At 68.2% G+C, this 55409-nt stretch carries 55 protein-coding genes (1 of these 55 running past the window's edge); 23 read left to right on the top strand and 32 right to left on the bottom strand.

Annotated features, from left to right (window positions below; all coding sequences use genetic code 11):
* Nucleotides 1–203, bottom strand: partial view of a BTAD domain-containing putative transcriptional regulator gene (locus ACIBCK_RS26000; protein WP_399394056.1) — the start only. Its footprint begins 2797 nt before the window's first position; only the first 203 of its 3000 coding nucleotides appear in the window; the start codon lies at nt 201–203; its stop codon lies off the left edge, out of view.
* Nucleotides 204–686: 483 nt separating this feature from the next.
* On the opposite strand from ACIBCK_RS26000, the gene ACIBCK_RS25995 reads away from it, so the two are divergent.
* Nucleotides 687–1292 (top strand): hypothetical protein, encoded by a 606-nt coding sequence (locus ACIBCK_RS25995; RefSeq protein ID WP_399394054.1) that lies wholly within the window; start codon nt 687–689, stop codon nt 1290–1292.
* Between the two features lie 49 nt (nt 1293–1341).
* Here ACIBCK_RS25995 and ACIBCK_RS25990 read toward each other — a convergent pair whose 3' ends face one another.
* The 9 genes from ACIBCK_RS25990 to ACIBCK_RS25950 all read right to left on the bottom strand — a co-directional run bounded on the left by ACIBCK_RS25990 (nt 1342) and on the right by ACIBCK_RS25950 (nt 8054).
* Nucleotides 1342–1788, bottom strand: a complete 447-nt coding sequence (locus tag ACIBCK_RS25990; protein ID WP_399394053.1) for a TadE/TadG family type IV pilus assembly protein — start codon at nt 1786–1788, stop codon at nt 1342–1344.
* 26 nt (nt 1789–1814) lie between these two features.
* Nucleotides 1815–2312, bottom strand: a complete 498-nt coding sequence (locus tag ACIBCK_RS25985) for a TadE family protein (protein ID WP_399394051.1) — start codon at nt 2310–2312, stop codon at nt 1815–1817.
* Complete coding sequence (locus tag ACIBCK_RS25980; protein WP_399394049.1) at nt 2312–2695, bottom strand: TadE family protein; 384 nt, start codon at nt 2693–2695, stop codon at nt 2312–2314. The genes ACIBCK_RS25985 and ACIBCK_RS25980 overlap by 1 nt, the downstream gene beginning before the upstream one ends.
* 103 nt (nt 2696–2798) lie before the next feature.
* A complete protein-coding gene (locus tag ACIBCK_RS25975; RefSeq protein WP_367044210.1) occupies nt 2799–3050 on the bottom strand; it encodes a hypothetical protein in 252 nt (83 codons plus the stop codon).
* An 86-nt stretch (nt 3051–3136) separates the two neighbouring features.
* Nucleotides 3137–4072 (bottom strand): type II secretion system F family protein, encoded by a 936-nt coding sequence (locus ACIBCK_RS25970; RefSeq protein WP_399394047.1) that lies wholly within the window; start codon nt 4070–4072, stop codon nt 3137–3139.
* Nucleotides 4069–5088 carry a type II secretion system F family protein gene (locus ACIBCK_RS25965; RefSeq protein WP_399394045.1) on the bottom strand — a complete coding sequence of 340 codons (1020 nt, stop codon included), beginning with the start codon at nt 5086–5088 and terminating at the stop codon, nt 4069–4071. Before ACIBCK_RS25965 ends, ACIBCK_RS25970 begins: the two co-directional genes overlap by 4 nt.
* A 7-nt stretch (nt 5089–5095) precedes the next feature.
* Nucleotides 5096–6406, bottom strand: coding sequence for a CpaF family protein (locus ACIBCK_RS25960; RefSeq protein ID WP_399394043.1), 1311 nt, complete (start codon nt 6404–6406; stop codon nt 5096–5098).
* Complete coding sequence (locus ACIBCK_RS25955; protein ID WP_399394041.1) at nt 6403–7299, bottom strand: hypothetical protein; 897 nt, start codon at nt 7297–7299, stop codon at nt 6403–6405. Before ACIBCK_RS25955 ends, ACIBCK_RS25960 begins: the two co-directional genes overlap by 4 nt.
* A 17-nt stretch (nt 7300–7316) precedes the next feature.
* On the bottom strand, nt 7317–8054 hold the full coding sequence (locus ACIBCK_RS25950; RefSeq protein WP_399394040.1) for an RcpC/CpaB family pilus assembly protein: 738 nt from the start codon (nt 8052–8054) through the stop codon (nt 7317–7319).
* Between the two features lie 691 nt (nt 8055–8745).
* Here ACIBCK_RS25950 and ACIBCK_RS25945 point away from each other — a divergent pair.
* The 5 genes from ACIBCK_RS25945 to ACIBCK_RS25925 all read left to right on the top strand — a co-directional run bounded on the left by ACIBCK_RS25945 (nt 8746) and on the right by ACIBCK_RS25925 (nt 13619).
* Nucleotides 8746–9585, top strand: coding sequence for a S1 family peptidase (locus tag ACIBCK_RS25945; RefSeq protein WP_399394039.1), 840 nt, complete (start codon nt 8746–8748; stop codon nt 9583–9585).
* Nucleotides 9586–10038: 453 nt separating this feature from the next.
* Nucleotides 10039–10707, top strand: coding sequence for a hypothetical protein (locus tag ACIBCK_RS25940; protein ID WP_399394038.1), 669 nt, complete (start codon nt 10039–10041; stop codon nt 10705–10707).
* Nucleotides 10695–11735: a hypothetical protein gene (locus tag ACIBCK_RS25935; protein WP_399394036.1), complete on the top strand. Its 1041-nt coding sequence runs from the start codon at nt 10695–10697 to the stop codon at nt 11733–11735. The genes ACIBCK_RS25940 and ACIBCK_RS25935 overlap by 13 nt, the downstream gene beginning before the upstream one ends.
* Before the next feature lie 190 nt (nt 11736–11925).
* Entirely contained in the window at nt 11926–12609 is a 684-nt protein-coding gene (locus ACIBCK_RS25930) for a hypothetical protein (RefSeq protein ID WP_399394034.1), read from the top strand.
* On the top strand, nt 12606–13619 hold the full coding sequence (locus tag ACIBCK_RS25925) for a hypothetical protein (RefSeq protein ID WP_399394032.1): 1014 nt from the start codon (nt 12606–12608) through the stop codon (nt 13617–13619). The genes ACIBCK_RS25930 and ACIBCK_RS25925 overlap by 4 nt, the downstream gene beginning before the upstream one ends.
* A gap of 82 nt (nt 13620–13701) precedes the next feature.
* Here ACIBCK_RS25925 and ACIBCK_RS25920 read toward each other — a convergent pair whose 3' ends face one another.
* A complete protein-coding gene (locus tag ACIBCK_RS25920; RefSeq protein WP_399394031.1) occupies nt 13702–14703 on the bottom strand; it encodes a hypothetical protein in 1002 nt (333 codons plus the stop codon).
* A 389-nt stretch (nt 14704–15092) separates the two neighbouring features.
* On the opposite strand from ACIBCK_RS25920, the gene ACIBCK_RS25915 reads away from it, so the two are divergent.
* Nucleotides 15093–15917, top strand: coding sequence for a hypothetical protein (locus tag ACIBCK_RS25915; RefSeq protein WP_399394030.1), 825 nt, complete (start codon nt 15093–15095; stop codon nt 15915–15917).
* An 84-nt stretch (nt 15918–16001) separates the two neighbouring features.
* Here the strand turns inward: ACIBCK_RS25915 and ACIBCK_RS25910 are convergent, their stop codons facing one another.
* The 6 genes from ACIBCK_RS25910 to ACIBCK_RS25885 form a co-directional block, all read right to left on the bottom strand.
* Complete coding sequence (locus ACIBCK_RS25910) at nt 16002–16808, bottom strand: hypothetical protein (protein WP_399394028.1); 807 nt, start codon at nt 16806–16808, stop codon at nt 16002–16004.
* Complete coding sequence (locus tag ACIBCK_RS25905) at nt 16780–17007, bottom strand: hypothetical protein (protein ID WP_399394027.1); 228 nt, start codon at nt 17005–17007, stop codon at nt 16780–16782. Before ACIBCK_RS25905 ends, ACIBCK_RS25910 begins: the two co-directional genes overlap by 29 nt.
* Before the next feature lie 127 nt (nt 17008–17134).
* Nucleotides 17135–18532 carry a C2 family cysteine protease gene (locus ACIBCK_RS25900; RefSeq protein WP_399394025.1) on the bottom strand — a complete coding sequence of 466 codons (1398 nt, stop codon included), beginning with the start codon at nt 18530–18532 and terminating at the stop codon, nt 17135–17137.
* A gap of 101 nt (nt 18533–18633) precedes the next feature.
* Entirely contained in the window at nt 18634–18972 is a 339-nt protein-coding gene (locus ACIBCK_RS25895) for a hypothetical protein (RefSeq protein ID WP_399394024.1), read from the bottom strand.
* 115 nt (nt 18973–19087) lie between these two features.
* Nucleotides 19088–20527: a PE-PGRS family protein gene (locus tag ACIBCK_RS25890; protein ID WP_399394022.1), complete on the bottom strand. Its 1440-nt coding sequence runs from the start codon at nt 20525–20527 to the stop codon at nt 19088–19090.
* Between the two features lie 58 nt (nt 20528–20585).
* Nucleotides 20586–21278 (bottom strand): hypothetical protein, encoded by a 693-nt coding sequence (locus ACIBCK_RS25885; RefSeq protein ID WP_399394021.1) that lies wholly within the window; start codon nt 21276–21278, stop codon nt 20586–20588.
* A gap of 585 nt (nt 21279–21863) precedes the next feature.
* On the opposite strand from ACIBCK_RS25885, the gene ACIBCK_RS25880 reads away from it, so the two are divergent.
* The gene (locus ACIBCK_RS25880) at nt 21864–22406 is read left to right on the top strand and encodes a hypothetical protein (RefSeq protein ID WP_399394019.1); all 543 of its coding nucleotides are present in this window, start codon (nt 21864–21866) and stop codon (nt 22404–22406) included.
* 278 nt (nt 22407–22684) lie between these two features.
* Nucleotides 22685–22951: a hypothetical protein gene (locus ACIBCK_RS25875; protein WP_399394018.1), complete on the top strand. Its 267-nt coding sequence runs from the start codon at nt 22685–22687 to the stop codon at nt 22949–22951.
* 11 nt (nt 22952–22962) lie between these two features.
* Here the strand turns inward: ACIBCK_RS25875 and ACIBCK_RS25870 are convergent, their stop codons facing one another.
* From ACIBCK_RS25870 to ACIBCK_RS25860, 3 genes are all read right to left on the bottom strand, one after another.
* Nucleotides 22963–23535 (bottom strand): hypothetical protein, encoded by a 573-nt coding sequence (locus ACIBCK_RS25870; protein WP_399394016.1) that lies wholly within the window; start codon nt 23533–23535, stop codon nt 22963–22965.
* Nucleotides 23536–23572: 37 nt separating this feature from the next.
* Nucleotides 23573–24823 (bottom strand): mucin-2, encoded by a 1251-nt coding sequence (locus ACIBCK_RS25865; protein WP_399394015.1) that lies wholly within the window; start codon nt 24821–24823, stop codon nt 23573–23575.
* A gap of 72 nt (nt 24824–24895) precedes the next feature.
* The gene (locus tag ACIBCK_RS25860) at nt 24896–25696 is read right to left on the bottom strand and encodes a hypothetical protein (RefSeq protein WP_399394013.1); all 801 of its coding nucleotides are present in this window, start codon (nt 25694–25696) and stop codon (nt 24896–24898) included.
* A gap of 563 nt (nt 25697–26259) precedes the next feature.
* Between ACIBCK_RS25860 and ACIBCK_RS25855 the strand changes: the two genes are divergently transcribed.
* A complete protein-coding gene (locus tag ACIBCK_RS25855) occupies nt 26260–30729 on the top strand; it encodes an FtsK/SpoIIIE domain-containing protein (protein WP_399394011.1) in 4470 nt (1489 codons plus the stop codon).
* 75 nt (nt 30730–30804) lie between these two features.
* Here ACIBCK_RS25855 and ACIBCK_RS25850 read toward each other — a convergent pair whose 3' ends face one another.
* The 3 genes from ACIBCK_RS25850 to ACIBCK_RS25840 form a co-directional block, all read right to left on the bottom strand.
* Nucleotides 30805–31080: a WXG100 family type VII secretion target gene (locus tag ACIBCK_RS25850; protein ID WP_399394009.1), complete on the bottom strand. Its 276-nt coding sequence runs from the start codon at nt 31078–31080 to the stop codon at nt 30805–30807.
* 199 nt (nt 31081–31279) lie between these two features.
* Nucleotides 31280–32968 (bottom strand): serine/threonine-protein kinase, encoded by a 1689-nt coding sequence (locus ACIBCK_RS25845; protein WP_399394601.1) that lies wholly within the window; start codon nt 32966–32968, stop codon nt 31280–31282.
* Nucleotides 32969–33093: 125 nt separating this feature from the next.
* Nucleotides 33094–33912: a menaquinone biosynthetic enzyme MqnA/MqnD family protein gene (locus ACIBCK_RS25840; protein WP_399394599.1), complete on the bottom strand. Its 819-nt coding sequence runs from the start codon at nt 33910–33912 to the stop codon at nt 33094–33096.
* Between the two features lie 403 nt (nt 33913–34315).
* Between ACIBCK_RS25840 and ACIBCK_RS25835 the strand changes: the two genes are divergently transcribed.
* Entirely contained in the window at nt 34316–34519 is a 204-nt protein-coding gene (locus tag ACIBCK_RS25835; protein ID WP_006138897.1) for a cold-shock protein, read from the top strand.
* Nucleotides 34520–34743: 224 nt separating this feature from the next.
* Here ACIBCK_RS25835 and ACIBCK_RS25830 read toward each other — a convergent pair whose 3' ends face one another.
* Nucleotides 34744–35343, bottom strand: coding sequence for a helix-turn-helix domain-containing protein (locus ACIBCK_RS25830; protein ID WP_399394007.1), 600 nt, complete (start codon nt 35341–35343; stop codon nt 34744–34746).
* Between the two features lie 98 nt (nt 35344–35441).
* Here ACIBCK_RS25830 and ACIBCK_RS25825 point away from each other — a divergent pair, with 98 nt between their 5' ends.
* Nucleotides 35442–36221: an AzlC family ABC transporter permease gene (locus tag ACIBCK_RS25825; protein ID WP_399394005.1), complete on the top strand. Its 780-nt coding sequence runs from the start codon at nt 35442–35444 to the stop codon at nt 36219–36221.
* Entirely contained in the window at nt 36218–36532 is a 315-nt protein-coding gene (locus ACIBCK_RS25820; RefSeq protein WP_399394003.1) for an AzlD domain-containing protein, read from the top strand. The genes ACIBCK_RS25825 and ACIBCK_RS25820 overlap by 4 nt, the downstream gene beginning before the upstream one ends.
* Nucleotides 36533–36582: 50 nt before the next feature.
* On the opposite strand, the gene ACIBCK_RS25815 is transcribed toward ACIBCK_RS25820, so the two are convergent.
* Entirely contained in the window at nt 36583–38379 is a 1797-nt protein-coding gene (locus ACIBCK_RS25815) for an AMP-dependent synthetase/ligase (protein WP_399394001.1), read from the bottom strand.
* A gap of 91 nt (nt 38380–38470) precedes the next feature.
* On the opposite strand from ACIBCK_RS25815, the gene ACIBCK_RS25810 reads away from it, so the two are divergent.
* The 3 genes from ACIBCK_RS25810 (at nt 38471) to ACIBCK_RS25800 (ending at nt 41206) form a co-directional block, all read left to right on the top strand.
* Entirely contained in the window at nt 38471–38833 is a 363-nt protein-coding gene (locus ACIBCK_RS25810) for a hypothetical protein (protein ID WP_399394000.1), read from the top strand.
* A gap of 65 nt (nt 38834–38898) precedes the next feature.
* Entirely contained in the window at nt 38899–39933 is a 1035-nt protein-coding gene (locus ACIBCK_RS25805) for an AraC family transcriptional regulator (protein ID WP_399393998.1), read from the top strand.
* 88 nt (nt 39934–40021) lie between these two features.
* Entirely contained in the window at nt 40022–41206 is a 1185-nt protein-coding gene (locus ACIBCK_RS25800; protein WP_399393997.1) for a lipase family protein, read from the top strand.
* Nucleotides 41207–41292: 86 nt separating this feature from the next.
* On the opposite strand, the gene ACIBCK_RS25795 is transcribed toward ACIBCK_RS25800, so the two are convergent.
* Both ACIBCK_RS25795 and ACIBCK_RS25790 read right to left on the bottom strand, forming a co-directional pair.
* Entirely contained in the window at nt 41293–42168 is an 876-nt protein-coding gene (locus ACIBCK_RS25795; RefSeq protein ID WP_399394598.1) for a GyrI-like domain-containing protein, read from the bottom strand.
* 30 nt (nt 42169–42198) lie between these two features.
* Entirely contained in the window at nt 42199–42684 is a 486-nt protein-coding gene (locus tag ACIBCK_RS25790) for an ATP-binding protein (RefSeq protein ID WP_399393995.1), read from the bottom strand.
* Between the two features lie 136 nt (nt 42685–42820).
* Here ACIBCK_RS25790 and ACIBCK_RS25785 point away from each other — a divergent pair, with 136 nt between their 5' ends.
* A complete protein-coding gene (locus ACIBCK_RS25785; protein WP_399393993.1) occupies nt 42821–43690 on the top strand; it encodes a Scr1 family TA system antitoxin-like transcriptional regulator in 870 nt (289 codons plus the stop codon).
* Complete coding sequence (locus ACIBCK_RS25780; protein WP_399393991.1) at nt 43687–43941, top strand: DUF397 domain-containing protein; 255 nt, start codon at nt 43687–43689, stop codon at nt 43939–43941. Before ACIBCK_RS25785 ends, ACIBCK_RS25780 begins: the two co-directional genes overlap by 4 nt.
* Here ACIBCK_RS25780 and ACIBCK_RS25775 read toward each other — a convergent pair.
* From ACIBCK_RS25775 to ACIBCK_RS25760, 4 genes are all read right to left on the bottom strand, one after another.
* Nucleotides 43907–44599, bottom strand: coding sequence for a maleylpyruvate isomerase N-terminal domain-containing protein (locus ACIBCK_RS25775; RefSeq protein WP_399393990.1), 693 nt, complete (start codon nt 44597–44599; stop codon nt 43907–43909). The two genes, ACIBCK_RS25780 and ACIBCK_RS25775, sit on opposite strands and share 35 nt — an antisense overlap.
* A gap of 98 nt (nt 44600–44697) precedes the next feature.
* Entirely contained in the window at nt 44698–46269 is a 1572-nt protein-coding gene (locus tag ACIBCK_RS25770) for an alpha/beta hydrolase (RefSeq protein ID WP_399394597.1), read from the bottom strand.
* A gap of 145 nt (nt 46270–46414) precedes the next feature.
* Nucleotides 46415–48319 carry an AMP-dependent synthetase/ligase gene (locus ACIBCK_RS25765; protein WP_399393988.1) on the bottom strand — a complete coding sequence of 635 codons (1905 nt, stop codon included), beginning with the start codon at nt 48317–48319 and terminating at the stop codon, nt 46415–46417.
* A gap of 60 nt (nt 48320–48379) precedes the next feature.
* Complete coding sequence (locus ACIBCK_RS25760; RefSeq protein ID WP_399393987.1) at nt 48380–49657, bottom strand: acetyl-CoA C-acetyltransferase; 1278 nt, start codon at nt 49655–49657, stop codon at nt 48380–48382.
* 72 nt (nt 49658–49729) lie between these two features.
* On the opposite strand from ACIBCK_RS25760, the gene ACIBCK_RS25755 reads away from it, so the two are divergent.
* Both ACIBCK_RS25755 and ACIBCK_RS25750 read left to right on the top strand, forming a co-directional pair.
* Nucleotides 49730–51046, top strand: coding sequence for a 3-oxoacyl-ACP reductase (locus tag ACIBCK_RS25755; RefSeq protein ID WP_399393986.1), 1317 nt, complete (start codon nt 49730–49732; stop codon nt 51044–51046).
* Nucleotides 51047–51654: 608 nt separating this feature from the next.
* Nucleotides 51655–52485, top strand: coding sequence for a MaoC family dehydratase (locus tag ACIBCK_RS25750; protein WP_399393984.1), 831 nt, complete (start codon nt 51655–51657; stop codon nt 52483–52485).
* Nucleotides 52486–52514: 29 nt separating this feature from the next.
* Here the strand turns inward: ACIBCK_RS25750 and ACIBCK_RS25745 are convergent, their stop codons facing one another.
* The gene (locus ACIBCK_RS25745; RefSeq protein ID WP_399393982.1) at nt 52515–53150 is read right to left on the bottom strand and encodes a TetR/AcrR family transcriptional regulator; all 636 of its coding nucleotides are present in this window, start codon (nt 53148–53150) and stop codon (nt 52515–52517) included.
* Nucleotides 53151–53291: 141 nt separating this feature from the next.
* On the opposite strand from ACIBCK_RS25745, the gene ACIBCK_RS25740 reads away from it, so the two are divergent.
* The 3 genes from ACIBCK_RS25740 to ACIBCK_RS25730 form a co-directional block, all read left to right on the top strand.
* Nucleotides 53292–53813, top strand: coding sequence for a toxin-antitoxin system HicB family antitoxin (locus ACIBCK_RS25740; RefSeq protein WP_399393980.1), 522 nt, complete (start codon nt 53292–53294; stop codon nt 53811–53813).
* Nucleotides 53814–53903: 90 nt separating this feature from the next.
* Nucleotides 53904–54746, top strand: a complete 843-nt coding sequence (locus ACIBCK_RS25735) for a DUF4097 family beta strand repeat-containing protein (protein WP_399393978.1) — start codon at nt 53904–53906, stop codon at nt 54744–54746.
* A gap of 88 nt (nt 54747–54834) precedes the next feature.
* A partial coding sequence (locus tag ACIBCK_RS25730) for an ABC transporter ATP-binding protein (protein WP_399394595.1) occupies nt 54835–55409 on the top strand: 575 nt, incomplete at its 3' end.

The following is a 55409-nucleotide window of genomic DNA, read 5'->3' as shown; positions in this document are numbered from 1 at the left end:
GAGGGCATACCGCCCGGGAGAGGCCACCCCACGGCGACCGCGAGGGCGCCAGGCACGCCGAAGACGAGCGCGGCCAACGCGACAAAGGCGAGGAACGCCTTGACGAAGTCCCCGAACGTGCGTCGACGCCGGGGCAGCGGCTGCGGCGTCCGATTCCGTGGAGCCGACGGGCCGCCTGTCGAACTTGAAGTGGTGCGCGCCATGGCGGGAGTCCTGTTGTCCTCTGAGAGGGAGCGGGTGAAGGTCTGGGGTCAGCGGTACGTCTGTGCGCTGAGCGTACTGAGGCGATGGTACGGAAGGGGCCGGAGGTCAGACAGGGGCAGCGGCTCCCAAGGGCATCGGCGAGCTTCCACGGCCGCCCGTTTCCGCCCGGGTTGCACCACAAGCCCAACTTGCCCGCGGGCGCTTCCGCCACGGGGTTGGCCGCCCGGGCCTCGGGGTTGGCCGCCCGGGACAGGCATTCATCGCTGCGCGTCACAGTTCCGGCACGGATTCGCTGCGCCCGCGTAGCACTTGAGGACCGTTCGCTTCCGTCATCACGCAGGGCGCGAGAACCTTCACACGGCCCACCAGTACTGGAAACCCACGCCTGGTAGCTTCGTCCGGCTCCATTCTCTCCTGCACACACGCCCAACTCTGCCGAACCCTGGGGGACTGCAATCGTGGCCCGTCGCACTCTGCCCGTCATGACCGCGCTGGTGGCGAGCGCGGCTGTGCTCTTGAGTGCATGCGGGGGCGACGGAGGCGCTGACTCTTCAGACAAGATCGAGGGAGCGGGCAGGGGTTCGGGCGAGCCGACGCCCACCGCGTCGGAATCATCGGACGTCGACCGGCCCGAGATCACGCTGCCCAAGTCCTTCAAGGCCGACTTCCAGGGCTGGACGGACAGCGACCCGAGGCTCCAGTCCATCCTGAACGACGGCAAGGAGCGACTGCGCGGGACGTACGCCGCGATCGGTGAAGCCGACCCCAAGGCCGACTACTTGGCCTTCTACAGCGCCCGATCCGCCCTCGCGAGCGGCGAGAAGTGGGTCGAGGGCTACAAAGGCCTGACGATCACCGGCGAGGTCAGGGCCTTCAACCCCGAGGCCGAGATCCGCGAGAAGGGCCGGGCGACTCTCTTCTACTGCGTGGACGAGAGCAAGGGCTTCAGCAAGGACCTCAAGACCGGCAAGAAGGAGGGGACTCCCGAAGGCGAGTCCCCCAAGGTCCAGTACCGCACCGCGCTGGAGAAGAGCGACGACGGCGTCTGGATCACGACTTCGGTAGAGACCGCCCCTGAGGGATGCTGATCATGCGCTCCACTCTCAGCATCTGTACCGCCGTAGTCCGGATGATCGCTCAGCCCACCGCGTTCTCCGCCACCGCGCGCCCATGCACCGTCACGTCGCCGCCGTAGAACATGCCCGTGAACACGGGGCTGTAGGTCATCTGGACCTCGACCTCGACCTGATCCGCGTTCGCCGTCACGCAGTGCGTCGCCGCGACGTCCCCGCCGCGCATGCCCGTCGAGCGTGCGTACGCCTGTACGCGTGCGCCGCAGTTCTCGTAGTTGATGGGCGCGCCCTTGGCGCCCTCGTAGATGCCCTCGGTGTCCAGGTCCTGCGCGGCGTAGCGCGCGGCCTGTTCCGCGATGTCCGCCGCCCGTTCCCGCTTGGAGATGGACATGCCGCCGTCGATGACGAAGGCGGAGAGCGTGAGGAAGACGATCGCGAAGATGATGACGGCGCCCGCTCCCGAACCACGGTCGTCGAGGCGTTCGCGGCGGGTGGCGACCCATGCACGCATACGAGAGCTGGGACGAGGAGCCGTGCTCACGCCGACCTCCGGTAGGGGTCCAGCGACGAGCTGAAGCTGGCCTTCAGTGTCGTCTCCATGTCGAGGCCGAGCATGCCCAACCCCCGTACCTCGCAGCTGACTTCCACCGTGAAGAACGTGCCGGGCTCGAAGCCCTGGCTGGTCTGGTTGACGGTGACCGGGCCGACGCATGAGCCATCGAGGTCGGCCACGGCCGCCGCGCGCGCCTCCGCCATCGCCGTGCCGCTGTCCTTCTGGATCGAGCCGGCGCGGGCGGCGTCACGCGCAGCGCCATCGACGGCCCCCCGGGCGTCGACGAGCTGTCCGAAGGCCACCAGGAGCAGGATGAAGAGGATCATCACGGGCGCGAGAATGACCACCTCGACCGTCGAGAGCCCCCGGTCCGAGGCGTCGTCCGATGTGTGGTCCGACGCCTGGTCCGACGGACGGTTCGATACCTGCTCCGACGGCCGGTTCGACGCACGGCCCGACATCTCAGCCCATACGTTCCGCATCAGCCGCCCTCACCCTCCTCGACGAACCGCTCCACCGGCCCTGACGACTGCGCGCGCACCGTCATGTCGAGGCCGGGAAAGACGGAGGGCACCTTCGCGGTGATCTCCACGCCGACGGTGTTCGCCTTCGGCTCGACCGTCTTCACGTCCGGGCCGAGGACCAACTGCGGTCCCAGCTGCTGGATGTAGTCGTCGACGACGTCACGCGCGTCGCCCCGCCACCCGCCCGGGTTCTCGTCGGCCGTCGCACGCGCCTTGCGCGCGCCCGCCTGGGCCGCGGCCTGGGCGACATGATCCGCGAAGAAGTACAGCGCGAACTGCACCGTCGCGAAGATCATGAAGAAGAGCACCGGAGTGAGCAGCACGAACTCGATCGCGGTCATGCCGGATTCACCGCGGGTGGAGGCTGCCTCCACTCTGCGGCGTACCCATCGCTTCACACGCCCGTGCACTCGTATCCGCCTTCGCTCCCCGGTCAACGGCTGATCAGCAGGTGCCGTCCTGGTCGGCGCCCTCGATGCACTTCTTGACGTCCTCGGCGCCGCCCTTCAGCGCGCCGTTGATGACGGCGGCGACCACGCCGACGATCGCCACGACGACCGCCGAGATGATGACCCACTCGACCGCGGACGCACCGCGGTCGAGCTCGCCGGAGCGGGCACGCTGCACGCGGCCCTTCAGGAAGGTGACAAGAAAGTCCACAGCCGGGTTGCCGGTGCTGAAGTTCCGTCCGTTCATGGTGAGTTGTCCTCTCAGGAGTGGGGGGAGGTTGTCGGGCCGCCCCCGTCGGCCGGCCCGTCCTTCGCTCGTAACGACCGCTGGAGCTAGACCTGGAACACGCGCATCGCCGCCGGGAAGATGAGGAAGACCAGGAAGCCCGCGCACAGGAGCAGCTGAGCGACGAGCATCGACTGCGACTTCTCGCCCGCGCTGCCCTCGATCTCGGCCATCTCGCGGTGGCGCATCGTCTCCGCACGGGAGGCGAGCGACTCGCGCACCTTGGCTCCGTCGTCGGCCACCAGGCCGAGAGAGGCCGACAGGTCCTTGAGCTCCTCGACGCCCAGCTCCTCGCCGAGCGAACCGAGCGCCTGCCACTGGCTGATGCCGGTGATCCGCGCGTCGGCCAGGGCACTTCGGATACGTTGCGTCGCCCATCCGTCGGAGACCTCGGCCGCCGCCATCAGGGCCTCGGGCAGGCCGCGGCCGCCCGCCAGGCTCATCGACACCAGGTCCAGATAGGCACCGATGACGCGGCGCAGGTCGCGGCGCTTGTCCGCGGCGTCCCGACGTACTTCGAGGTCGGGAAGGAAGAAGAAGATGACGCCGAACATCAACGCGAGCCATACGGGGATGATCGGGCTGCGCCCGACCCCCAGCGTCCAGACGATGACGAACATGAACGGCCCGAAGAAGAGCCCCGCGGCCGCGAGCAGAGTCTTCGTCGCCAGGAACTTCTCCCAGCTCCGGTCGAGTACCGCGAGGTCGGCTCGGAGCGACCGCTGCTCCCAGCCCTGCTGGAGGTAGAAATCGGCGACCCGTGCCCCCACCCGGGAGCGCGTCGTCTCCAGTCGCCCGGAAGCCTTCTTGCTGTCCCCGACCGGCGACCGGTGCGACTCGTACGCCGCCCCCCGTGCCCGCATCGCGTCGATCCGCGCGACCGTGGCGACCGCACTCCGCTTGGAGGGCATCAGCGCACGGACGAGGGCGTAGATGCCAAGGCCCATGATGGCGCCGATCACTATCGGCATCGTCAGGCTCATCGACGTACCCCCTCAGGGTTCTGCTGGCCCGGCTGGCCGTAAGGTCCGGTCGGGCTCGTCAGCGGCGCCTGCTCGCCCGTGCCGACGGGTCCTGCACCCGGCCCTCGCGGCCGCACGAACTGCACGCCGGGCTCGTCGCGGACCAGGAAGCGGTCCGGGGTCTCCACCGTCGAGAGCTTGCGCAGCCACCAGAAGCCGAGCGCGAACAGGCCGCAGACGCAGGCGAGTACGAGCTGGCCGACCGCCGTGCCGTAGGGCTCGACGAAGTCGCGGTTGAAGATCGAGAGGCCGAGGACGAACGCGATCGACACCGCGACCACGATCTGCACCGAGCGTCGCGTCGACGCGCGCTGCGACATGACGCGCTGGCGCATGTCGACCTCTTCGCGCGCCGACTTGGCGAGGGCGCCGAGGACCTGGCGCAGGCCGGGTCCGCGCAGCTTCGCGTTCAGGATCAGCGCCGCCACGATGATGTCCGCCGACGCGTCGTCGATCTCGTCGGCCAGTATCTGCAGGGCCTCGGGAAGCGGCGTACGCGCACGCAGTCGGTCCACCAGGGCGTCCAGGTGGGGACGGAGGACGGGTGCCGCCGCCCGCGCCGACGCCGGGATGGCCTGTTCGAGGCCGACCGCGCCCGCGATGGTGTCGCGCAGCGACTCCGTCCAGGCGGCGAGCGCCTCGACGCGCTTCATCTGGGCCCGCTCCTCGGACGCGCCGCCGAACAGCTTGTCCCAGAAGAAGACGAGGACGCCGGACGCGATGCCCGCCACAGCCCAGCGCGTGAGGAGAAGGACCACGAGGCCCACGCCGATCGCGAGCGAGCCGCGCTGTCCCGCGAACCGGATGAGTTCACTCATCCGCTCGCTGGCCTTCTGCTTCTCGTGCTCCGGCTTCACCGGCAGACCGCGCAGCGCGATCGCGAGGACCGCGATGCCACCGCCGACGGCGATGCCGCAGCCCAGTGCGTACAGGACGGGCAGCGAGAAGACGCCGCCCATCGAGCCGAGTGAGTTCATGTCGTGCTCACCCCCATTGCCCGGCGGGGCGGTAGCCGAACGCGGCCAGGTCGTCCATGCAGGCGATCGGCGCGTGCGCGACGATCTGCCCGTTCGCGGCCTCGGCGAAGACCTCGCTGGACAGGACGCGGCCGTCGACGCCGTTGACCTCGCGGACCGAGGTCACCATGCGCTGAAGCTTGCCGCCGGTCTGGTAGTTGTTGCGCCGCTGGATGAAGACGACGAAGTTGACGGCTCCGGCCACGAGCATCTGGCTGGCCTCGATGGGCAGCCGCTCGGTGGCCTGGAGTGCGTACGTCGAGATGCGGTTGAAGACCTCACTCGAACTGTTGGCGTGGATCGTGGAGAGCGAGCCGTCGTTGCCCTGGGACATCGCGTTCAGCATCGTCACGATCTCGTCGCCGAGCACCTCACCGACGATGACGCGGGAGGGGTTCATACGGAGCGAACGCCGTACGAGCTCCGCCATCGAAATCATGCCCTGGCCCTCGGAGTTGGGCAGGCGCTCCTCGAACGCGACGACGTTCGGGTGCAGGTCGGCGAACTGGTCGAGGCCGAGCTCCAGGGCGCGCTCGACGGTCACCAGACGCTCGTGCGGCGGGATTTCGTTGGCGAGGGCACGCAGGAGCGTGGTCTTTCCGGCGTTCGTCGCGCCCGCGATCATGATGTTCTTGCGGGCCCGCACCGCACACGCCATGAAGTGCGCGACCTCGGGGGTCACCGTGCCGTTGCCCACCAGGTCCGACATGAAGACCTTGCCCATGCGGGCACGTCGGATGGACAGTGCCGGGCGCCGCGTGACGTCCATGACGGCCGAGAGACGTGAGCCGTCGGGGAGCCGGAGGTCGAGCTGCGGGTTGGCGGAGTCGAAGGGGCGCGAGGAAAGACCGGAGTACGCGCCGAGGATCTGGATGAGCTCGACGAGTTCCTCGTCGGTCTCGGCGACCGGATCGGCCTTGGCCTCGCGGCCGTCGGCGTATCCGACGAAGACCTGGTCGCAGCCGTTGATGTCGATGTTCTCGACCTCGGGGTCGTCGAGCAGCGGCTGGAGCCGTCCCACGCCGAAGAGCGCCGCGTGCACGGCGGCCGCGTACTTCTCCTCGGTCTCGGCGTCCAGCGGGGTCCGCCCGGCGTTGATCTCTATCCGGGCGTACTCCTCCAGGATCTGGGCGATGACGGCGCGGGCGTACTGCCGCTCGTCCTCGCCCGACATGGGGGTGACGCCGGAGACCTGGTCCAGGCGGCGCTGCTCGGCGATGCGGTCACCGGCGTCCTGCCGGAACCGCTTGACGAGCTGATGATCGACGGGAACGCTCATCGGCCGGTCCCGTGCGTGCCCTGCGTGCCCTGCATGCCCACGGTGCCGTGGCCGTGGGCGCCCATGGCTCCGTGGGCGCCGGTGTTCGGGTTGGCCCAGGCGGCGCCGTACTGCTGGTAGAGGTCGACGGTCACCTTGCGGGCCGAGCGAATGAGCATGGACTTGTCGAGACGCCCGCGCTTCCGCCCCGCCAACTGCTCGGCGCCCGCCGGGTCTTCGGCGAGCGTACCGACGACGCGGGCGCCGGTCTGCGCGGCCATCAGCATCTCGTTGACCTGGTGGACGAGCTTCGCGGACGTCGACGGGTCGGCGATCAGGAGTACGCCGATGAGCGGGGTCGCCAGCGACGCGGCCCCGCGTGAACCGCCGTGCAGCTTGGCGGCGAGGGCCGCGGCACGGTCGCGTACGCGGGCGATGGCCTCGGGCTCGGTCCGCGAGACGAGCAGGACGAGAGCCGCCTGCGGGAAGAGCTCGACGGCGGGAGTGTCCCCACTGATGCGTCCGCAATCGGCAATGACGTCGGCGGGCGCGTGCGGGGAGTCGGCGAGCTGCGAGAAGGCACGGCCGAGCGTCGGCCAGAGTCCCGCGAGCCCGGCGGCCTGCTCGGCCACGCCGAGCCCGACGAGCACTTCGAGCCCGCCGCTCAACGGCTGTGTGTGGTCCCAGAGTTGGTCGGGGACGAGCCCACGACGGGCGGTGGCCGCGATGCTGAGCATCCCGGTGTTGGGGTTGAGCGGTCCGCCGTGCGCGGCGGCACTGCGGTAGACCAGGTCGCCGCCGGCGGGGTCGGTCTCCGCGACGAGGACGCGCCGCGGCCAGACGGCTGCGAGCGCGACGGCCGCGGTGGTGACTCCGGGAGATCCCTTGTCAGCGGCGAGAGCAATGAGCGCCATGTCTCTTCTACTCGCCTCTAGTTGCCGTCGGGAGACACTTGGACGAGAGAGACGGCACCGGCGGACGCGGCCCTGGTGACGGCTGCGGCGTCGGCGCTGTCCACCAGGAGTGTGATGCCGAGGGAGCCGGTGCTCACGGTGGCGTCGCTCTTGTCCGCGACGGCGGTGACGCGGGCGGCCGAGACGATGGGTGAGTCACTCGTGCCGGTGCCGGCGGAACCGCCGGTCCCCTTGTCGCTGGAGCTCCCCCCGGAGGCGGAGTCGCCGACCTGGTAGACGTCCACGCTGTCGCCGGACTTCAGGCCCCTCGCGGGGTACTGCCCCTCCTTGAGGGAGACGCCGACGGCCGACTTGCCCGCGGGCAGCCCGCTCTTGCCGGAGAACATCTCGCCGACGGCGAGGGCGCCCTTGGGGATGGTGTTGGTGGCCTTGAGCTTCCTCAGCTCGGGGACCTGCGACCACTTCACGTAGTTGATGCCCGCGTCGTCGGCGACCATGACGGAGGAGATGTTCTCGCCACTCACCGACTCCCCCGCCGGGATCTCGGCCGTGACCTTAACGACCTCCACCCGCTCCCCCGCGCGCAGCACGAGGACGGTGGCGCCGAGGGCGCCGATGAGGATGAGCAGAACGGCCAGGGCGGCGAGTGCCGGTTTGCGCTCGCGAGGCGGCGCGGGAAGGCGCTCACCTATCGCTGGCTGAACCGGCGCGGCGGAACGGCTGTTGCCCGCCCCCGTACGCTCTTGGATCTTCACGCAACTGCTCCCCGCACGCCCAAGAAGATTCGGTCATTTTCAGACACTCGCGACTCTCTTCGCCAACCTCGGGCGGGCTATTCAGCCCCAGGCACAGTGTCAAGTCATCGCACCGTATCAGCAGCACATAAGCCCCTCAAGGCGCGTTCTGGCTACCGGAGCCCTCGCTCCCCATCGTTACCCACGCGCAATCCGTACTCCATGGTTCCCACGCATTCCGGGATCACGGACGGAGAGGGAGATGTGCGTACGCGAATAATTCCCCTTTGCGCAATGGGCGCTGCGGGGCGTGGTGATGAGGAACACCGGCTGATCGCCCGTCCGATGAGCGGCTGAACTGTCAACCGCACGGATGACGCGGGGAGGGGCGGGAGTGGTTCCCGGGGGTTGGGGTTGGGCGGAGTTCGGCCAAGTGTCGTGGGTGGGGGACTTCGGCGGCGTATGTGACTCGGTGAACGGCGTGCGTCAGCCGATGAACCGAGGCTCGGGCTGCCTCGTCTGACAGGCCGGCGGCGCGCGGGCCTGTCAGACGAGGCAGTCCGAGGCGGCGTACCGCATCAGAAGTTCCTGCTCTGCTAGCTGCTAGACACGGAAGAGAATTTCAACCCCCATGAGACTTTCCTCTCCCACGCACACACGCCCCTCTCCCACACCCGCGCGACGCTCCTCGCGGAGGGCGCCCCGCAAGGCCATGGCGGCAACAGGTGTGGCGACAGCCGCCCTTGCCATGCTGGCCACCGGCACCCCCGCGGCGCACGCGATCATCGGCGGCACCGAAGTGTCCAACGACGCCTACCCGTTCATGGCGGCTGTGCTGGACAAGGGCTCAGGCAGCGCGCTTGACCGTCAGTTCTGCGGCGGCAGCCTGGTCACGGCGGACACGATCATGACGGCGGCCCACTGCCTGGTGAACGACGCGGGCAAGCCACTGAACCCGAAGAAACTCCAGGTGGCGGTAGGCCGCACGGTCCTGTCGGCCTCGGGCCAGGGCCAGATACGCAACGTCGCGAAGGGCGGCGTGGTGGTCCACCCGCGCTACCTCAAGGGCCAGGAGGCCTACGACGTCGCGTTCATCCAACTCAGCAAGCCGGTCAAGGGCATATCCCCGGTCGCGCTCCCCACCCAGGGCACGGACGCCCTGATCCGCCCCGGCCAGAAGGCCACGGTCGCGGGCTGGGGAAACACGGACACGGACCTCCCCAACACCCCGGACCGCCTCCGCGAAGTAAAGGTCCCGATCCTCTCGCACGCGGAATGCAGGACGAGCTACGCCGAGTACGACGCAAAGGTCAACTTCTGCGCGGGAGTTGAAACAAAGGACTCCTGCCAGGGCGACAGCGGCGGCCCCATCTTCCGCAACGTCCCCGGCCGCAGGGCTCCGATCCAGATCGGCGTGGTCTCGTACGGGGACGGCTGCGGGGCGCAGGGCGCTCCGGGGGTGTACACGTCGGTGAGCTCGTCGAAGCTGTGGAAGACGTTGGGGGAGTCTGCGGGTGGGAAGAGGGTGAAGCGGGGGATGGGCCGGGGCTGAACGGCGGCCGGCCTCCGGGGCGTCAGGCCGCTGGATCGCTTAATGCGTGAACCCGAACGTCGACGTCACCGTGTCGACGATGCCGAGGAACGAATCTGCCAGTACGAGGAGGGGGGCCTGCTGGCGCTCCCGGTCCACCTGCTCGTACGCCATCCGACGGAGCCTTACATTCCGGCGCTCGGGCAACCTAATTCATCCGCACTGCGAACGGGATGGCCCGTTATGCGCTTCTGACCGCCCGCGCAGGACATCTCCTCGAGAAAGTGAACTCTGCAAACCACGCAGCTTCGAATGCGGGCCGGGCACGCGCCAGTGTCCGGATCCGCATCTCTACTGCCCCATTTACTCCGGATCGCCCGTCCACGGGTCTCAATTGACCCTGGCGAAACCACGCGCCCCGCCTATAGCGTCGTTCACCTTGACTGCACCCCTTCCCCGATCCGGGAGTCGATCTTGAAGCGCCGCACTTTGCCCGTTGCTGCCGCACTCGCCGCGACCGCAGCTCTCCTCCTGACGGCATGCGGGGGTGGGGATGACGAGAAGTCCAGTGACAACGACAAGATCAATGGCGCGGATCAGGGCAGCGAGAAGAAGGAATCCGGGTCGCCGAGCGCGAGTGAAGGTTCCGGGAGCGCAGCAAAGCGGCCCGAGATGACGCTTCCCAAGGACGTCACCGAGACCTTCGCCAACTGGAAGACCGGCGACTCGACGAAGGACGCGGTGCTCGCCGACGCCGGCAGGGCGCAGACAGCGGTCACCTTCGCAATCACGCAGGGGAACGCGGACGAGCCCGCCCTGGGTTTCTACCAGGACGGTGACGCCCTCGTGGGCAGCGCCCAGTGGGTCAAGGCCATCGTCGACTCCGGATCCACGTATTACGGCAAGGTGCGCTACTTCGCACCCAAGCTTTCGGTGATCGACAAGGACACTGCCTCGCTCGTCTACTGCTCCGACGAGAGCAAGGCATTCAATAAGAACCGCAAGACGGGCAAGGTGACCAAGACGCCCGCAAGTGACAACTCGTACGTGACCTACAGCACTCGGCTGAACAAGAACGCGCAAGGCATCTGGCAGACCACAAAGCTTCAGTCGAAGAGGGGGGACAAGACGTGCACGCCATAACGGCGCGTAGAAGGCTGATTGTCGTTGGAGCGCTGACCGGGATCTGCGCGCTCTCGCCGACAGCCGCGATGGCCGAATGGGGGCCAGGCGGGTCCAACGGCGGGCAGAAGCAGGAGAACAAGCGCGAAGGCCAGACCCTCTCCTCCCGCATCACCTTCAAAGGGGGCACCAAGGGCTCCGGGGGCGACGCCGGAAGCATGCAGCCCGTAGGGGACTGGGCCCCGCCCGCATGCTGGTACGAGCCCTACTCCGCAGCCGAGTTCGCCAAGGACACCGAAACCGGCTACGACATGGTCACCAAGGACCCGCAGCAGCCCAACTACGCCCGCCGTTCTGTGAGTGAGTTCCGGGACATCTACAAGGACGGTAAGTACAAGAACTACAACAAGGACAAGGCCGACGAGGGCAGCTGGTGGGTCGCCCAACAGGACCCCGACCGGTGGATGGAAGACGCCGCACAGGCATGTGACCGGCAGCCATTCTGGGCCGAGAACGGGGAGCCCGTTGACGACCCGAACGCCGTCGACCCGGAAATGCTCGCCGAGCTCGCCTACAACAAAGTGAGATTGCCGGACACCGAAGTCACCCTCGCGCCCGAGGGCGAGACGAAGGTCAATCTGCCGACCTGGGCCTGGCTCGACAAGGCCAAGTTCAAGAAGGTCTCCGTGACGGCCGCACTGAACGCGCAGGGCGTCAACATCGAGGCCACCACCACTGCCGAACCCGTCTCCCTCAAGCTGGAGCCCGGGACGAAGGACGCACAGACCTACCCCGCATCCGGCGAGTGCGCACTCAACGACGACGGCTCCATCGGTGAGCCGTACGCCAAGGGCAAGAGCGACGAGAACCCGCCCTGCGGTCTCAAGTACTTGCGCTCCTCCGGCGACGCCACCTTTCCGATGAAGGCGACTGTCACCTGGAAGGTGACCTGGACCGGAACCGGCGTGCCCGGGGGAACTTTGCCGAGCGGTACTTTCGACAACGAGCAGAACATCACTGTTCAGGAGATCCAGTCCATCAACCGGTGACGTGCTCGCTCTCTCTGGTTGCCTGAACCGGCATGGGTTGTTCGTCCGACCTATGACCGAAGTGAGCTATCTTGCATGGCCTCTCCTCACGAGATGTTCACTACTCAGCGAATTGAACTCTGGCGAAGGCATTGGCCCCTTCAGTACCTTCGGATGGCTTGTAGAACTGTCGCCCCACCGGGAGTCCCACGTGAACCGCAGTCGCACCTTGCCCGTCGCCGCCGTCTCACTGGCGGCCACCGCTGCCCTGCTGCTGAGCGGATGCGGGGGTGGAGGCGACGACAAGGACTCGGGGAAGGACAGGATCGCGGGGGCGGGTGAGGGGGGTTCGAAGTCGGCCTCGCCGAGTGCAAAGAAGAGCGAGACGCCCGCGATCGACAGGCCCGACATCAAGTTGCCCTCGGACGTCGACATCGTCTTCGAGAAGGCCTCCCTTCCGGATGCCGACCAGGCGGCGGCCGCGAAGGACGCGGAGAACTTCGTGACTGCGATCCGGCACGGGATCGTAAAGCAGGACCCGGAAGACGCCGCGTACAAGTTCTACTCGGAATATCAGGGCCCAGCCTTCAAGTACGCGAAGGACCTGATCAAGAAGAACGTCGACGCCGGCTACACGGTTACGGGCGAGCAAAAGTTCAGCGGCACAAAGGTTGACGTCGTGAAGGACAAGAAGTCGGCTGTCGTCTCCTTCTGCAGCGACGCCACCAAGTTCTTCAGCAAGGAAGTCAAAACGAAGCAGGTGCACCGCACGAAGCCCAGCGTCAAGGATTTCGCCTCGTGGGAGATCCTCATGACCGCCTCCGACAGCAACAAGGGGCTGTGGCGGGCCAAACAGGCCAACGTGCGAGACGGGGTTGAGGAGTGCAGGTCATGACAGTGCGGAAACCGCTGGTTCTGCTGACGACTGGCATATCGCTGGTACTCGCAGCGGGGAGCCCGGCCCTGGCCGGTACTGAGTTCGGCGACGGGAGCGTGTCAGGCAAGAAGAGCGGCGACACCGTAGCCGCCGTAGCGAAGATCTCCTACACCTCCACCGGCAGCAGCAAAGGCGGCGGCCCCATCACCTCCGTCGACACCAACTGGGAGCCGCCCGGCTGCTGGTACGCGCCGGAGTGGAAGGCGAGCGAGTTCCGCGATTACCGCGATCGCCTGTACTTCACCGCCCGGCACGACCCCGACGCCCCGCGTGACGTGCTCGGCGACATGTCCGACCAGAACCAGGCCTACGCCAAGGACGCTTACAACGTCGACAAGGAGAAGGACGGCATGTGGTGGGGGGCCCAGCAGAACCCCAACGCATCCATGGCCGACCAGTTCGCTTGCGACAGGGAACCGTTCTGGGTCGAGAACGGCGAGGACCCCGGAGTCCCTGAGGTCATCGACGCCGAAACCCTCGCGGGCCTCGCGTACGAGCAGATCCAGGTCCCCGGCACCAAGGTCACCCTCGCCCCCGACGGCCCCAGCAAGGTGAACCTGCCAACCTGGGCCTGGCTCGACAAGGGGGACTTCGAGCCGGTGTCCGTGACCGCCTCGCTCGACGCCCCCGGCCTGCACATCGAGGCGACGACCACCGCCAAGCCGGTCGCGCTCAGTATCAACCCCGGGACCGAAGACGCTGCGCGGCTCCCCGCTTCCGGCAAGTGCCTGATGAACGACGACGGTTCGATCGGCGTGCCGTACGCCAAGGGCAAGTCGAAGCAGCAGCCGCCCTGCGGTGTCACCTACAAGCGCTCGTCGGGCAACGGCACCTTCAACCTCCAGGCAACCGCCACCTGGGAGATCACCTGGACCGGAACGAACAGCCCGGGCGGCAAGCTCCCCGACGGGGAGTACGGCAACGATCAGCCGGTCACCGTCGAGGAAATCCAGTCCATCAACCGGTGACATCAGTCGCTGTCAGGTGAACGCGACCGCAACCCGACCGTCTCCACCCCTGCCCTCACACGCAGGGGTGGGCGGTGGGTGATCAGGAGGCCGCCGCGCCCTCGGCAGGCAGACGTACGGTGCTGAGGATCTTCATGATGGTGGCGTCCGGGACTTCCTCCTTGACGCCCGCGGCGCTGTAGAGGCTCCATGCGACGTAATCGCCCTCGGAGTTCTTGAAACCGAAGGTGATCGCCTTGCCTTCCGAGTCGCACTTGGATCGCTGCGGCGCGTTCTTGGACCGCGCCCAGGCGATGCTGCCCTTGACGCCCGATTTAGTCGTGTACGGCTTTGCCTTCTCATCGGCGATTACGCTCTTCTTGTCCGGCTGCGCGTACGGGGCGTAAATCCACCACCAGACCGTGTTCAGCGCGACCTCGCTGGTGTTCTTCGCGCCTCGCGCCCCCTTGGTGCCCACGGCCGACAGCGCCTTGTCCTCGCTCCTGCCGTCCTTGTCGTCGTCGGACGAGCACCACTGCGATTTGTAGTACGCGGGCGCCGACATGGTGAAGAGCGGTTCGCCCGTCTTGACGTCCTCGAATGCCACTGCGGAATCCGGGGACTTCACCTCCCAGTCCGGCGGAACGTCGAAGACGGTTTTGTGCTTGGGATTCACAACGGTCTTCCAGCCCTTGACGGTTGGCTTCTCACCCCCGTCGTTCCCCCGTGCGTCGTCACCGCCCTCCGTGGAAGAAGCCTCTGGGCTGTGATTCGCTCCGGAAGGCTTCCGCGATGCGGCCGCGGGCTTCTCGTCATCCTTGTCGCTACCCAGGACCAGGAACCCGGTGATCCCCGCGGCCACGACGACGGCCGTGGCGGCCACGATGGCGATCACCTTCGTCCCTCGACCGCCGCCTCCCTCCCCGCCGCCACCGCCGGCCTGCTGGGGCATTCCCGGCATCATGTACTGCGCGTTCTGCTGCCCTTGCTGCTGATATGCGCTGGGCTGCTGGTACGGGTTCGGCGCCTGGTACCCCGGCTGCTGGTACGGATTCCGGTCCTGCGGATTCTGCTCGCCCCCGGGCGGCTGCTGTCCTTGCCACATGGCAGGAGACGATAGGGCATCCCCTATTGCCGGGACCGGGCGGATACCGGCAGTACCGAGCCGGAGTCCGCGCCCCACTCCGAAACATCTTCAGCCCTCAGACGATCACTTCACAACTCAACTGCGATGAACCCGAGTGGGATGATTTGACCCACTATTGCCGCGGACGTGAATCCGGGGGTGGGGACACTGCGCGGCCGATGATCCGGGGTCTCAGGCCCAGGGAGCACCAACAGGGGGTACGAATTGCCATACGGTGGCTAGGGCTCGTGTACCGCGACGCCGAGGCCAGCCCGTCACCTGACGCGGCGAGCACCCCGAACAGACAGCGCGCGCTGCCGATGGACTTCCGGCGGCTTCGCCACGAGAGACTGAGGTAAATACGTTCCATGCCTTCTTATGACAGCTCCCGGGCGCGGTTTCGACTGGCTGATCGCCACATAGCGGTATTCGCCCACCTCCTGGACGGCGAAAATCCGCCCGACGAGCTCTGGCCGTCACTGGGCGAACTCATGCAGATCGGGCTCGTCGGCGAAGAGGGCGAGCTAGCGCCGATCCTGAGGGACCTTCTGGTCGCCCTTGCTGCTCCGCTGATGCTGGTGACCATTGAAGTCACGGGCGAGCACGGGGCGCTCAATCACGGAGTCATCGTCGGCCAGAACGCCATGATCGCTCACTCGGCCTGGCCCGGCGAGGAAGAGTCCGAGTACACCCCCATCGCCCCGCACAGCCTTGTCTGGGAGCTGGCTCGCACGGTCAATCTGCAGGCTGATGACGAGGCGACGTCGGAAGTCACCCGTATCGAGACGACGATGGGAGCCCTCGACGCGGCTCTCTCCGCTCTGGACCAGGGTGAGGGTGACGAGGCGGCGACCAGGGACCTTATTCGGAAGGCGCTGACTGAGGCCGGCACGCCCGAGGAGCCGGAGCTGAACGAGCTCACCGAGCTCGTCATGGCCATGAACTCGATGTGGCGCATCACCACTGCCTGGGACGGCAAGCACGAGGGGGAGCGAGTCGCGATGGTCCGTGCTCTCGCGGTGTGGGACTGCGGACCGCGCGGTTACTGGGTCAGGGAGAAGCCCGAAGAGCCCATCGTGGAGGGCCAGGTCGGGCCCGAGAGCGAACTGCTCCTCGTACGCACGAGGAACGGCAAGATCTGGGAGAAGATCACGGACCTCCTCCCGGACAAGGAAGAGCTGATCGACGGCTGAGTCGCCGACAACCGCACTCGCAGAGAGGGGGCATCGCGAGCAGGCAGGCATCAAGCCCTGCGCGACGCCCCCGATCCTGCCCCGTCAGGCACTCGCCCGCGTCAACCGCACAGCCTCCTCGGTGAGCTTGGACACCTTGAACAGCACACCCGCGAATTCGACCGTGTCGCCGACCCTGGCGTCCTCGTACGTCGCGACCGGAATTCCTGCACAGGCCGCTCCGAAGCCGGCCGTCCCGGCGTCCGAGTCGACGTAGGAGACCGTGAGCGACTGGCCCGTGGGGAACCGCTGGACGGTGGAGTTCGCGAGTAGGGAGAGATCCTGGCCCTCAGCCGGGAAGCCGTTGGCAGCTGTGGCCAGCACCTTCGGGTTGGTGGTGAAGCAGAGGCCGTTGTCGGCCTCGCCCCCCGCCGACTTCAGGGACCTGGGAGCAGCGGCGGCCTCAGACTTGTCGGCAGCGGATTTCGGTTCCAGAACCACCCTGTAGGCACAGATCTGGCGTACGGCGTAGGCGTGTCCGGAGGCCGTGACCTGCTCGCCGAGTTTGACGGTCTGCTTCTTCTGACCGGACTCGTACTTCTCGCCCTCACGCAAGGTCGCCGTGCGCGTCGTACCGTCGGCGCCCGCTTCGGTGTACTGCACCCCGCCCCCACCCGGCAGCCGGAATCCGCCGCCACGCAGGACGTGGAGCCCGGCGGCAGGGGCCTTGCCCACACACAGCGGGCCCTCGTCCTTGGCGGCCGCCTTCGAAGCGGTGTCCGTGGCCGTCGGGCCACCTGTGCCACCATCCCCGGACGACGATCCGCAACCGGTCAGTACCAGCAGGGCCAGGGCGACGCCCGCAGCCCCGTACCCGCTCGTCCTACGCCACCGATTCGCCGGCCTGAGCATCGGCCTCCTCCTCGTTCTTCTCGGGTCCGCGCTCCAGTACGACGCGGGTGCGGTATTCGACCTCTCCCACCCGCCACACGTCGCCGGTGATCTCCACCAAGTCGCCCACGGTCAAGTCGTCGTACTCCGCGACGAGCTGCCCATCGCAGGCAACCTGGATCCGGCCGTGCACGGATGGCTGGGCGAAGATGGTGGCCACAACGCGGTAGGAACGACCGTCGTGTTCGATTGTGTACGGAATGTGATAGCGGAGCGCCCAATGACCATCGAGCTCGAATGGGTACTTCGCGTAGGGAGGTTCAGACACTCCACTCACCTGTCGGGAATTAAGGGACATCGAACGATTGCGGTCCCTGGAAGTACTTGTTGAAATCCTCCTGGGAGACGGTGATCGGCGGATAGCCTGACGTGCCCCAGGGATTGCCGAGAATGACATCACCGTCGTTGGTGAACCCACGTACGTAGTACGCGTGATTGCTGTGGTAAGTCTGGCCCCATTGTTTCGGATGGTCCTTGTCCAGGCTCTCGTCGTCCGGCGTCGAGACGGTGACCACCTTGCCCGAGTCGAAGGCCTTCTTCAGCGATCCGAGGTCTTTGTCGTCCGACGTACCGAGCCCCAGGAAGCCGCTGTCCTTGGTGATGTCATCGCCTTCCTTCCCTGTCAGGTACGGCGCCGACTTTTTCGGGTCGTCGCCTTCGATCCCGCCATAGCCGCGCTCGTCGTCGCCGCTCTCCGAGTATGTCAGCGCGAATGCCTTCTCGTAGTACGCCGGCCAGGTCTCGCCGTTGCCGTACGTACTGATGGCGTTGCCGTTCTTGTCGGTCGGCAGGTCGGCGGTCATGGTCACCCAGTGGTTGTTCCCCTGTTTGTCCCAGACGCGGACACTGACCGTGCCGTTCGGATTCTCCTTGATGCCGTCCTGGATGAACTGGGGGTCCTTCTGCGCCAGACCGGTCAGTGAGGCGACGTACCAACAGTCGCCGAACTGGTTCTGGCTGACGTCGTCGGACGAGACGCCGTCCTTGAACAGCGGGTCGGGTGGGGCCTGCCAGTGGATGCCATTGTTGGTCTGGCCGTTCTGGCTGTTACCGCCCTGCTCGTACGCGTCGGTATTGGTGAAGGTCGGCTGTATGCCCGGGAAGGCCTTCGCGAACTTGGCGATATTCCCCGGGCCGACCTTGGACAGCATCTTACTGAGCGAGTCGCGCCGCTGGTCCTCCGGTAGACCGTTCTTGTCGAACGGAGTCCAGAAGGAGTCGTCGGTATCGTTGATCAGCTTGTTGTAGTGGCTTAGATCTTGGGGGGACGCCTTCGTGACGAAGACGTCCAGCTCCGCCGCTGTGAGGCCGTCGAACTGGCCGGAGAGCTTTTCCAGGTCGTCACGGTTGCCGTTGGCACCGAAGTCCTTGCCCTGCAGATTCTTGAGGTCGCGCAGGGCGCCTTCGATCTTCTTTCCGTCAGGCGCTTTCTCGTCCAGGAAGAGACTGCTGTCGCTGACCGGGTAGCCCTTCTTCTGCAGGTCCCGAAGACCTTCCAACTGCTTGAGGCGACGCTTCATCGACGCCTGCATGTCGCCGAGCTCGCCGCTGAGCGAGCCGGGCAGGCTCCGGGGCCCACCGAAGAACGACGGCATCTGGATCAAGTTCCCGACGAGGTCCTGCAGGTCGGGATCGCGCGAGGCGTTCTGCCCGGAGGGAAGGTTCTGCTGGGCGCTGGTCAGCACGCCCACCAAGTTGGTGTGCAGCCGTCCCGAGTGACCGGCGAGCGTGTCGAGATCCTTGGCGAGTTCGGTCAGCCCAGTAGCGCTGAATCCTCTGAACGTCATCAGTTCCCGCCACCCGTCCCAGACTTCGCCTTGTCCTTGTCCTTGGCCTTCCGGTCCAAGTCGGTCGCCTCGTTCTCCCAGCGGGTGGCGTCGGCGAGCAGCGACCTTGCCATCCGGCTCAGCGAGCTCTGCCGCTTCTGCAACACGGCGGTGCTCTGGTCGGCGTAGGGGCCCTGCCAGATGGCCCCCTTGTCACCGCGCGGGGTGGCCTTCTTGACCGCGTCATCCAGGTACCGCCCGAGCCGACCGGCGATCGACCTGGCTTCCCGCGCACAGTCGCGCAGCCGCTCGGCCCGCTTCTTCAACTCAGCGGCGTCGCCGCTGTCCGGTGCCCCCACTCCCCGTGCCCCCTCATTTCCAGCTGCGCGATGCGCGAATCACTCGCAGGAGTGTACGAGCGGCCTGCCACCTGCGCATCTCAACGACTTGATCGTCACACCATCACCACGCCGGTCAGAACCAGTTCTTTGGATTGAGTGCGCGTCCGACCTTCTTCGCCGACCCGATGGGGTCTTTCACGACCTCCTTGGCGGCGTTGCTGGTCGCGTCCCACGCCTGCCCCGCCCCCTTCTTGATGCCATCCCAGTGCTCGACCACTTTGGCGCCCACGTAGACGGCGCCGAACACAGCGGTGGCTCCGATGGTGAATGGATTCGGCGCCACGGTGGCCGCGGTGAGCGAAGCGTGAAAGCCGACCTCGGCTACGTTGGCGACGTACCGTGCGCCCTTCTCGCGGCTGCTGAAGTTGCCCTTCTCCCATGGCCATCCCCGGTGATAGAGCTGATTGGCGGCCAGGCCCGTCGAAACGACGCCGCCGACAACTCCCAGACCGCGCAGTGCGCCCGACACCTTGCCGGCCCCGGCCAGTCCCTTGGTCAGCGCCAGCCCTCGTGACCAACCCGCGGCGCGGCCCCGGGTGAAGATGTTCGAGGCCACCTTGAAAAGGCTGGCGTTGCTTGCACGGGCGACCGCCTGGCCGGAGTGCGTCAGTCCTCCGAAGCGGGCCGCGAGCGTGTCGTTGCCGACCAGGGCGTTGATGGCCTTGTTCGCTGACAGTCCGCGCCAGATGGGAGACCGCATGAACGACAGGCCACGGGCCGCGTTGTAGGCGTTTCCGGTGTGCTGGGCGACCATTCCACCCGTAAATGGGACACGTCCGGAGACTCCAGCCCAGGCGGCGATCTTGCTCGGCAACCAGCTACCCGGTGCCGACAGGGACTTCATCAAGGGCTGCCACTTGATGATGCCGTTACCCGCAGCCCGGATTCTTCCGTTGGCGGAGCCTCGCAGGACTGTTCCCAGTCGGGTTTTCCAGGTCCGCAGCGCTCCCTGCGAGAACGCGTTTCCGACCAGCACCTTGGTAAGCGCGGCACCCTGGATGGTGACGGTTGCGGCGGTGACAGTGCTTGACGTCCAGTCACCGTAGAGCCCGATGAAGGACTCGATGGTCGCCTCGTGCGGCTGCAAGCCTGGGATCTGCGCTATCGCATGGGCCTTCAGACGGTCGATCCAGTCGACTACCGCCTCACCGTCCTGGCGTGCGAAGCCCTTCGCCTCCGGGTCATCGCTGGCCGCCACGGAGTTGGCGAGCAGCAGGACGTCGGGGGTGAGTCCCTTGTCCTTGTATTTCTGCAGGTCCTCCGTGGTGAATCCCGCCCAGCGCAGGCCCGCTTCGGGGTCACCGTTGTCAAGCCGGACGAGGGCCGCACGTTTACGCATGTCCGGGCCTTGCTCGGTTGACCAGGTCGTGAGTGGCTTGAGAGTCGACAGCTTTGAGGTCACGCCGAGAGTGGATGCCCGCGTGAAACCTTCCTTGAGCTTGTCCCCTAGTCCGCCCCTGCCGTCAATGAGCTTGCCAAGCTGTTCCAGATCCTCTGGATTGACGTTACGCACCCAGTCCCCGATTTGTCAGTGTTGTATCCAGACGTGGCCACCGATCCCGGCTGCCCTCTCAGCGGTCTCCCAGCAGAGCGAACGCGAACGCGAGCCGCCGATCCAACCAGTCCACCCTGACGGTGAATAGATCCGTGCCCTGGGAGACCATGACCAACTCACTGTCGGACAACCACTCCAGGGTGCGGCTCTTGGGCCGAGGCGGAGACGCCGTCTCCTCCGAATAGAAGAGGGAATCCAGCGCCTCATGGAATACCGTTTCGGCTCCCCGCGCGGCGATCCGCTTGGCATCGCCACTGGCCCACCGATTACGACCGACGATTTCCGTATGCCCGGGCTGGTCGATGCGCCACGTGTGCTTGAAGGGCTTACGCGATGGCGGCACTCTCCGGATGGTGCCGATCTCTGTGCCCTGGCCGTCGAGTACGCGGAAGCAACGTTCGCCTCCCTCGTCGCCCTCGGCTACGAGGCAACACAACAAGCGCTGCTTCTCGAGGTCCTCATACAGACAGGGGTCCAGCGCGGAGGAGGGCGCCGGTGGAGCCACGGGCCCGACGTAGGCACAGGGCGCGAACACCAGCGAGCTGCCTTTGCCCTGGGGGACGCGGATGGCCCGGGGGCCGCGGACGGCACTACCACGCCCCTTCGTGACCGGGAGCTCGGTCATACCAACGGTGAACTCCCGCACCCCGACCCACTCCACGGCCGGCACCGGAGCTTCGTCCCGCGCCCCACCCTTCCCGAAGGCCATGTCGTCTCCTCGTTGCTCGCGCATACCAATTCCGAGGCAACGGTAGCTTCTCGTCGGCAGGACGGGGTGGCGAGGCTGCACCCATGAGACGACGGGAAGGTGGCTGCGCAGCGAGTACGTAGCACGGCGACGGCCAGGCGGCGGCCGAGCCAGTCGGCCTAGATGAGGAGTCTTCGATCAGGGTCGGACGTCATCACCGGCTTGCCGTCAGCTTCCCATTCGAGGGCGTGCGACTCCTTGGGGAGGCGGGCCCCTCTCGACGACGCCGAATTCGGCAACCCATCCGTCCGCCCGCCCTCAGACAGCCTCATGCCAACAGAGGCCAGGATGCCGTCAGCACCTTCACGCTCCCATGAAGACCGACACAAGCGGGAACGATTGGAGAAGCAAGTGTAGAAACTGACCGGCATGTACCGCTACGTACACCACTTCGTTCTGGCGAACCAGGAACTCTACGGATAGCGTCGATAGCCTGGGTGTAGCACTGACCCGCACGAGGTCGACCGACCACCACACCTCTCGCAGCCGGCCGCCCGCCCCTCAGCACCCAGGTGGCCATCTGTCATCCAACAACCGAGGAAGCCAATGCATTACGTAGAGAAGAGTCCCAAGGTCTGGTCCGGGATCTGCATCGGCATCTATCTGGTCGGTATGGGTTACATGGGAGTCAATACCCTTCCCGATCAGTTCGGCCTCTGGCTCGGCATGTGGCCCCTGTTCCTTCTCCTGTTGCTGCCCTGCCTGTTGGTCCCGATTTCCAAGTTCATCTACAACCGGATCCAGATCGACGCAGAGACCCTCCGCGTCGGCCGCGAGCGTATCCCCCTCGCCTCCATCGACCCGACCTCCGTGCAATCCGCGAGCCAGGCATCACTTCCCACCGCGGCACAGCAGTACGCGACATCCATGAATACGATCGACGCTCCGGTACCAGGCCTTCGTGCCGCAGCCCAAGGCAACGCCCGGCTCGTCGGGGGCGGCTGGGCTGTTCCGATGGGCATGGACACCGTGGTCATCGCGACCCGGAACGGCGAGGGCCTGACCATCCCGACGCGTGACAGGGTGGCGTTCTTGAATGCTCTGGGCACCGCGCTTGGCGTCATGGTCCAGCCGAACCCGAGGCCCTGACCGCAGCACTGACGTCTTGATGGCCTGGACCTCTTTGCAGTTCCGCGGAGCTATTGGAACATTCGGCGAAGTCGAAGTTCAGTACACACTTCGCAACATTGGCCAACCACAGCCCCCGCCTCGCCCTGAACGAGAAGACGATTCAAACTAAAGGGACATTTCCACTTCTCGAATCACCCATGCAACTAGCCCTTCGACACAGCTTCCGCCCTTGGGTACGCTCGTGACCAGGGCAGTGCGAACGGCGCGCGTAACCGACGGGACAGAAGGGGATCACAGTGGCCGACCCCGAGCTCGCTGAGCTCAGCAAGCGGGCTACGCAACTTCGAAGCCTCGCGGACCACATCGACGGTCTCGCGGACTCCCCCCACAAGTACGCCACCATCACCATGAAGAAGTGGGCGGGCCCGCACGCGGACAGCACGCGTGGAGAGCTGAAGAATTGGCAGACGAAGTGCCACACCGTGGCGGAGGCGCTGCGCGAAGAGGCTCGAGACTGTGACAAGTCAGTCAAGGAAGCCAAGAATCCCAAGTCCAAGGCTTGAGGCCTCGACCACTACTCGATCCTGCTCAGCATCCTCCCCGGCCCCGAGAACACAGCGCCACGAAGCGACAGATTGCGCGTGTAGATCCCTTCGAAGAGGATCGCCAAGCTGATGTCCACGGAATCCACTGACCCCTCGGCCAAGCCGGACAGAGTCTTCGGGTTCTTCCAACTCGAGCGCGTCATCTGAACCTTGACGCCATCGCGCTCGAGAGCATGCTGTCGCTTGTTCTGCCCCTCGACGTACCGGTAGTCGCGCCCCAGGGCCCTGATGCGAAGCGCACGACCCCTTTTGGTGGAGCTCCAGGCGTTTCTCGAAACGGCAGCCTCCTGACCCGCGACATGGAGTACACCGTGGGCCAGGCGCGGCTTCAGAAAGTACCCCAGCCCGTAGTACGAACACTGCGGAATGCTTTCGCCTCGTACAGTCGCCCCGTTGTAGGTACCCCAATACTTCTGTGGGACAGCATCTCGGTCAGGGGAGGCAAGCTCCACGGCCCCGAGGCCACCCACCACGCCCTCCCACCAGAAGGCCCGGGAGGCTTCAGCGAGTTGAAGTTCGAATGAGAGCCCCGTACCTGTCACGCACTTACCTTTCGTCGATTTCCTAGACTAGCCGGTATCAATCGAACGGGTTCAGCGACTTCACGAGCTGTTTCCCGCCACTCGCCAGCTTCCCCGCGCCTTCCCCAAGCTTCTTTCCCGCCCAGCGTCCCGCGTCTGCGACCTTCCCAGGGAACTTCTTGACCGTGTCCCAGTTGTCCACGATGGACGAGACGCCGTATACGACACCTGTCACGGCCGCGGCGCCGAACGTAAGGGGGTTGGGTGCAACCATTGCGGCGGTCAGGGACGCGTTGAAGGCGACACCGGAGACATCGGAGATGTATCCGGCCTTGTCCTTCTTCCATTCCTCGGCCGGGTTCTTCTGCGCCAGGTCGAACGCTCCGACGCCGGTGGCGACCACACCTCCCACGATGCCGGTCGCCCGCCACCAGCCGGCAGTACGTCCCGCCGCTCCGACCCCCGCTGCGAGTGAAGTAAAGCGGCCGCCGCCGGAGGCGGTTTTGAGCGCACTCGCCCCCTTGCCTGCCTTGAGCAGACTCGTCTCCCAAGCCCACTGCTTGCCAGCAAGGGCAGCGTACTTGTCCGCTCCGGTCAGAGCGTTCAGAAGGGGGGCGGGCATGCGGGCTCCGAGGGCCGCTCCTTGCCTGGCGATGCTGGCCGGGAGGAGTGGGACCGGCTGTCCCTTGAGAATCATGGCCAGCTTGGTGCCGGGCGCCTTGAGGAATTTGACCTGCCCTGGGTTTTTCAGACTCTTGAAGTACGAGATCAGGCCGATAGTTCCGCTGGCTGCCATCTTGAATGCACCAGGCACCGTAGAGGCCAGTGCGGTGATTTTGATGTAATCACCGACCACTTCGCCCAGGTTCTCATTGTTCGTCACCTTTGCGACGCCATCACTCTTGATCCGACTCAGCCAATCACTGAGCGTCTCGTCGCCCCGCTTCTTCAACCAACTGGTGTCGAATTCATCACCGTTAGCCACCGAGGCGTTCGCGATGAGCATGGCGTCTGGCGGGAGCTCTGCGCCCTTCAGCTGCTCCGGTGTGAACCCTGCGAAGAGAGCAGCGGCACGCGGGTCGCCGTCACCCGCTCTGAGGACGGCAGCGCGCCTTCGAAGGTCCGGCGCCGTTTTGGTCGCCCATGACCTCATCGGCTTGATCGGGCCGAGTTTGCCTCCGACGCCTAGGGTCGAAGCACGCGTAAATGCTTCGTCGAGACGGTCCTGGAGGTTACCCCGCCCGTCGAACAACTTGGCCAGTTGTTCCAAATCTCCGGGCTTGGCCACGCGTGCGGATTCTTCGGTCATTTATCCCCCTAGGTTACCGACGTGGACGCACTTTGTGATTCCGTCGTATGTGGCACTACCAGCCGACGGGCATCACACAGCCGGAGACGGCTCCACGAGGAGTTCGTCCCGGTCTGGCAGCAAATCCGTGATCTGCTGCCAGATCTCCTTGGCCGTGGTACGACGAACCTTCAGTTGACTGGCGTCGTCCACCTGCCCCTCGGTGATCGGATCCGCCGGAGCCTCTCGCACCCAATAGCCCTCGATACCGCAGTCCCAGATGGCGAGCGCGGAGACGCCGAGGCCGTCCGGTCCCCCCTTCCCGCCAGGCCAGGCCACCGTCATGCGCCACATGCAGTTGAGTTGAGAGAGGATTTCTGCGAGCCGGGGTGGAGCACCTACGGCCTGTGCCACAGACACCCAGTCGTCGGCACCTTCGGACTCCATGCGGTCCAGCACCTGATCGAGCACACCCATGGTGGTGACGATCTCTTCGCCTACGTCATCTGCATCAGCGTCGTCCTGGTGCAGGTCCACCATTCTGGAGAGCGCCCATACCAAGTACTGAGGCTCTACAGGGATGTACTCCGATTCCACATCTCCCGGCCAGGCCTCGTGTGTGAAGATGAAGTCGTTCCCGGCGACCGCCCCGCTGATTGCCACTCCCTGCGGCCCGGTCACCTCTGCACGCACAATGATGTGCGGCTCCATCAACGTGGACACAAGTGGGTAGAGCTCTCCCGAGATCTTGTTCTCTCCGTCCAAAATCCCGGCCTCACGCAATTCTGCTGCCGCTTGCGCGAGTTCATCCGGGATCTCTCCTTCTTCTACAAGCAGACCCAGCGTGCTGATGTGCGCGTCCGCCAGGCGCAGCCGACGCCGGGTTGGGTCCATGGATGGCATTGTGACTTTTCCTCACTTATGGCAAGTCAGTTGTTGGGGGCATTCACTGGTTGCTCCCCCGATGGCAGCGGGCACTGAGAGGGGGACAGTTCCGCGAACACGGCGGCCCCGAACTGCTGCACGTGCACCGTCTGATGGTGAGCAGCGCCGCCTCAACTGTCCCCACCAGATCTTCACCCCGGTGCTCAAGAGCGGGGGCCTGACGCAGGGGGGCCCATCCGGCCAGCTCAGCACCAGACCAAACCTATAGGGAGAGCAAAGAGGATGCCACGAGTTCCCCACACTTGTGCTGTAGGTCGCTTGCCGTACGGCTCGCGAGCAGGGATGTAAGGAAGTAATCGCCACAAAGAGACCAAGCCGTAGAACGCGCGATGCACCACTCTTCGACACCTAGAACGGCCCCTGAGTACTCTCGACCTTCCTGGTTTCGCAGTGAGGCCTGCGGACCGCAACGGGGGGGGGCGCGCGAGCGCAGCTAGTCCGTACGCCGCCCGAGTAGCAAACGGGAATGTCGACTCAACACTGCCCCTGCGCGGGTCGGAAGGAAATTGACAATGCGAGTCCTGGTGACAGTCGTGGGGGAGAGTGTCCCCCCGCAGGACGTGCTGGTCACCCTGGAGGAAGAAGCGACTGCCGCCGATGTGGCAGCTTGTCTGACTGATACGGGCGCGAACTCCGCGCCCAACATCACCGTTGGGCGCTTCCCCTCCATGGTCCGGTCAGCAGAAGCCGGACAGGGGTTCGCTGCCTCGAAGTCCCCCTTCCCCTCGTCAGGCTCCGCCCCCTCCCTCTGGGTCGACGGCCGGTATTGCGAGCCCTCGGCCCTCGCCTCATCCATACTCCGCGATGGCGCTCGGGTCACCACGAGCGAGGACATCGGTCCGTTCATGCGTGCCGGGGAGCCGACAGGGCGATTCGAGCTGCGCGTCTGTGGTGGGCCCAACTCAGGTCGCATTGCTCGTATACAGGCAGGCGTGTCGACCATCGGGTCCGGGCCTAACTGTTCTCTCTCCATCAATGACGCCGCCCTTGCTCCTCTTGCCGCCAAACTCTCGGTCAACGTCGACGGCAGCGTCACGATCCACCCTCAGGCCGAGGTACCTCTCGCGCTGGACGACGAGTCGACCGAAACTGATTGCGCCTGGCCCACCGGGGCGATCCTGAAAATTGGCGATTCGCTGATCGTTCTCCGCGAATCAGAAGAGCCTGACGCTCACTTGGCAGCCACGGACGACGGTGGCTACGCGTACAACCGGCCGCCGCGACTGTCTCCGCTACGGCATCGGCCTCGCTTGATCCTGCCCGCCGAACCGGTCAAGGGCGAAGGACCTCGCCTTCAGTTGCTCGCCTCGTTCATTCCGGCGATCTTCGGCTTGTCCATGTACTTCATGACCAAGCAGCTCTACACGCTGCTCTTCTGTGCCATGAGCCCGCTGATGATGATCGGCTACTGGGTGAGCGAGGCACGGCACGAGCGCAAGCGACACAAGAAGGCCGTCAAGGAGTACAAGAAGGAGCTCGTCGAGTACGACATCAAGCTGACGGAACTGGGCAAGGCAGACCAGCAGGCTCGACGGGAAGCACATCCCGACCCTGCACAGTTGCTCCTCTTCGCCACCGGGCCGCGCCGCCGCCTGTGGGAGCGAAGGCTCGTCGACCCTGACGTTCTGCAACTGCGGGTCGGCATGGCCAACCTGCCCGTCGACGTCGAGATGCGCGCCGTCAAGTCCGGCACCTTCGATGATCCGCCAGAACCCCCCGTCGTAACCAACGTTCCGGCTGTGGTTCCCCTGGCCGAACTGGGTGTCATCGGTGTGGCCGGCCACCGCTCGCTGAGCTTGACGATGGCTCATTGGCTGGTCGCACAGGCAACGGTGCTGCACAGCCCGCGAGACCTCTCGCTTGTCGTCCTGTCTTCCGCCGGTGACGCCCAAACCGCTTGGGACTGGGCCCACTGGCTTCCTCATACCGCCCCACAGCTCGGCCAGGACTGCATCTCGCTGATCGGGTCCGAACCGGAAGTCGTCGGTCGCCGCGTTCACGAGCTCCTTGCCGAGCTGGAACGCAGGAAGGCAGGCGCCAAGGACTTCGGAGCGGCCAAGTCCCTGCGTCCCGACCCCTTCACTTTGGTCGTGCTGGACGGCGCTCGCCTGTTGCGTCGTATGCCTGGTGTTCCCCAGCTGCTTCAAGAGGGGCCGGGACACGGGATCTTCGCCGTCTGCATCGACGAGGACGAGCGACTCCTGCCCGAGGAGTGCAAGGCCGCGATCAGCGGACTGGCCGATCAGCCGAACCACGTCAGGATCGGCGGTGGCGGGCTTGAGTCGGCCGGAGACGTCCTCGCCGATCAGGTTGCGCCCGACTGGTGCGAGCTGGTGGCCCGTTCACTCGCTCCTGTACGCGATGTGAGCCTCGATGACGCCGACGCCGCGCTGCCCACGGCCGCGAGGCTGTTGTCCCTTCTGGGCATGCCGGACCCCACTGGCACGGACGTTGCCAGCATTTGGCAGCAGGGCGGCTCCACCACCGAGGTACCGATCGGCATCGCCGGCGACGGAACCTTCATGTTGGATATCCGCAGAGACGGCCCACACGCTCTGATCGCGGGCACGACCGGCGCCGGTAAGTCCGAGTTGCTGCAGACCATCATCACCTCCCTGGCGCTTGCCAACCGCCCGGATGCCCTGAACTTCGTCCTCATCGACTACAAGGGCGGCAGCGCCTTCCTGGACTGCGCGCAACTCCCCCATACCGTCGGCATGGTCAGCGACCTCGACGCACACCTCACGGAGCGAGCGCTCGCCTCCCTCGCCGCCGAACTAAAGCGGCGAGAGGAGATCCTTTTCGACACAGCCGCAAAGGACATCGAGGATTACAACGACACGAGGAGGGTGCGGCCCGAACTGGAGCCCATGCCCCGACTCGTGCTGGTCATCGACGAGTTCGCCTCCCTTGTCGCCGAGCTCCCGGACTTCATCGCGGGTCTTGTCGACATCGCGAGGCGAGGCCGGTCGCTGGGTGTCCATCTCATCCTCGCCACCCAGCGTCCTGCCGGTGTAGTGAGCGCGGACATCCGGGCCAACACCAACCTGCGCATCGCCCTCCGTGTCACCGATGGGTCCGAGTCCTCGGACGTCATCGACGCACCGGACGCCGGCACCATCGCGAAGTCCACCCCCGGACGGGCCTACGTGCGCTCGGGCGCACAGTCGCTTGTTGCCGTGCAGTCGGCTCGCATCGGTGGACGTCGGCCGAGCATCGGCTCCAATCGCCCCCAGGCAGTCGTGTCTCCCGTGTCCTGGGCCTCCTTTGGCCGTCCGGCTCCTCGCGTCGCGGAGGACGGTGATGACGGAACCCTGGTGACCGACCTGAGCGTCCTCGTCAACTCCATCCGGGAAGGCGCTGAACTGATGAACTTCGGGCCTCAGCGAAGCCCCTGGCTGGAACCCCTCACGGATCTGCTGTCGCTCGCCGATCTGCCGGATCGCGAAGCGCCGACGACCGACGAGGTCGCGCCGATCCACATCGGCCTCACCGACCTGCCCGCCCAGCAGAGCCGCGCACCGCTGGCACTCGACTTGGTGCACGGCGATCACATTATGCTGGCAGGCGGTCCTCGCTCGGGCCGTTCGACCGCCTTGCGGACTCTCGCAGGTGCCCTGGCACGCGACACATCACCCGGCGATGTGCATCTCTACGGCATCGACTGTGGTGCGAACGCCCTGCTGCCCCTGACGAACCTCCCGCACTGCGGAGCCGTCGTCACCCGGGACCAGCCTGACCGCGTGCGCCGGCTATTGGATCGACTCGCGGCTGAGGTCTCACGACGTCAGCAACTGCTGGCCATGGAAGGCCTCTCCAGCGCCACCGAGCAGCGCGCCACCGCAGCCCCGGAAGACCGACTGCCCTGGATGGTCCTCCTCCTCGACGGCTGGGAAGGCTACACATCTGCGCTCGAGGGCATCGATTACGGCCGCCTCGTCGAGATGATCGTCAAGATCTTCAGGGAAGGCGCGGCAGTGGGGCTCAAGGTGGTCATGACAGCCGACCGCAGCGGGTTCAGCGGCCAGGTCTCCCCGTCTTTCGCCGACAAGCTGATCCTGCGGCTCACGGATGCCAATGAGTACTCGCTGGCAGGGCTCTCCGCTCGCGACGTGCCGAAGGAAATGCCGTCCGGGCGGGCGCTCCGCATCACGGACTCGGGCGCCCAGGAGAGCCAGATCGCGCTGCTCGTTCCCGATTCCTCCGGCCAGGCCCAGGTCACCGCTCTGCGCGAGATCGCAGAGGAGGCCCGCCGCCGTCACCCGATTCCGCCGCGGAACCGCCGTCCGCTCCGGGTGGACGAGCTGCCGATGCGGGTGACCGCCAGTCAGGCCCGGGCCCTCGACCCCTCCTTCACGCCACCGTCGCCGCTGTGGACGCTCCTCTGCGTCGGTGGCGACGAACTCATGCCGATCGGCGTCGATTTGGACGAGTCGGGACCTGGCTTCGTCATCGCGGGGCCACCCAAGTCGGGGCGCTCGACCGCTCTACTCGTCGCGGCGCGGAGCCTGCTGGCCAATCAGGTGCCGCTGGTCCTGGTCACACCCCGGCGCTCGCCCCTGCGCGTTCTGGAGAATGAGCCAGGCGTACTCGGTGTGCTCAACGCGGACAGCTCCGAGCGGGAGTTGACCGAGCTGATCGAGGGTGCCGAGGGTGGCAAGTTCGCCGTTGTGGCGGACGACGCCGACATGCTCTACGACACCTCGCTGGACAGAGCGCTCGAGGAAGTCGCTCAGAACGGAAGGGACGGCGGCATCGGCATCGTCGTGGCCGGCGCCACGGACACGCTGAGCTCTCAATACCGAGGGTTCGTCGTGGAAGCCAGGCGCTCACGCCAGGGAATGATTCTGGCACCGCAGAGCGCCTCGGACGGGGAACTGTTCAACGTTCGACTGTCCATCGACGGCGGCGGTCCGGTAGGACGCGGACTTCTCGTACGAAGCGGACAGATGACGCCGGTGCAGGCCATTCTCGATGACTGACCTGGCGTAAGGATCGGCACAAAAAACAGCCGGTGCGACCGATCATCGGTCGCACCGGCTGACAAGCGCTCGACATCAGGCAGACGTGGCCTGCTCGATCCTGTCGTGGCTGTTCTTGGCCGACTTGTAAGCGTCGTGAAGCGAGTCAGCAAGCTTATTGACCTGAGGCTTGAAGTCGCGCCATTCGTCGCGGAACCGGTTGGCGCCCGGCCCTGCCCAGAAGCCATGGCTGTCGTTGGCCTGACCGTCCAGCAACGAAATGAGGTCGCGGACCTCGGTCTCCTTCTTCTGGAAGGCTTCGTAGAGCTTCTGAAGCTTCTCAAGCTTTGCACCGCGGTCGATGTCCGCCATGTGGTTTCCTCCCCGTGTCGCTAACGCAAACGGACTCAAGTGTCACACGGGACGCTACCGCACCAGCTCCGGCCACGAAAAGTGGTTCGTATGTCGCACCCTTGCAACGAACGAGACGGCGTTGTCGGCCCTGACCTGCAGCTCACTTGAGCGTCTGGACAGGGAGAGCACACGCAAGCGAGACCGGGGACAGAGGAGCTCACCCCGCACGGGAGAGGGTGGCCTCCGGGTTGCCTGACTCTGCGTTTTCCGAGAGGTACTGCAAGGCCTCCCCCTGGGGGCGTAGCCGTACCGTGTGGGTGTTCTTCGTGCACTGGGCTGCGCTGTCCGCCTGGCCCTTGCCCCTCGCCACGATCTCCTTCTCCGACACCGACTTCAGGGTCAGGTCCACCGCGCACTTGCCGCCCAGTTGGTCCGTCTGCGTCATCACCGCGAAGCGTTCGCCGATCTTGCCCTGTTCGACCTTGAGCCTGAACGTGCCCATGGGGACAGCGCCGTTGGCCGCGGATGCCTGGCCCTCCCAGGTGCCGCGGTAGGAGGCGGGGACCTTGCCGGCGGTCCCGGCGGGTGGCTGTTCGCTCGCCGCTGGGGGGTGGCCCGCGTCGCTCGGGTTGTCGCCGCTCCCGGGGAGCAGTCCGAAGACGAAGACCGAGCCGACCGTCACCGCGGCCAGCGCGCCCGCTACCCCCAGGACCAGCGTGCAACTCACCTTGCGGCCCCGGCCCTCGGGGCCGTCGGGCGTCGAAGTCGCGGCGACCGAGACCGTCATCCTGCCGGGGGGCGCGGAGGACGGTGCTGATGTCTGCGTGGGGACGTACGCGGGGGGAGGAGAGGAAGGCACTGGTGCGTACGACGGGTCCGGGGGGCCGAAGGAACCGCTGCTCCGCGGCGCGTCCCGTACCGGCGCCTGACCGCTCGTCGCCCCGCCCACCACCGAGCTGCCGAACGGCACCGGGCCCGACGGCCGTTCCGCTGCCCCCGCCCCGGCCCCGTACGTTTCCAGGTCCAGGAGGCGCACCGCGCTTCTGCTGACCCGTTCCACCAGCGGGCCCGGCAGCCACCCCGCCGCCACGAGGCCGTCCGCCCCGGTGGGGGCGAGGCGCCTTGCGATCTCCTCCGGCCTGGGGCGTTCCGTCGGGTCCTTCGCCAGGCACTGCGCGGCGAGGGGTCGCAACTCGTCGTCCAGCGTGTCCAGTTCCGGCTCCTCGTGCACCACCTTGTAGAGCAGCGAGGCCGACGAGTCGCCCGGGAACGGTGGCGAACCCGTCGCCGCGTAGACCAGGACCGCCCCCAGCGAGAAGACGTCCGCCGCACCGGCGACCCCCCTGCCAAGAATCTGCTCCGGCGACATGTAGCCGGGCGAGCCTACGGAGACACCCGTCGACGTGAGCGAGGCCGTGCCGTCCGTCGCCCGTGCGATGCCGAAGTCGATCAGCCGTGGTCCGTCCATCGTCAGCATGACGTTCGACGGCTTGATGTCGCGGTGGACGAGTCCGAGCCCGTGCACGTGCGTCAGCGCCTCGGCGAGGCCCGCCACCAGCACGCGTACGGAATGGGCGGGGAGGGGGGAGAGGTCACGTACGGCGTCCGCCAGGGAAGGTCCCGCCGCGTACCCCGTCGCCACCCACGGCACCGGCGCCTCCGGGTCCGCGTCGAGCACCGGCGCCGTCCAGTCGCCGCCCACCCGCCGCGCCGCGTCCACCTCGCGCCGGAAGCGGGCGCGGAACTCCTCGTCGAGCGCGAAGTGCGGGTGGACGACCTTCACCGCGACCGTACGGCCGCCCGAGCTGCGGCCCAGGTAGACCCGGCCCATGCCGCCCGAGCCCAGCCGGCCGAGCAGCCGGTAGGGCCCGATGGCGGTCGGTTCACCGGGATCGAGCGGGTGCATGACGAAGGCCTCCCCCGAACGCGCCGCACGTGCGCGGTCCATGCGGCTCAGGGTAGTCCGCCGGTGTGCCCGACGGACCCGGCGTACGCAGCTGCCACCGCGTACCCACGTACTACCTCTGCGACCTACCTCTGCGACCCCAGCAGCTCCACCCTTACGTCCGCGGGGAAGCCGGTCGTCTCGCCCACCCGGCGCGCGAACTCCGCCACGCCCTCCAACTGCGCGCTCCCGAAACGGAAGTCGAGCGTCGTGAAGTACTGCTCGAGGACCTCCGCGTCGAAGGTCTCCCAGCGGGCGGCCTGTTCGGAGACCTTGCCGACCTCCTCCAGGGAGAGGTCGCGCGAGGCGAGGAACGCCTTGTGCACCTCGCGCACCACGGCCGGCTCGCGCGCCGCGTAGTCCTTGCGCGCCGCCCAGACCGCGAAGACGAACGGCAGGCCCGTCCAGTCCTTCCACATCTGGCCCAGGTCGTACACGTCAAGACCGAGCCGCGGCCCGTCGATCAGGTTGGCCCGCAGCGCCGCGTCCCCGATGAGCACGGCGGCGTCGGCCTCCTGCATCATCACGCCGAGGTCGGGCGGACAGGTGTAGTAGTCGGGGCGTACGCCGTGGCGCTCGGCGAGCAGCAGCTGCGCCAGGCGTACGGAGGTCCGCGAGGTCGAGCCGAGCGCGACCCTGGCGCCGTCCAGCTGGTCCAGCGGGACCTGCGAGACGATCACGCAGGACATCACCGGGCCGTCGCAGCCGACGGCGAGGTCGGGGAAAGCGACGAGGTCGTCGGCGTTCTTGAGGAACTCGACGAGAGTCACGGGTGCGATATCGAGGTCGCCCCGCACCAGCTGCTCACTGAGCTTCTCGGGGGTGTCCTTCGTGAGCTCGAAGTCGAGCAGCGTTCCGGTCCGCGCGAGCCCCCAGTACAGCGGCATGCAGTTCAGGAACTGAATGTGACCGACGCGCGGCCGGGGGGTGCGGTGATGGCCGGGGAGTTGATCTGCGCCCTCCCCGGTGAGGGTGTCAACGGGAGAATTGTCCACATCGGGGAGGCTAGCCCCCTTGCGGTACGGTGCAGAAAGCGGGGCCCCGATCCCGTCCTTGTCAAGAGCTTCGGACCTGGCCCGTCAACCCCTCTGGGGGGTCCGTCAAACATCCGGGTGACGTGATCTTGCCCCCTATTGCTTTCGGCTGCCTGCATGCTAAGCTCGCCGCAAGTTGCAGTTTGGTTTCCCTTGCAGTACAGAGCCTGCGGAGCATGTGACTCCGCGGGCTCTCGTCGTTTTCAGACTTATGCAGTTGTTTCAACAATCGCAGGTTCTGGAGCAGGGCAACCCTTTGGCCCAAGGAGGGCTTATGGCTACCGGAACCGTGAAGTGGTTCAACGCCGAAAAGGGCTTTGGATTCATCGCCCAGGAAGGCGGAGGCCCCGACGTCTTCGTCCACTACTCCGCGATCAACGCAAACGGCTTCCGCTCCCTCGAGGAGAACCAGGCCGTGAGCTTCGACGTCACGCAGGGCCCGAAGGGTCCGCAGGCGGAGAACGTCACCCCCATGTAGTGGGGCGCCCCATGTGAATGGGGCGTGTGACAGTTCCGGTGACTTGATCCGGACATGGATAGCAGTACCCAAGGAGCCCTTCCTTCCGCGTTTGTGGGAGGCGGGGCTCCTGCCTTTTACTGGCCCCTGGGCCTTGGGCGTCCCATCTTGGCCGCGGGTCCGTTGTGGCTGGTCGCGGGTCCGTTGTGGCTGGTCGCGCCGTTCCCCGCGCCCCTTTGGGGCGGCTAGTTGTGTTGCATGATCAGGACGAATGTTGTGCCTGGGGTCAGGGCCTCGTAGAGGTGGGGGACGTCGCCTCTGTACGACATGTAGTCGCCTGCGGACAGTTCCACCGTTTCGTCGCGTGGGCCCGCAAGTAGGCGGCCCGTGCTGACGATCAGGTGCTCCATCGAGCCGGGGATGTGCGGGTCGGACTCGCGGGCGGAGCCGGGTTCCATCGCCCCGTGGTAGATGTCGCGCCGCACGCCCGCGGGTCCCGCCGACAGCAATGTCCCCGCGTACGAGGCGTGTTCGGCGTGCATCGTCGGGCCCTGACCCGCCCGGATCACCGTCACCTCGGGCGCGGGCGACTCCACCAGGACGCTGAAGGGCACGCCGAGTCCCACCGCGAGGGCCCACAGCGTCTCGATGCCGGGGTTGCCCGTGGCCGCCTCCAGCTGGGACAGCGTCGACTTCGCCACTCCCGCGCGCTTGGCCAGCTCGGAGAGGGAGAGGCCCGCCTTGGCCCGCTCCCTGCGCAGCGCTGCCGCGACCCATTCCCTCGGCAGGCGGGATCGGACGGTGCCGGCCCCCCCGGCCCCTCCGCCTTCTCTGCCGTCAGTCATGCCCATGGCCGCCGCCCCTTCGAGATACTCGCCGTTCGGTATAGCGGGTCGATCGTTCGCCTTGACGAACGTCGCTTCCCTCGCCCATCCTACGACGTATGCGTTCGTCACACCGAACAGTCAGCCCACCGCAGCGAACGAACGACGGGTTCGTGCGCCTCTCCCACCTTCCCCGCGGCGTCCTGCGCGACATCGCCCTCGTCTGGCTCGCCGACGCCGTCGTCGGTGTCTCCTTCGGCGCGATCGCCGTCGCCGGCGGGCTGCCCGTCTGGGTGCCGGTCCTGATGTCCCTGCTCGTGTACGCGGGCTCCGCCCAGTTCAGCGCGATCGGCATCCTCGTCGCGGGCGGCGGTCCGGTGGCCGCGGCGGCCACCGGGCTCCTCCTGAACTCCCGTACGGCCGCGTTCAGCCTCGCCGTCGCCGACAGCCTGGGCCGGTCCTGGGCCGCGCGGCTGTTCGGCGCGCACCTGATCACCGATGAGACCGCGGCCTTCGTACTCGCCCAGCCGGACCAGAAGCGGCGCAAGGCCGCGTTCTGGATATCCGGGCTCGGCCTGTTCGCCGTATGGAACGTCAGCGTCCTCGGCGGCGCGCTCGCCGGGTCCGTCATCGGCGACACCGCACGCTTCGGGCTCGACGCGGCCTTCCCCGCGGTGCTCCTCGCCCTGGTCCTTCCGGCGCTGCGCGCCGACAGCATGACGCGGCGTGCCGCGGCCGCCGGTGCGGTGATCGCGGTCGCCGCCGCGCCGTGGCTGCCCGCCGGGGTGCCGGTACTGCTCGCCCTGCTGGGCCTGCTAGCGGCACGACGCGGCCCCGGCCGCCGCCCAGGCCACCCCTCCGGCCACCCGTCCGGCAGCCCCGAGAGGAGCACCCCATGAACCCCTACCTCGCCTGCGTTCTCGTCCTCGCAGCCGGTACATACGCCTTCCGTCTCGCGGGGCCCCTGATGCACGGGCGGGTTGAGCTGCCGGCCCGCGTACAGGAGTTGTTGACCGTTGGGGCGACCGTCCTGCTTGCCGCCCTGTTGGCCACCGGTGCTCTCACCGAGGGGCATGGGTTCGCCGGGTGGGCGCGGGCCATCGGTGTGGTGGCCGGCGGGGTGCTTGCCTGGCGCAAGGCGCCCTTCGCCGTAGTAGTGGTCGGCGCCGCGGCCACTACCGCGCTCCTGCGCCTGGCCGGCGTGGCGTAGCAGCCGCAGCCCCCGGTGCTTCGCCGTAGTAGTGGTCGGCGCGGCCGCCACTACCGCCTAGCAGCCGCAGGACCCGTGCTGTCGGCCTTCTCGTACAGTTCTTCCACCACCCCCGCGTATCGCTCCGTCACCGCACGCCTGCGTACCTTCAGGCTCGGTGTCAGCAGGCCGTCCTCCACCGTGAAGTCCTCGTCCAGGAGGGCGAAATCGCGGATGCGGGCCGGGTGCGAGACGCCCGCGTTCACCTCGTCCACCACCTCCTGGACGAGAGCGCGGACGCGCGGGTCCCGGGAGGGTGGGTCCGTCAGTGTTACGCCCTCGCGTCCCGCCCAGGCGGTGACCTCCTCCGCGTCCAGGGTGATCAGGGCCACCGGATAGGGACGCTTGTCGCCCACCATCACCGCGCGCGACACGAACCGCGAGCGCTGGACGGCCAGTTCACTGAGGGACGGGGTGAGGTTCTTGCCGCCGGAGGTGATGATCAGGTCCTTCTTGCGGCCGGTGACACTGAGGTAGCCCTCGGCGTCGACGGCGCCCAGGTCGCCGGTGTGCAGCCAGCCCTCCTCGTCCAGGGCGTCGCGGGTCGCGTCCGCGTCGGCGTGGTAGCCGGGGAAGACCATCTCGCCCCGGGCCAGGATCTCGCCGTCCTCCGCGATACGGACCTCGCAGCCTTCGACGGGACGGCCGACCGTCCCGTAGCGGACCGCGCCGGGGTGGTTGAGGCTGATGACACCGGCCGACTCGGTCATCCCGTAACCCTCGTAGACCGCGATCCCGCAGGCCCGCAGGAAGTCGATGACGTGCGGCGCGATGGGCGCGCCGCCGGTCAGCGCCCACCGGACGCGCCCTCCCAGCGCCTGCCGGACCAGCCCGTAGAGGGCCTTGTCCGCTGCCTCGTACGCGTCCTGGAGCGCGGGCGGCAGGGCTCCGTCCGCCGCGAGGACCCCGATCCGTACCGCCTCCTCGAACCGCTCGCGGCCTCCCTCCTGGGACTCCGCGAGGGAGAGGACCACGGAGTACACCTTCTCGAACAGGCGCGGCACGGACGGCAGATGCGTCGGCCTCGCCTCGGCCAGCTCACCGACGACGTCCTCGATCTTCCCGCCGAAGAAGCACAGTTCGCCGCCCTGGATGAGCGTCGTGAACTCGATGAGCTGGGCGAGGAGATGGGCGAGCGGGAGGTAGAGGTACGTGGAGTCGCCCGGTCCGCCCTGGATCAGCGGGAGCGTGGCGGACTGGACGGCGCCCAGGTTGCCGTGCGTGAGGAGGCAGCCCTTGGGCAGGCCGGTGGTGCCGGAGGTGTAGATGATGGTGGCCAGGTCGGCGGGGGTTCGGGCCCCGGCGCGATCCAACAGGGCGTCCGGAGCGGTTGGTTCGGGGGCGCGCTGCCCGTCGGCGACTCGCTCCCCCACCGCGAACTCCGTCATGAGCAGCACGTGCCGTACGCCCGGCAGCCGTGGCCGCAGGCGTTCGATCTTCGCCGCCTGTGCGGTGTTCTCGCAGATCACCACCGAGGTGCCGGAGTCCCCGATGACCCACTCGACCTCCTCGTCACCGGCCGTCGGGTAGACGGGGACGACGACCGCGCCCGCCGCGAAGACCGCGAAGTGGGCGTAGGTCCACTCGGGGCGGGTCTCGGCCAGGATAGCCACGCGGTCGTCCGGGCGGACGCCGAGCGCGATCAGCTCACTCCCGACATCCCGTACGCGCGTGCGCAGTTGCTCGTACGAGACCTCCTCCCACCCCCCGCCTCCGGACTTGAACCGGAGGGCGGGCTGCTTGCCGTGGCGGTCGGCCGCCCACTCGGTGAGGACGGCGAGGGTCTCGGGGCGCTCCGTCGGCTGCATGCGTACGACGCTAAGGACAGGGCGGCCCCTACCGGGATGACGGGAAACGTCAGCGGAGTTGGCCCGGAAGCTCATGAGGGATCATGGGGGCATGGAGACCACTTTCAAAGCTTCGTTCATGGTCGCCGTGGCCGTCCAGGTCGTCCTGGTCGCCGTCCTCGTCTTTCAGGTCTGGCGCAAGGAGCGGCACGGCGGTGAGCCGATCCTGGTGTTCACCGGCGGTGACGCGGTCGCCGGTGCCGCGCTGTTCGGCGGCACGATGACGCTGACGCTGCTGTTCTCCGAAGGCTGGAGCGGGATGTCGTCCGACACCCTGCTCTACGCGGTGACATTCGGCATCGTCACCGCGGGGCTCGCGACCCTCCTGCGCCGGGCCGGCAAGGGGAGGAGCGGCTACCTCGCCTTCCTCCTGCCCGTCGCCTTCGGGGTGCTCGCGGGTACGGCCGGAGTCTGACAGCCAATACGCGGCCCGCGGCCCCGCCGAGTTCGAGAAGGCGCCCGGCGGGGGATGGAAACCCCATGCCCAGCCGGACCATCACCGTCCACCACGTCCGCGCCATGCTGCACGGCGCCCGGCGGCACGGGATCGACACCGTCCCGCTGCTCCGCACCGCCCAGATTCCGCCGCTGCTCCTCGGCGACGACCGGGCCCGCATCACCGATGTCCAGTTCGCCCGCCTCTTCCGGGAGCTGTACCGCGCCACCGGCGACGAGTTCCTCGGCCTCGGCGCGGCCGTGAGCAGGCCGGGCACCTTCGCCATGATGTGCCACGCGTCCCTCGGCTGCCGTGACCTCGGCGCCGCCATGGAGCGGGGCGTCACCTTCTACGGGCTTTTCCCGGGCGGCCCCGACCTCACGCTTGAGCACCGCGAGACGGGCAGCGCCGTCTTCGCCGTACGCAACGACCTCGAACGGGACTACTTCCTCGCCGAGTGCCTCGTCATCATCTGGCACCGCCTGTGCAGCTGGCTGATAGGGCGCCGCATCCCGCTCCACTGGGCCGAGTTCGGGCATCCGCCGCCCCCGCACAAGGACGAGTACGGCCTCCTCTTCGGCTGCCCGGTCCGCTTCGGTGCGGCGCGCACGGGCGCGGGGTTCGACGAGCACTGGCTGAGCGCCCCGCTGATCCGGGACGAGGCGGCGCTCGACGGGATGCTGAACCGCGCGCCGTTCGACCTCCTCTCCCGGCGCGAGTACGGGACGACGGTCGCCGAGCAGGTACGCCGCGCCCTGGTCCGCGCGCTGCGCACCTCCCCCCGGCTGCCCTCCCTGGGCGAGATCGCCGCCCGCCTCGCGGTGAGCCCCGCGACGCTGCGCCGCCGCCTGGCCCAGGAGTCCACCTCGTACCAGCAGTTGAAGGACGCCGTGCGGCGGGACGCGGCGATCGCGGGGCTCGCCGAGGGTGCGGAGCCCATCGCCGATCTCGCCGCGCGGCTCGGATTCTCCGAGGACACGGCCTTCCTCCGGGCGTTCCGGCGGTGGACGGGGACGACGCCGGGCGCCTACCGCTACGAGCACGCCTGCCGCTATGAGAACCGGGGTCAACAAAGCTGAGCGCTCCCGCCAGCACCGGACTTACCCGCGAGTCACTACGGTCGTCGCCTGAACGCCCCAGCCACTGGACGCAGTTGGGAGAGCCGCAATGCCCGTTCGTACCCGCGCAAGAACCCGCGCAAGAGCCCGCGCACGAGCCCTGGCCGTGGTGGCCGCGCTCGGCCTCTCGGTCATCACCCCGGTGACGGCGCAGGCCGCACCGGCCGAGGCCGACGCCCCCGGCGACATCGTCAGCTCCGCACCCAGCAGCTTCCATCCCCTCCCCGGCCAGCCGACCAACACCAAGGCCTGGAAGGTCAACTACCGTTCGACGACGGCGAAGGGCGAGCCGAACACCGTCTCCGGCACGGTCATCGTGCCGCAGGACGGCAGGAAGGGGCCCCGCCCCCTCATCACGTACGCCGTCGGGACGATCGGCATGGGTGACCACTGCGCCCCGAGCGCCGGCTTCCCCAAGGGGACGGCCGTCGAAGCCAACCTCATCCAGCAACTCACCCTGCGCGGCTGGGCGGTCGCCGTCACCGACTACGAAGGCCTCGGCACCCCCGGCGACCACACCTACACGGTCGGCAAGGCCGAGGGGCAGGCCATGCTCGACGCCGCCCGCGCCGCGATCCGGCTCCCGGAGGCGGGGCTAGGCGAGGACACCCCGGTCGGCATCATGGGCTACTCGCAGGGCGGGCAGGCCTCCAGCTGGGCGGCCGAGCTGCACGGTTCGTACGCCCCCGACCTGGAGGTCAAGGGCACGGCGACCGGTGGCGTCCCCGGCGACCTGCGGAAGGTCGCGGACTTCAACGACGGTTCGTACGGCTCGGGCTTGATCTTCATGGCGGCGATCGGCCAGGACGCGGCCTTCCCCGAGCTGAATCTGGAGTCGTATCTGAACCCGGCGGGCAAGAAGCTGGTCGGCGCGCTGCGCAACAGCTGCGTGGCGGACGGGGCCGTGCTCGGCGCCTTCAAGAAGATCTCCGCCATGACGGTGAAGAACCCCCTCGACCAGCCGGACTGGCAGCAGCGCCTGCGCGAGTCGACGGTCGGCACACGGGCTCCGGCCGCGCCGGTCTACCAGTACCACGCGCTCGCCGACGAGCTGATCCCGTACGGCGTGGGCAAGCAGGTCCGCAAGGACTGGTGCGCCAAGGGCGCGAACGTGGAGTGGCACACGGTGCCGCTGGGCGAGCACGTCTCCGGGGTGATCACGCAGTCGCCGTTGGCGGCGAAGTGGCTGGCGGACCGCTTCGCGGGCAAGCCCGCGCGGGGCAACTGCCAGTAGGCGACGTGGTGAGCGGTGGTGTGGCGGGCAGCCGCCCGCCACACCACCGTCCGCTCAAGCCGCCGTCCGCTCAGGCCGCCGTCCGTTCAGGCCGCCGTCCGCTCCACCGGAATCCACAGCTCCGCGTCCGCCCGCGTCCCGTCGTCCGAAAGGCGGGTCCGCAGGATCTCGGGCCCCGGCCTGCTCCGGTACGGATTCGACGGGAACCACTGCGTGAACACGTCCCGCCAGAGATTCTGGAGCGTCTGCGGGAACGGCCCCGCGCTCTCGAAGACGGCCCACGCCCCTGCGGGGACGGCAAGGACCTCCATGTCGTCGGGCACGGCCGCGCTCGTCACCACACCGTGCCAGTAGTCGAGTTCGGTCCCCTCGGCGCGGCTCGCGTGCAGGTCGTCGCTCACCGAGACGATCCCCTGCGGCCCCTCCCCGTCCTGCTCCGACAGGCTCTCGATGCGCCGCAGCGTCTCCCGCCCGAGCCCCCGGATGAACTCGGCGATGGCAGGGTTCACGCCCTCGTGCACGAGCGGAACGCGCGCCTTCCTGCCGACCACCCGGAACTCGTCCCTGTCCACAACCCGGTACCGCATACTGCTGCTCCCTTCCACGACGAGGCGGAAGGACATCCGGGGCTGGGACCGCAGCGTCGCGCCGTCCCGCCGTGCCTCGCCCGGCCCGACCCCATGCATCTGGCGGAACGCCCGCGCGAAGGCCTCCCCCGACGAGTAGCCGTACCGCACGGCCACGTCCAGGAGCGACCGCTCCCCGGCAAGCACCTCGGCGCCCGCCACGGTCAGCCGCCTGCGCCGGATGTACTCCGACAGCGGCATCCCCGCCAGCGCGGAGAACATCCGCCGGAAGTGGTACTCCGACGTCACCGCCGCCCGCGCCAGCTCCGCCACCTCGATCCGCTGATCGAGGTGGGCCTCGATGTGCTCCATGGCCTGGTTGAGCCGCTCAAGCACGCCGGACTCCTTCTCTTTCACACGTTCACGTTAGGAAGGTCCCACCCTGCCTGACCCGACATCCTGTGCCCGGTCCGGTCGGGTGCCCCAGCGGCCGAGAATCCGCAGCTCGGCCCAGACCGTCTTGCCGACCCGCCGCTCCGCAACGCCCCACGTCGCGGCCGTCGCCTCGACCAGCCGCAGCCCCCGGCCCGTCTCCGCCTCCGGGTCCGGCGGGCGCAGCTGCGGGATGCGGTCGCCGCGCGCGTCCGACACCTCGATACGCAGCGTGCGCTCCGCCTCCGCGTAGAAGAGCCGGAGCTCGAAGTCCCTTCCGGGTACGTGGCCGTGCGTGACGGCGTTGGCCGCCAGCTCGGCGGTGATGTGCGCTGCCGCGTCGGAGAGTTCACTTCCGTGCGGGATGCCCCAGGCTTCCAGCTGGTGGGCGGTGAGGCGGCGGGCAAGGCGGGCGCCTCTGCGGGTGGCGCTCAGCCGCTGCGCGAACTGCATTTGGGGGGTGGAGATTTGGGATTCCATGTCACTGAGCGTGGTCGGTTCGTTCTACGCTGACCAGGTACGACGCCGCGACGGAGCGTAGCTGTACGGCTGCCCTGTGCTGTCTGTCGGGTCGTCGGCCGTGACCATTGGGACGCACGCGAAGGCGGTACGGGGCATGGCGAACACGGAACCTGAAGAGCGGCGCCCGGAGCGGCCCGCCGAGGAGGACGGCACGGCCCATCTCTTCCGGGCCGTCGGCAAACAGATCAAGGTGCTGCGCATCCGGGCAGGCCTGAGCCAGAAGGAACTCGCCGCGCGTACGCATTGCGGCGAGGACCTGATCTCCGCGATGGAGCGCGGAGTTCGCACTCCGCAGCCGGAGTTCCTCGACCTGGCGGACCCGTTGCTGGGGGCGGACGGGGTACTGATCGCGGCGATCGATGACGTACGGGAGGCGCAGAAGAAGTCGCGTACGCGGCATCCGGACTGGTACCGGGGGTACGCGAAGCTGGAGGCGGAGGCGGTTGAGCTGCACTTCTACGCCAACCAGGGCGTGCCCGGCCTACTCCAGACCGAAGATTACGCGCGGGCGGTCTTCTCCCATCGGCGTCCGCTGCTGGATGAGGAGACCATCGAGAGGCGGGTCGCCGACCGGCTGGCTCGACAGCAGATCTTCGAGCGTTGGCCGTCCCCCGCCTTCAGTTACGTGTTGGAGGAAGTCGTCCTGCGACGCCCCATCGGGGGGCCAACCGTCCATGAGGGTCAGCTTCAGCAGCTCCTGCGTCTCGGCCGGAAGCGAACTGTGGCGATCCAGGTTCTGCCGACTGATCGTAAGGAACACCCCAACATGGACGGGGCGTTCAACCTGGTGACTCCCAAGGGGCATCAGCAAGTGGCGTACACGGAGGTCCAGGGGTACCCCCGCCTGATCACTGATCAGGAAGAGGTCCGACTCATCGTCGACCGCTATGGGATCATGCGCGCACTGGCTCTCAACCCGTGGGAGTCCCTGGCACTGGTCGAGAAGATTCTGGGGGAGCAATGAACACCGCAACACTCGCCTGGTTCAAGTCCAGCCACAGCGGCGGCGCGGGAGGCGAATGCCTCGAAGTCGCCTACGCCTGGCACAAGTCCAGCCACAGCGGTGGCGAAGGCGGCGAATGCGTAGAGGTGGCCCCCTGTCCGCAGGCCATCCACGTACGCGACTCCAAGAACCCCGAAGGCCCCAACTTCGCGGTCAAGCCCACCGCATGGACCGCCTTCATTGCGCAGACTGCCGGCCGGCCCACCCCCTGAACCCCCGCGGCTCCCCGTACCAGCGCCACGACGTGCGCCGCTCCTGTCCCGGCAGCTCTCCCCGTCCCGTCGCCCACAGCAGCGTCGGCCAGGGTTCATCGCCGGCGGGGGCGTCGGGGAACAGGCGGTGGAGTACCCGGGCGCACACGTCGGCGGGCGGGGCCCAGTCGAGGCCCAGGCCTTCGGCGAGGTCGTACGTGTGGACGAGGGTCTCCACAGCCCCCATCGCGGCGAAGCCCTCCGGGTCGGACACCCCGAAGCCGTGGTGGGAACGGGTCTCCGGGGGTGCCGTGCGGGCCATGGCGATCAACAGGGCCCCGCTCGCCTCAAGGACCTGGAGCAGCCCGGCGGGGCCCGCCGCCCGGTCCGCGTGGATGGCGTTGGCGGGCCCTCCGGGCCTGCGGGCCTCCCAGACGAAGGGCACCTCGCCCTCCAAGGGTGGCTGCCGCGGGCCGAGTTGGGCGGCGTACGCGAAGAGATCGTCAGCGAGGTGCTCCACGGTCTCCCAGCAGTCCCACTCCAGCGTCCCCGCCTTGCCGTCCCAGGCGGCCGGGGGCGCGTCGCGGAGGGTGGCGAGGGCTAGCTGCACGACCCGGTCCAGGTCATCGGGGGTTACGGGGCCGGGGACGGCGGCATCTTGTTCGGCTTCTCGGCGCATAGAGGTGGACGGTAGTCGTGGCCGGGCCCGCCCGCATGGGATTTCGCGCGCGCCCGGCGGGCGGGGCGGGTCCAGGCGGGTCAGATCAAGCCGAGGCGCTAGTCCTCCTCGTCCGCCCCGCACGAGCTGCCGTTCCTCGGCATCTCCCCGTACAGCAGGAACCCGTCCACCTTGTCCCGCACGCACTTCGAACCGGCGTAACCGGTGTGCCCGTCGCCCTTGTTGTCCAGGACGACCGCCGCCGAGCCGAGCCGCTCCGCGGTCTCCTCGGTCCAGCGGTACGGCGTTGCCGGGTCGCCCCGGGTGCCGACGAGGAGGAAATCGGGGCTCTTCACGTCGCGTACGTCATCGCGGATGTAGGTGGTGCCCGGAGGGCGGCCGTAGCAGAACAGCACCGGTGTCAGCATCGACTGCCCGAAGATCGCGGACGTCGCCTCGAACTCCTCCTGGAGCTTGCCGACCTCCTTCTCCAGGTGGTCGGCGTCGGGCCGGTCCGGGTCGTCCGCGCAGTTCACGGCCATGAGTGCGGCGGCCATGTTGTCGGCGGGAACGTCCTCGGGTGCCCGCCCGCGCACACCCGCGAGCCCGCTGCCGGGATGCTGGTGCGCCAGGGACCCGCTCATCCGCAGCAGCGCCCTGGGGTCCCCGTCGGCCAGCAGCGCGCCGAGTGCCTGCGAGAGCGCGGGCCACGACTGCCTGCTGTAGAGCGCCTGACCGAGTACGTCGACGACGTCCTGGCCGGTGAACTCCGCGCCGTCCGACGACTGGAGCGGATACGTGTCGAGACCCTTGATCAGCTCCGACATGTTGTCGCGTGCCGCGCGCGAGTCGGTGCCGAGCACGCAACCCGCGTTGTCCGTACACCAGTTGATGAAGTTGTCGAGGGCGGTCTGCCGGCCTTCCGCGCTCGCGAGGGCCTGCTCCGCGACATCCTCGGTCAGCGTGTCCACGCCGTCGAGGACCATCCGTCCGACGTTCTTCGGGAACTGGGCGGTGTACACGGCACCGAGCCGTGTCCCGTACGAGAATCCGAGGTAGTTGAGCTTCTTGTCGCCGAGTACCTGGCGCATGACGTCCATGTCGCGCGAGACGTTGACGGTGCCTATGTAGGGGAGGACGGGGCCCGACTTCTTCTTGCACGCCTCGGCGATCTTGCGCATCTCGTCGAGCACGGCACCGGGGTCGTCGGAGTCCTCCGCCATCTGCGGCTCCTCGGCACCGACGTCCCCGCAGCTGACGGGTGAGCTCTCGCCCACGCCACGGGGGTCGAAGGAGACCACGTCATATCCCTTGCCGAGATACTCGAACTCCTTCTGCGAACTGAGCAGCCCGGACACGCCCGCGCCGCCGGGACCCCCGAAGTTGAGCAGGAGGGACCCTCGGGGCTCGCCGCTGGACTTCATGCGGACCATGGCCAGCTTGAGCGTGCCGCGCCCCGGATTCGCGTAGTCGAGGGGGACGGTGATCTTGCCGCACTGGATGCTCTTGTCCTTGGGGACGGTGGTGGCGTCGGTCTCGGACATGAGACCAGCCCCGTCGTCCTCGCAGGGTCCCCATTTGATCTTCTGCGCGTAGAACCGGGAGAGGTCCGGCGATGGCTTGGGCTCCGCCTCCGCGCTCTCGCCCGGCAGCGAGGCTTCCGAGCCCGGCAGCCAGGCCCCTGTCCCCATGACGGCCAGCGCTGTCACGCCGGCGAGTGCAACAGCTCCACGCACGGCAACCTCCCTGGGTCTGCCCCTCGCTCACCCTAAGCGCGGGTCGGCGGCCCCGCCCGTTCAGGTGACAGTGAGTGACGATGGCTACCGTGCGTGTCCGCTACCGTGCGTGGCCGTAGAGCCCCTCGATCTCCGCCGCGAAGTCGCGCTCGATGGCGTCCCGCTTCAGCTTCAGGGAGGGGGTCAGATGGCCGCTCTCCTCGGTGAAGTCCACGGGCAGGACGGCGAACCGCCGGATGGACTCGGCCCGCGACACGAGCTTGTTGGCCTCGTCGACGGCGCGCTGCAGGGTCTCGCGCAGGTCGGGGTCGTCCACCAGACCGGGGCCCGTGTGCGCCTTCTTCTTCATGCGGCACCAGTGCGCGATGCCGTCCGCCTCCAGGGTGAGCAGGGCGGTGATGTAGGGCCGGTCGTCGCCGACGACCATGCACTGGCCGACCAGCGGGTGGGCACGCAGCCAGTCCTCCAGCGGGGCGGGCGCCACGTTCTTGCCGCCGGTGGTGATGAGGATGTCCTTCTTGCGGCCGGTGATGGACAGATAGCCGTCGGCGTCGAGGGCGCCGATGTCCCCGGTCGCGAACCACTCCCCCCGCGCGGGCACCGCGCGCCCGGCCTGCCCGTCCCAGTAGCCGCCGAAGACCTGCCCGCCGGCGAGCAGCACCTCGCCGTCGTCCGCGATCCGCACGCGCGTGCCCGGCAGCGGCCAGCCCACCGTGCCGAGCTTCGGCTTCAGGGGCGGGGTGACGGTCGCCGCCGCGGTGGTCTCGGTCAGCCCGTACCCCTCGAAGATCTCGATGCCGGCTCCCGCGTAGAACGCGGCGAGGCGGCGCCCCAGCGGTGAGCCGCCGCAGATCGCGTATCGCACCTTGCCGCCGAGGGCCGCGCGGATCCGCCGGTAGACGAGCGGGTCGTACAGGGCGCGGGCCAGGCGCAGCCCGAAGGCGGGCCCGGGGCCCGTGCCGTGCTGCTCCGCCTCGATCGCCTCGCCGTAGCGCACGGCGATGCGGGCCGCGCGGTCGAAGGACGAGGCGCGGCCCATCTTCTCGGCGGTGGCACGTCCGGTGTTGAAGACCTTCTCCAGGACGTACGGGATGGCGAGCAGGAAGGTCGGCTTGAACCCGCCCAGGTCCCCCAGCAGATCCTCGGTCTGGATGCTGGGCGCGTGCCCGAGCCGCACCCGGGCGCGCAGACAGCCAACGGCGACCATGCGTCCGAAGACGTGCGAGAGCGGCAGGAAGAGCAGGGTGGACGCGGGCTCTTTGCTGACGGACTTGAAGACGGGGTGGAGCAGTTCGATGGCGTTGTCGACTTCGGCGAAGAAGTTGCCGTGGGTCAGGACGCAGCCCTTCGGGCGTCCGGTGGTGCCGGAGGTATAGATGAGGGTGGCCACGGAGCCGGGCCCCAACCCGGCCCGCCTGCGCGCCACTTCCTCCTCCTCGACGCCCGCCTGCCGCCCCAGCTCGGCGAGCCTCCCCAGGTCCCCCTTCTCGAAGGTCCACAGGTGCTTCAAGTCAGGCATCCGGTCCCGCTCGGGTCCGAGCGAGGCGGCGAGCGCCGAGGTCTCGACGGCGAGGGCGACCGCTCCGGAGTCCTGGAGTATCCACCGGGTCTGATAGGCGGAGGAGGTCGGATACACGGGCACGGTCACCAGCCCGGCCGCCCACCCCGCGAAGTCGAGCAGCGTCCACTCGTACGTCGTACGCGCCATGATGGCGAGCCGGTCCCCCGGGGCGAGCCCCTCGGCGATCAACCCCTTGGCCACGGCGCGGACTTCAGCGGCAAAGTCCGCGGCGGACACGTCCCGCCACCGACCGTCGCCACCCTTGCGCGAGAGCACGGCTTCGGCGGGAGCCTCACGGGCGTTGTCGAAGGGGATGTCGGCAAGGGACCCACTGCGGACGGCGTCCGCGAACGCCGGCACGGAAACTTCGCGTACGGCGCCGTCGAGGTGACGGAGGTGGGGTTCCACGAGGGCGGGGGGAGGGGTGACGGGGCTGGGGGGCATGGGTGGCGGCTCCTTGCGGGGTCAGGGGGACGGGGAGGGACTTCGGCCGGCAGAGGCGACTCACGCCCGCTCCAGGATCGCCGTCACCCCCTGTCCGCCCGCGGCGCAGATGGAGATCAATCCGCGGCCAGGCCCGCCCCGTTCGGCGAGGAGCTTCGCCAAGGTGGCGACGATCCGCGCGCCGGTGGCGGCGAACGGATGGCCCGTGGCGAGCGAGGAGCCGGCGACGTTGAGCCGCTCCCGGTCCACGACGCCGAGCCCCCGCTTCTCCCAGGCGGCCAACGTGGCGAGCACCTGCGAGGCGAACGCCTCGTGGATCTCGACGAAGTCGAAGTCCGCGAGCCCGAGCCCCGCCCGCTCCAGCATCCGCGGCACGGCGTAGGCGGGCGCCATCAACAGCCCGTCGTCGCCGCCCGCGACATCACCGCCCACGAAGTCGACGGCGGCGCTCTCGTACGCGCTGAGGTAGGCGAGCGGTTCGAGTCCGCGCGCTCCGGCCCACTCCTCACTGGCGAGCAGGGCGACGGCGGCGCCATCGGTCAGCGGGGTGGAATTCCCGGCGGTCATCGTGGGGTTGGGCCCCTGCACGCCGAAGACGGGCCGCAGCTTCGCCAGCTTCTCGACGCTCGACCCGGGCCGCAGATTCTGGTCCCGGTCGAGCCCACGGAACGGCACGACGAGCCCGTCGAGGAACCCCCTGTCGTACGCGGCGGCGAGCCGCTGGTGGCTGGCGGCGGCGAGTTCGTCCTGCGCCTCGCGCGTGATCCCCCACGCCTGGGCGGTCACGGCGGCGTGCTCGCCCATCGAAAGCCCGGTGCGGGGCTCCGCGTTGCGCGGGATGTCCGGTACGAGATGCGAGGGCCGCACGCGGGCGAGCGCCTTGACCCGCCCGCCTGCGGACTTCGCGCGGCGGGCGGACAGGAGGATCTTCCGCAGGGAGTCGTTGACGCCGAGCGGGGCGTCGCTCGCGGTGTCGGCTCCGCCCGCGACGGCGGACTCCGTCTGCCCCAGCGTGATCTTGTTGGCGGCGGCGATGACGGCTTGCAGCCCGGTGCCGCAGGCCTGCTGGATGTCGTACGCGGGGGTCGTGGGCGCGAGGCGCGAGCCGATGACGGTCTCGCGGGCGAGGTTGAAGTCCCGGCTGTGCTTGAGGACGGCGCCGGCAACGAACTCGCCGATCACACCATCGCCCTCAAGCCCGTACCGCTCCACGAGGCCATCCAGTGCGGCGGTCAGCATCTCCTGATTGGACGCGGTGGCGTACGGGCCGTCGGAGCGCGCGAAGGGGATGCGGCTGCCGCCGATGACCGCCACGCGGCGGGTGGTGGGCAGTTTCATGTCTCGACCAGCTCCTGACCCTTGAGTAACCTTACTCTGAAGTAAATTTACGACCGAGCTGGGAGTTGGACAATGGCCGACCGCTATCTGAACTTCACGGGCACCGCACCCGGCCGCTTCCTCACCCGCAGGCTCGGCCTGCCGCAGCCGTCGGCGCTGCGCCGCTGGAGCAAGGAACACCCCACTCTCAAGGGCGAGTTGCTGGCGCTACGGGCGGGCGACGAGGCGTCCGCCCTGCCGGACCTGGCCTCGGTCCTGAAGCGGACGAACCTCCAATTGGCACCGGAATCCGCACGCCCGACGGCGGTGGTACTGGACGCGACGGGCATTCGCGACACCCCGTCCCTCGCCCTCGTGCACGCGGAGCTGCACCCCGTGGTGCGCTCGGTGGCGGAGAACGGCCGGGTGGTGGTGCTCGGCGCCCCTGTCTCGGCCTCGGACCACCACCAGGCGGCGGCGCAACAGGCGTTGGAGGGTTTCGTACGCTCCCTGGGCAAGGAGCTCGGCGGGGGCCGCACGGCGACGCTGGTCCGCACGCGGTCGGCGGTGGGGGCGGAGTCGACGCTGCGGTTCCTGCTGTCGCCGGGGTCGGCGTATGTCAGCGGCCAGGTGATCGAGGTGGGGGAGGCGGAGCCGGCCGCGTGCGACGGGGACCGCCCGCTGTCCGGGCGCACGGCACTTGTCACCGGGGCGGCGCGGGGGATCGGCGAGGCGGTGGCGGGGGTGCTCGCGCGGGAGGGTGCGCGGGTGGTCGTACTCGATGTGCCGTCCGCGCAGGCGGATTTGGTACGGGTGGCCGACCGGCTCGGCGGTACCGCGCTGCCGCTGGACATCACGGCGGACGACGCCGGGGAACGCATCGCTTCGGCGCTGGCGCCCGGCGGTGTGGACATCCTCGTCCACAACGCGGGGATCACGAGGGACCGCAGGCTGGCCAACATGCCTGCGGAGCGCTGGGACCCGGTCCTGGACGTGAACCTGACGAGCGTGCTGCGTACGACGGACGCGTTGCTCACGTCCGGGACGTTGAACCGGGGTGGGAGTGTGGTGGCCACGGCGTCGATCGCCGGGATCGCGGGGAATGCGGGCCAGACGAACTATGCCGCGAGCAAGGCGGGGATCATCGGGCTCGTCCGGGGGCTCGCGCCGGGGGCGTTCGCGGAGTACGGGGTGCGGGTGAACGCGGTGGCCCCCGGGTTCATCGAGACGAAGATGACGGCGGCGGTCCCTCTCTTCATCCGCGAGGCGGGCCGCAGGATGAACTCTCTCGGGCAGGGGGGACTCCCGGTGGACGTGGCGGAAACCACGGCGTGGCTGTGCTCCCCGGCGTCAACGGCGGTGAACGGTCAGGTGATACGGGTCTGTGGCCAGAGTCTGCTCGGTTCGTAGCCCTCGGCGAAACGGCCCCGAGCCGCCCCCTGCGGCGTCGCCGCGGCCTGGGGGCCCTCCCCGCCTACCGCCACGTGCCCCGCATCCGCCCCACCCCCCGAACAGGCCTTCCCCACCCACCCGCCCGATCACCCCGCAGCCACCCCTGAACGAACAAGCTTTCCCGCCCACCCACCCGATTACCCCGCATCCGCCTCATGCCGAACAAGCCTTTCCCGCCCACCCGCCCGATTGCCCCGCAGCGACCGGCGAATCGTCGCAGTCGGCAGCGCGCGGGAGGGGACGTGCCGGTATGTCTGCCCGGAGCACGGTTCGCGGCGCTCCGGAGCCGAAGCAGCAGCTCGGCCACCGGACGATAGCGAGGACGGACATACCGGCGCGGCCCCGCACCCGAGGGCGGGCCAGTTCCGAAGTCGCACGCACCCGCGCGCGAGGGGACGTGCCGGTATGTCTGCCCGGAGCACGGCTCGCGGCACTCCGGAGCCGAAGCAACCCAACGGCCACCGGACGATAGCGAGGACGGACATACCGGCGCGGCCCCGCACCACAACCGCACCAGAAGCGCAGCCGCACGCCCCCGCAGCCACCCACCCCCGAAAGGACCCCCCATGCTCGCCCCCCAGCTCCTCCGTGGTGCGATCCTCTCTCCCCTCAAGCGGGCCCCGTTCGACGCCCCGCTCCCCGACTCGCGGCCCGCGGTCAGTGAGCTGCGGGTCGATGTCGAGCAGCTCGATGCCTACTCGCGGCTCTGCGGGTTCCCCACCCCCGGGACGGGCCACGGTCACCGCGTCCTGCCCCTCACCTACCCCCACGTCCTCGCCTTCCCCCTGGCCATGCGCCTCATGACCACCCGCGCCTTCCCGCTCCCGCTCCTCGGCCTCGTCCACACCTCCATCGAGATCGAGCAGCGCCGCGCCCTCACCACCGACGAAAGCCTCGAACTCCGCGTGCACGCCAGCAAGTTGGCGCCCCATCGCCGCGGCACCGAAGCCACCCTCGTCACCGAAGCACGCGTCGACGGCGCCGCCGTGTGGACCTCCAGCAGCACCTACCTGGCCCGGCATCGCACCACCACCGCACCGGCCACCCCCCGCGCGAGCAAGGACGAAGCGCTTCCCGCCCTCGGCGAGTGGACCCTCCCCCGCGACCTCGGCCGCCGCTACGGCGCCGTCTCAGGTGACCGCAACCCCATCCACCTGTACCCCCTCACCGCCCGCCTCCTCGGCTTCCCCCGCGCCATCGCCCACGGCATGTGGACCGCGGCCCGCTGCCTCGCGGAGCGAGGCTCGACCGAAGCCTCCCACGCCGCCCACGCCGCCGTCGAGTTCAAGGCACCCGTACTGCTCCCCAGCACAGTCACCTACGCCGCCGAAGGCCCCGCCTTCCAGCTCCGCGACCCGGCCACCGGCGCGCTCCACCTCAGCGGAACCCTCCGCTGATCCGCTGACCGCTACCGCTGCCGCTCCCGCTACGGCACCCACCTCCGCCCCTCCATCAACTCCCCCAGCCCCGCCCACGCGAAGTTCATCAGCGTCGCCGCAGCCTCCTTCGCCGACACCGAAGGGTCCCCGTTCGCCCAACCGGCGAGCGACTCCGCCGCCCCCACCAACGCCTGGGCGAGACCCGCCACTTCACGCTCCGCGAGCTCCGGCTTCCGGTGCACCTCCCGTGCCGCCTCCGCGATCAGCGACGTCACGAACGCCACGATCTCCTCGCGCATCACCGTGACTTCGGCAGCGAACGGCTCCCCCTGCGTCCGCGCCTGCTGATGCAGGACCACCCACGCGTCGGGCCGCTCCGCGGTATGTGTGAAGAAGGCCCGCAGGCCGGCCCACAACTGCCGGTCGGCAGGCGCACCGCCACTCACCCCGCCCCGCACCGCCGCGACCAACGCCGCGGCCTCCCGCCGGATGCACGCTGTGAACAGCTCTTCCTTGGAGTTCAGGTACAGATACACCAGCGGCTTCGAAACCCCCGCGACCTCCGCGATCTCGTCCATGGAGGCCGCCCGGTACCCCCGCTGCCCGAAGATCCGTACGGCGGCATCCAGCATCTGCTGCTCCCGCACGGCCCGCGGCATCCGCTTCCCCACCACGTCACCCACCCCCCCTTCTCCACACCCGTGCACACCCCTGTGCACAGAAGAGCCCAGCCTACGATCAGCCCCACCCGTGGCACCGCCAAGCGGCACCACACGGCGCCACCAACCTTGCGCATGGCACCACCGTGGTGCCATGATGACGTCATGGACCTCACGCCGTACGTCGACTCCCTCCGCCGCGAACTCGCGGTGGCCGCCGAAGCCGGCGGGGAGAATGCCCGCGAGCTGGCCGAGCGCCTCACCGCCCCGCTGGAGTCGGCGACCCGATTGACCATGCTCAACGTACTTTCCGCCGCGATGGACGAGATCACCCTCGATCTCGCCCCCGGCTCGGTCGACGTACGGCTGCGCGGGCTCGACCCCGACTTCGTGGTGACACTGCCGCCCACCGACAGCGGCACCTCGGCGGAGCCTGTCGCCTCCTACGAACCCCCCAGGACGCAGGTTCCCGCGGAAGGCGACGACGGCGGCACCGCCCGAGTGAACCTGCGCCTGCCCGCCCACCTCAAGGCCCGCGCCGAGGAGGCCGCCACCCGCGAGGGCCTCTCGGTCAACGCCTGGCTGATCCGCGCCGTGTCGGCCGCGGTCGACGGCGGCGGGACCCGGCCCCGTACACCGGAGAGGACCGAGACCGTCGGACAGAGCATCACGGGCTGGGTGCGCTAGCCACGCCCCCGCGCCACCTCTCCCACCACGTCACCCACACCACGTCCCACCAGCGGGGACGCCGCAAGGACCCAAGAGGACGGGACAGCCATGCCTTCTTTCGACACTCCAGAAGCGATCTCGGTCGCGGCGCACGTAGGGGCCGGTTCCATCCGGTTCACCGCCGGCGACCGGTCCGACACCCTCGTCGAGGTCGCGGCCCAGACCCCGGAGAGCAACAAGGACGTACGGGCCGCCGAGCAGACCGAGGTCACGTACGCGAGCGGCGTTCTGCACATCAGGACGAAGGAGCGTCTCGTGATCGGCCCGACCGGTGCCGTCGACGTGACGGTCGAACTGCCCACGGGCTCACACGTCGAGGTGGGCGGTTCCTGGACCCAGGTGCTCGGCGAGGGCAGGCTCGGCAAGGTCCGCGTGAAGTCCTCGGGAGGTGACGTCCGCCTCGACACGACCGGGCCGGTCCACCTGACCGTCTCCCACGGCTCGATCATCGTCGACCGTGTCGAGGGCGCGGCGGAGATCGCCACCAGCTCCGGCAGCATCCGCATCGGCGTCGTCGAGGGCCCCGCCGTGCTGAAGAACTCGCACGGCACCACCACCGTCGGCGCCGCGACCGGCGACCTGCGGGTGAGCGGTTCCAACGGCGCCATCGAGATCGCGCGCGCCGAGGGCTCCGTCACCGCGACCAACGCATACGGCGCCCTGCGCGTCGCCGAAGCCGTCCGCGGCACCGTCCAGTTGGAGACCAACTACGGCGCCATCGAGGTCGGCATCCGCAACGGCACGGCCGCCTGGCTCGACGTCAGCTCCGGCAAGGGGAAGGTGCGCAACTTGCTCTCCTCGTCCGAGAGCCCGGAGGAGGCCGAGGACACCGTGAAGGTCCGCGCCCGCACCCGGCACGGAAACATCGACATCGTCCGCGCCAAGGGCTGACACCTCTCCCGGCAGGCCCGGCCGCAACTCACCTACTCCCCCAGCCACTTCACCCCTCGAACGGGAGGGCTCCATGCCTTCATCTGTCATGTCCACATCCAGCCAAAGCGGTGGTCCGCAGTCGCCCGCCGCCGTCTCCACCCTCGGTCTGCGCAAGTCGTACGGCGACAAGGTCGTACTCGACGGCATCGACCTGCACATCCCGGCAGGGTCGGTGTTCGCGCTGCTCGGCCCGAACGGCGCGGGCAAGACCACCGCCGTGAAGATCCTCTCCACGCTCATCACCGCCGACGGCGGCCAGGCCCAGGTCGCGGGCCACGACATCACCACCTCACCGGACGGGGTGCGTGCCGCGATCGGTGTCACCGGCCAATTCTCCGCCGTGGACGGCCTGATCACCGGCGAGGAGAACATGCTCCTCATGGCCGACCTGCACCACCTCCCCAAACGGGAAGGCCGCCGGGTCACCGCCGAACTCCTTCAGCGCTTCGACCTCACCGAGGCCGCCAAGAAGCCCGCCTCCACCTACTCCGGCGGCATGAAGCGCCGCCTCGACATCGCCATGACCCTGGTCGGCAGCCCGCGGATCATCTTCCTCGACGAACCCACCACCGGCCTCGACCCCCGCTCCCGGCACAACATGTGGGCCATCATCCGCGAACT

Source organism: Streptomyces sp. NPDC051218 (genome assembly GCF_044455475.1).
In the GTDB taxonomy this organism is placed as follows: Bacteria; Actinomycetota; Actinomycetes; order Streptomycetales; family Streptomycetaceae; genus Streptomyces.
The sequence above is the reverse complement of the archived record's forward strand: the minus strand, read 5'-3'. Positions and strand labels throughout refer to the sequence as shown.

Excerpts from the sequence above, each read along its gene's own strand:
- ACIBCK_RS25995 (WP_399394054.1), top strand. The coding sequence starts at position 687 with ATGACCGCGCTGGTGGCGAGCGCGGCTGTGCTCTTGAGTGCATGCGGG.
- ACIBCK_RS25990 (WP_399394053.1), bottom strand. The coding sequence starts at position 1,788 with ATGCGTGCATGGGTCGCCACCCGCCGCGAACGCCTCGACGACCGTGGT.
- ACIBCK_RS25985 (WP_399394051.1), bottom strand. The coding sequence starts at position 2,312 with ATGCGGAACGTATGGGCTGAGATGTCGGGCCGTGCGTCGAACCGGCCG.
- ACIBCK_RS25980 (WP_399394049.1), bottom strand. The coding sequence starts at position 2,695 with ATGACCGCGATCGAGTTCGTGCTGCTCACTCCGGTGCTCTTCTTCATG.
- ACIBCK_RS25975 (WP_367044210.1), bottom strand. The coding sequence starts at position 3,050 with ATGAACGGACGGAACTTCAGCACCGGCAACCCGGCTGTGGACTTTCTT.
- ACIBCK_RS25970 (WP_399394047.1), bottom strand. The coding sequence starts at position 4,072 with ATGAGCCTGACGATGCCGATAGTGATCGGCGCCATCATGGGCCTTGGC.
- ACIBCK_RS25965 (WP_399394045.1), bottom strand. The coding sequence starts at position 5,088 with ATGAACTCACTCGGCTCGATGGGCGGCGTCTTCTCGCTGCCCGTCCTG.
- ACIBCK_RS25960 (WP_399394043.1), bottom strand. The coding sequence starts at position 6,406 with ATGAGCGTTCCCGTCGATCATCAGCTCGTCAAGCGGTTCCGGCAGGAC.
- ACIBCK_RS25955 (WP_399394041.1), bottom strand. The coding sequence starts at position 7,299 with ATGGCGCTCATTGCTCTCGCCGCTGACAAGGGATCTCCCGGAGTCACC.
- ACIBCK_RS25945 (WP_399394039.1), top strand. The coding sequence starts at position 8,746 with ATGGCGGCAACAGGTGTGGCGACAGCCGCCCTTGCCATGCTGGCCACC.
- ACIBCK_RS25925 (WP_399394032.1), top strand. The coding sequence starts at position 12,606 with ATGACAGTGCGGAAACCGCTGGTTCTGCTGACGACTGGCATATCGCTG.
- ACIBCK_RS25920 (WP_399394031.1), bottom strand. The coding sequence starts at position 14,703 with ATGTGGCAAGGACAGCAGCCGCCCGGGGGCGAGCAGAATCCGCAGGAC.
- ACIBCK_RS25915 (WP_399394030.1), top strand. The coding sequence starts at position 15,093 with ATGCCTTCTTATGACAGCTCCCGGGCGCGGTTTCGACTGGCTGATCGC.
- ACIBCK_RS25910 (WP_399394028.1), bottom strand. The coding sequence starts at position 16,808 with ATGCTCAGGCCGGCGAATCGGTGGCGTAGGACGAGCGGGTACGGGGCT.
- ACIBCK_RS25885 (WP_399394021.1), bottom strand. The coding sequence starts at position 21,278 with ATGGCCTTCGGGAAGGGTGGGGCGCGGGACGAAGCTCCGGTGCCGGCC.
- ACIBCK_RS25880 (WP_399394019.1), top strand. The coding sequence starts at position 21,864 with ATGCATTACGTAGAGAAGAGTCCCAAGGTCTGGTCCGGGATCTGCATC.
- ACIBCK_RS25865 (WP_399394015.1), bottom strand. The coding sequence starts at position 24,823 with ATGACCGAAGAATCCGCACGCGTGGCCAAGCCCGGAGATTTGGAACAA.
- ACIBCK_RS25860 (WP_399394013.1), bottom strand. The coding sequence starts at position 25,696 with ATGGACCCAACCCGGCGTCGGCTGCGCCTGGCGGACGCGCACATCAGC.
- ACIBCK_RS25855 (WP_399394011.1), top strand. The coding sequence starts at position 26,260 with ATGCGAGTCCTGGTGACAGTCGTGGGGGAGAGTGTCCCCCCGCAGGAC.
- ACIBCK_RS25850 (WP_399394009.1), bottom strand. The coding sequence starts at position 31,080 with ATGGCGGACATCGACCGCGGTGCAAAGCTTGAGAAGCTTCAGAAGCTC.
- ACIBCK_RS25845 (WP_399394601.1), bottom strand. The coding sequence starts at position 32,968 with ATGCACCCGCTCGATCCCGGTGAACCGACCGCCATCGGGCCCTACCGG.
- ACIBCK_RS25835 (WP_006138897.1), top strand. The coding sequence starts at position 34,316 with ATGGCTACCGGAACCGTGAAGTGGTTCAACGCCGAAAAGGGCTTTGGA.
- ACIBCK_RS25830 (WP_399394007.1), bottom strand. The coding sequence starts at position 35,343 with ATGACTGACGGCAGAGAAGGCGGAGGGGCCGGGGGGGCCGGCACCGTC.
- ACIBCK_RS25825 (WP_399394005.1), top strand. The coding sequence starts at position 35,442 with ATGCGTTCGTCACACCGAACAGTCAGCCCACCGCAGCGAACGAACGAC.
- ACIBCK_RS25820 (WP_399394003.1), top strand. The coding sequence starts at position 36,218 with ATGAACCCCTACCTCGCCTGCGTTCTCGTCCTCGCAGCCGGTACATAC.
- ACIBCK_RS25815 (WP_399394001.1), bottom strand. The coding sequence starts at position 38,379 with ATGCAGCCGACGGAGCGCCCCGAGACCCTCGCCGTCCTCACCGAGTGG.
- ACIBCK_RS25810 (WP_399394000.1), top strand. The coding sequence starts at position 38,471 with ATGGAGACCACTTTCAAAGCTTCGTTCATGGTCGCCGTGGCCGTCCAG.
- ACIBCK_RS25805 (WP_399393998.1), top strand. The coding sequence starts at position 38,899 with ATGCCCAGCCGGACCATCACCGTCCACCACGTCCGCGCCATGCTGCAC.
- ACIBCK_RS25800 (WP_399393997.1), top strand. The coding sequence starts at position 40,022 with ATGCCCGTTCGTACCCGCGCAAGAACCCGCGCAAGAGCCCGCGCACGA.
- ACIBCK_RS25790 (WP_399393995.1), bottom strand. The coding sequence starts at position 42,684 with ATGGAATCCCAAATCTCCACCCCCCAAATGCAGTTCGCGCAGCGGCTG.
- ACIBCK_RS25785 (WP_399393993.1), top strand. The coding sequence starts at position 42,821 with ATGGCGAACACGGAACCTGAAGAGCGGCGCCCGGAGCGGCCCGCCGAG.
- ACIBCK_RS25780 (WP_399393991.1), top strand. The coding sequence starts at position 43,687 with ATGAACACCGCAACACTCGCCTGGTTCAAGTCCAGCCACAGCGGCGGC.
- ACIBCK_RS25775 (WP_399393990.1), bottom strand. The coding sequence starts at position 44,599 with ATGCGCCGAGAAGCCGAACAAGATGCCGCCGTCCCCGGCCCCGTAACC.
- ACIBCK_RS25770 (WP_399394597.1), bottom strand. The coding sequence starts at position 46,269 with ATGGGGACAGGGGCCTGGCTGCCGGGCTCGGAAGCCTCGCTGCCGGGC.
- ACIBCK_RS25765 (WP_399393988.1), bottom strand. The coding sequence starts at position 48,319 with ATGCCCCCCAGCCCCGTCACCCCTCCCCCCGCCCTCGTGGAACCCCAC.
- ACIBCK_RS25760 (WP_399393987.1), bottom strand. The coding sequence starts at position 49,657 with ATGAAACTGCCCACCACCCGCCGCGTGGCGGTCATCGGCGGCAGCCGC.
- ACIBCK_RS25755 (WP_399393986.1), top strand. The coding sequence starts at position 49,730 with ATGGCCGACCGCTATCTGAACTTCACGGGCACCGCACCCGGCCGCTTC.
- ACIBCK_RS25750 (WP_399393984.1), top strand. The coding sequence starts at position 51,655 with ATGCTCGCCCCCCAGCTCCTCCGTGGTGCGATCCTCTCTCCCCTCAAG.
- ACIBCK_RS25740 (WP_399393980.1), top strand. The coding sequence starts at position 53,292 with ATGGACCTCACGCCGTACGTCGACTCCCTCCGCCGCGAACTCGCGGTG.
- ACIBCK_RS25735 (WP_399393978.1), top strand. The coding sequence starts at position 53,904 with ATGCCTTCTTTCGACACTCCAGAAGCGATCTCGGTCGCGGCGCACGTA.